At 48.6% G+C, this 55,258-nt stretch carries 61 protein-coding genes and 2 pseudogenes; 58 read left to right on the top strand and 5 right to left on the bottom strand.

What is annotated here, in order from left to right; translation table 11 throughout:
• Positions 1-336: 336 nt before the first annotated feature.
• Positions 337-1,371 (top strand): NAD(P)H-dependent glycerol-3-phosphate dehydrogenase, encoded by a 1,035-nt coding sequence (locus tag BLR88_RS11175; RefSeq protein WP_057899316.1) that lies wholly within the window; start codon positions 337-339, stop codon positions 1,369-1,371.
• Positions 1,372-1,469: 98 nt separating this feature from the next.
• Positions 1,470-1,736, top strand: coding sequence for a stage VI sporulation protein F (locus BLR88_RS11180; RefSeq protein WP_057899315.1), 267 nt, complete (start codon positions 1,470-1,472; stop codon positions 1,734-1,736).
• Positions 1,737-1,908: 172 nt separating this feature from the next.
• On the opposite strand, the gene BLR88_RS11185 is transcribed toward BLR88_RS11180, so the two are convergent.
• On the bottom strand, positions 1,909-2,421 hold the full coding sequence (locus BLR88_RS11185; protein WP_057899314.1) for a hypothetical protein: 513 nt from the start codon (positions 2,419-2,421) through the stop codon (positions 1,909-1,911).
• A gap of 136 nt (positions 2,422-2,557) precedes the next feature.
• On the opposite strand from BLR88_RS11185, the gene BLR88_RS11190 reads away from it, so the two are divergent.
• Positions 2,558-2,734, top strand: coding sequence for a DUF2768 family protein (locus BLR88_RS11190; RefSeq protein WP_082706047.1), 177 nt, complete (start codon positions 2,558-2,560; stop codon positions 2,732-2,734).
• On the opposite strand, the gene BLR88_RS11195 is transcribed toward BLR88_RS11190, so the two are convergent.
• Positions 2,731-2,937, bottom strand: coding sequence for a hypothetical protein (locus BLR88_RS11195; RefSeq protein WP_057899313.1), 207 nt, complete (start codon positions 2,935-2,937; stop codon positions 2,731-2,733). The two genes, BLR88_RS11190 and BLR88_RS11195, sit on opposite strands and share 4 nt — an antisense overlap.
• 150 nt (positions 2,938-3,087) lie before the next feature.
• On the opposite strand from BLR88_RS11195, the gene BLR88_RS11200 reads away from it, so the two are divergent.
• From BLR88_RS11200 to aroA, 25 genes are all read left to right on the top strand, one after another.
• Positions 3,088-3,432 (top strand): 2Fe-2S iron-sulfur cluster-binding protein, encoded by a 345-nt coding sequence (locus BLR88_RS11200; RefSeq protein ID WP_057899312.1) that lies wholly within the window; start codon positions 3,088-3,090, stop codon positions 3,430-3,432.
• Positions 3,429-4,160 (top strand): hypothetical protein, encoded by a 732-nt coding sequence (locus tag BLR88_RS11205; RefSeq protein ID WP_091260708.1) that lies wholly within the window; start codon positions 3,429-3,431, stop codon positions 4,158-4,160. Before BLR88_RS11200 ends, BLR88_RS11205 begins: the two co-directional genes overlap by 4 nt.
• 244 nt (positions 4,161-4,404) lie before the next feature.
• The gene (spoIVA, locus tag BLR88_RS11210; protein WP_057899310.1) at positions 4,405-5,883 is read left to right on the top strand and encodes a stage IV sporulation protein A; all 1,479 of its coding nucleotides are present in this window, start codon (positions 4,405-4,407) and stop codon (positions 5,881-5,883) included.
• A 324-nt stretch (positions 5,884-6,207) separates the two neighbouring features.
• Positions 6,208-6,480: an HU family DNA-binding protein gene (locus BLR88_RS11220; RefSeq protein ID WP_057899308.1), complete on the top strand. Its 273-nt coding sequence runs from the start codon at positions 6,208-6,210 to the stop codon at positions 6,478-6,480.
• Positions 6,481-6,836: 356 nt separating this feature from the next.
• Entirely contained in the window at positions 6,837-7,064 is a 228-nt protein-coding gene (gene mtrB, locus BLR88_RS11225) for a trp RNA-binding attenuation protein MtrB (RefSeq protein ID WP_057899307.1), read from the top strand.
• A gap of 221 nt (positions 7,065-7,285) precedes the next feature.
• Positions 7,286-8,095, top strand: a complete 810-nt coding sequence (locus BLR88_RS11230) for a heptaprenyl diphosphate synthase component 1 (protein WP_057899306.1) — start codon at positions 7,286-7,288, stop codon at positions 8,093-8,095.
• Positions 8,096-8,097: 2 nt separating this feature from the next.
• A complete protein-coding gene (locus BLR88_RS11235; RefSeq protein ID WP_057899305.1) occupies positions 8,098-8,832 on the top strand; it encodes a demethylmenaquinone methyltransferase in 735 nt (244 codons plus the stop codon).
• Positions 8,829-9,692 (top strand): UbiA-like polyprenyltransferase, encoded by an 864-nt coding sequence (locus BLR88_RS11240; protein ID WP_057899304.1) that lies wholly within the window; start codon positions 8,829-8,831, stop codon positions 9,690-9,692. The genes BLR88_RS11235 and BLR88_RS11240 overlap by 4 nt, the downstream gene beginning before the upstream one ends.
• Positions 9,689-10,279, top strand: coding sequence for a UbiX family flavin prenyltransferase (locus BLR88_RS11245; protein ID WP_057899303.1), 591 nt, complete (start codon positions 9,689-9,691; stop codon positions 10,277-10,279). The genes BLR88_RS11240 and BLR88_RS11245 overlap by 4 nt, the downstream gene beginning before the upstream one ends.
• Positions 10,280-10,283: 4 nt before the next feature.
• A complete protein-coding gene (locus BLR88_RS11250; protein ID WP_175493611.1) occupies positions 10,284-11,135 on the top strand; it encodes a menaquinone biosynthetic enzyme MqnA/MqnD family protein in 852 nt (283 codons plus the stop codon).
• A 35-nt stretch (positions 11,136-11,170) separates the two neighbouring features.
• Positions 11,171-12,124 (top strand): heptaprenyl diphosphate synthase component II, encoded by a 954-nt coding sequence (gene hepT / locus BLR88_RS11255; protein ID WP_057899301.1) that lies wholly within the window; start codon positions 11,171-11,173, stop codon positions 12,122-12,124.
• 190 nt (positions 12,125-12,314) lie between these two features.
• Positions 12,315-12,764, top strand: coding sequence for a nucleoside-diphosphate kinase (ndk, locus tag BLR88_RS11260; protein WP_057899300.1), 450 nt, complete (start codon positions 12,315-12,317; stop codon positions 12,762-12,764).
• A gap of 209 nt (positions 12,765-12,973) precedes the next feature.
• Positions 12,974-13,750 carry a CheR family methyltransferase gene (locus tag BLR88_RS11265; protein ID WP_057899299.1) on the top strand — a complete coding sequence of 259 codons (777 nt, stop codon included), beginning with the start codon at positions 12,974-12,976 and terminating at the stop codon, positions 13,748-13,750.
• Between the two features lie 132 nt (positions 13,751-13,882).
• Positions 13,883-15,043 (top strand): chorismate synthase, encoded by a 1,161-nt coding sequence (gene aroC, locus BLR88_RS11270; RefSeq protein ID WP_091260711.1) that lies wholly within the window; start codon positions 13,883-13,885, stop codon positions 15,041-15,043.
• 3 nt (positions 15,044-15,046) lie between these two features.
• Positions 15,047-16,147, top strand: coding sequence for a 3-dehydroquinate synthase (gene aroB, locus BLR88_RS11275; protein ID WP_057899297.1), 1,101 nt, complete (start codon positions 15,047-15,049; stop codon positions 16,145-16,147).
• On the top strand, positions 16,147-16,521 hold the full coding sequence (gene aroH / locus BLR88_RS11280; RefSeq protein WP_057899296.1) for a chorismate mutase: 375 nt from the start codon (positions 16,147-16,149) through the stop codon (positions 16,519-16,521). The genes aroB and aroH overlap by 1 nt, the downstream gene beginning before the upstream one ends.
• Before the next feature lie 254 nt (positions 16,522-16,775).
• Positions 16,776-18,296 (top strand): anthranilate synthase component I, encoded by a 1,521-nt coding sequence (trpE, locus tag BLR88_RS11290; protein WP_057900368.1) that lies wholly within the window; start codon positions 16,776-16,778, stop codon positions 18,294-18,296.
• A complete protein-coding gene (gene trpD, locus BLR88_RS11295; protein ID WP_057899294.1) occupies positions 18,289-19,314 on the top strand; it encodes an anthranilate phosphoribosyltransferase in 1,026 nt (341 codons plus the stop codon). Before trpE ends, trpD begins: the two co-directional genes overlap by 8 nt.
• A complete protein-coding gene (trpC, locus tag BLR88_RS11300; protein ID WP_057899293.1) occupies positions 19,304-20,119 on the top strand; it encodes an indole-3-glycerol phosphate synthase TrpC in 816 nt (271 codons plus the stop codon). The genes trpD and trpC overlap by 11 nt, the downstream gene beginning before the upstream one ends.
• Positions 20,116-20,802: a phosphoribosylanthranilate isomerase gene (locus tag BLR88_RS11305; protein ID WP_057899292.1), complete on the top strand. Its 687-nt coding sequence runs from the start codon at positions 20,116-20,118 to the stop codon at positions 20,800-20,802. Before trpC ends, BLR88_RS11305 begins: the two co-directional genes overlap by 4 nt.
• Complete coding sequence (trpB, locus tag BLR88_RS11310) at positions 20,780-21,982, top strand: tryptophan synthase subunit beta (protein WP_057899291.1); 1,203 nt, start codon at positions 20,780-20,782, stop codon at positions 21,980-21,982. The genes BLR88_RS11305 and trpB overlap by 23 nt, the downstream gene beginning before the upstream one ends.
• Positions 21,982-22,803, top strand: a complete 822-nt coding sequence (trpA, locus tag BLR88_RS11315) for a tryptophan synthase subunit alpha (protein WP_236781880.1) — start codon at positions 21,982-21,984, stop codon at positions 22,801-22,803. Before trpB ends, trpA begins: the two co-directional genes overlap by 1 nt.
• A gap of 39 nt (positions 22,804-22,842) precedes the next feature.
• Positions 22,843-23,922 (top strand): histidinol-phosphate transaminase, encoded by a 1,080-nt coding sequence (gene hisC / locus BLR88_RS11320; protein WP_057899290.1) that lies wholly within the window; start codon positions 22,843-22,845, stop codon positions 23,920-23,922.
• A gap of 44 nt (positions 23,923-23,966) precedes the next feature.
• Positions 23,967-25,064: a prephenate dehydrogenase gene (locus tag BLR88_RS11325; RefSeq protein ID WP_091260713.1), complete on the top strand. Its 1,098-nt coding sequence runs from the start codon at positions 23,967-23,969 to the stop codon at positions 25,062-25,064.
• Between the two features lie 13 nt (positions 25,065-25,077).
• Positions 25,078-26,361: a 3-phosphoshikimate 1-carboxyvinyltransferase gene (gene aroA / locus BLR88_RS11330; protein WP_057899289.1), complete on the top strand. Its 1,284-nt coding sequence runs from the start codon at positions 25,078-25,080 to the stop codon at positions 26,359-26,361.
• Between the two features lie 357 nt (positions 26,362-26,718).
• Here the strand turns inward: aroA and BLR88_RS11340 are convergent, their stop codons facing one another.
• Entirely contained in the window at positions 26,719-26,901 is a 183-nt protein-coding gene (locus BLR88_RS11340; protein WP_057899287.1) for an aspartyl-phosphate phosphatase Spo0E family protein, read from the bottom strand.
• Between the two features lie 255 nt (positions 26,902-27,156).
• Here BLR88_RS11340 and BLR88_RS11345 point away from each other — a divergent pair, with 255 nt between their 5' ends.
• The 13 genes and pseudogenes from BLR88_RS11345 to BLR88_RS11400 all read left to right on the top strand — a co-directional run bounded on the left by BLR88_RS11345 (position 27,157) and on the right by BLR88_RS11400 (position 37,102).
• On the top strand, positions 27,157-28,164 hold the full coding sequence (locus BLR88_RS11345) for an amidohydrolase family protein (protein ID WP_057899286.1): 1,008 nt from the start codon (positions 27,157-27,159) through the stop codon (positions 28,162-28,164).
• A gap of 188 nt (positions 28,165-28,352) precedes the next feature.
• Positions 28,353-28,964, top strand: a complete 612-nt coding sequence (locus BLR88_RS11350) for an RNA polymerase sigma factor (RefSeq protein WP_236781879.1) — start codon at positions 28,353-28,355, stop codon at positions 28,962-28,964.
• A gap of 2 nt (positions 28,965-28,966) precedes the next feature.
• Complete coding sequence (locus BLR88_RS11355; protein ID WP_057899285.1) at positions 28,967-29,599, top strand: zf-HC2 domain-containing protein; 633 nt, start codon at positions 28,967-28,969, stop codon at positions 29,597-29,599.
• Between the two features lie 104 nt (positions 29,600-29,703).
• Positions 29,704-30,798 carry a tetratricopeptide repeat protein gene (locus BLR88_RS11360; protein WP_057899284.1) on the top strand — a complete coding sequence of 365 codons (1,095 nt, stop codon included), beginning with the start codon at positions 29,704-29,706 and terminating at the stop codon, positions 30,796-30,798.
• 100 nt (positions 30,799-30,898) lie between these two features.
• Entirely contained in the window at positions 30,899-31,984 is a 1,086-nt protein-coding gene (locus BLR88_RS11365; RefSeq protein ID WP_091260715.1) for a hypothetical protein, read from the top strand.
• Positions 31,985-32,210: 226 nt separating this feature from the next.
• Positions 32,211-32,414, top strand: coding sequence for an IDEAL domain-containing protein (locus BLR88_RS11370; RefSeq protein WP_057899282.1), 204 nt, complete (start codon positions 32,211-32,213; stop codon positions 32,412-32,414).
• Positions 32,415-32,549: 135 nt separating this feature from the next.
• Positions 32,550-33,005 carry a DUF2487 family protein gene (locus BLR88_RS11375; protein WP_057899281.1) on the top strand — a complete coding sequence of 152 codons (456 nt, stop codon included), beginning with the start codon at positions 32,550-32,552 and terminating at the stop codon, positions 33,003-33,005.
• Between the two features lie 178 nt (positions 33,006-33,183).
• Entirely contained in the window at positions 33,184-33,708 is a 525-nt protein-coding gene (locus BLR88_RS11380; RefSeq protein WP_057899280.1) for a ubiquinol-cytochrome c reductase iron-sulfur subunit, read from the top strand.
• A 6-nt stretch (positions 33,709-33,714) separates the two neighbouring features.
• On the top strand, positions 33,715-34,386 hold the full coding sequence (qcrB, locus tag BLR88_RS11385) for a menaquinol-cytochrome c reductase cytochrome b subunit (protein WP_057899279.1): 672 nt from the start codon (positions 33,715-33,717) through the stop codon (positions 34,384-34,386).
• A gap of 36 nt (positions 34,387-34,422) precedes the next feature.
• Positions 34,423-35,193, top strand: a pseudogene (locus BLR88_RS11390) (c-type cytochrome); the annotation flags it as partial.
• Positions 35,194-35,310: 117 nt separating this feature from the next.
• Positions 35,311-35,523, top strand: a pseudogene (locus tag BLR88_RS20145) (c-type cytochrome); the annotation flags it as partial.
• Positions 35,524-35,595: 72 nt separating this feature from the next.
• Positions 35,596-36,198 carry a DUF1405 domain-containing protein gene (locus BLR88_RS11395; protein WP_057899278.1) on the top strand — a complete coding sequence of 201 codons (603 nt, stop codon included), beginning with the start codon at positions 35,596-35,598 and terminating at the stop codon, positions 36,196-36,198.
• Between the two features lie 58 nt (positions 36,199-36,256).
• The gene (locus BLR88_RS11400; protein WP_057899277.1) at positions 36,257-37,102 is read left to right on the top strand and encodes a sporulation protein YpjB; all 846 of its coding nucleotides are present in this window, start codon (positions 36,257-36,259) and stop codon (positions 37,100-37,102) included.
• Positions 37,103-37,253: 151 nt separating this feature from the next.
• Here the strand turns inward: BLR88_RS11400 and BLR88_RS11405 are convergent, their stop codons facing one another.
• Entirely contained in the window at positions 37,254-38,108 is an 855-nt protein-coding gene (locus tag BLR88_RS11405) for a YitT family protein (RefSeq protein ID WP_057899276.1), read from the bottom strand.
• Between the two features lie 122 nt (positions 38,109-38,230).
• Here BLR88_RS11405 and BLR88_RS11410 point away from each other — a divergent pair, with 122 nt between their 5' ends.
• From BLR88_RS11410 to BLR88_RS11475, 15 genes are all read left to right on the top strand, one after another.
• A complete protein-coding gene (locus tag BLR88_RS11410) occupies positions 38,231-38,575 on the top strand; it encodes a nucleotide pyrophosphohydrolase (protein ID WP_057899275.1) in 345 nt (114 codons plus the stop codon).
• 154 nt (positions 38,576-38,729) lie between these two features.
• Entirely contained in the window at positions 38,730-38,897 is a 168-nt protein-coding gene (locus BLR88_RS19565) for a hypothetical protein (RefSeq protein ID WP_156424074.1), read from the top strand.
• Positions 38,894-39,694 carry a 4-hydroxy-tetrahydrodipicolinate reductase gene (dapB, locus tag BLR88_RS11415; protein WP_057899274.1) on the top strand — a complete coding sequence of 267 codons (801 nt, stop codon included), beginning with the start codon at positions 38,894-38,896 and terminating at the stop codon, positions 39,692-39,694. The genes BLR88_RS19565 and dapB overlap by 4 nt, the downstream gene beginning before the upstream one ends.
• A gap of 13 nt (positions 39,695-39,707) precedes the next feature.
• Positions 39,708-40,127: a methylglyoxal synthase gene (locus BLR88_RS11420; RefSeq protein WP_057899273.1), complete on the top strand. Its 420-nt coding sequence runs from the start codon at positions 39,708-39,710 to the stop codon at positions 40,125-40,127.
• Positions 40,124-40,840, top strand: a complete 717-nt coding sequence (bshB1, locus tag BLR88_RS11425; protein WP_057899272.1) for a bacillithiol biosynthesis deacetylase BshB1 — start codon at positions 40,124-40,126, stop codon at positions 40,838-40,840. The genes BLR88_RS11420 and bshB1 overlap by 4 nt, the downstream gene beginning before the upstream one ends.
• 13 nt (positions 40,841-40,853) lie before the next feature.
• Positions 40,854-41,996 (top strand): N-acetyl-alpha-D-glucosaminyl L-malate synthase BshA, encoded by a 1,143-nt coding sequence (bshA, locus tag BLR88_RS11430; protein WP_057899271.1) that lies wholly within the window; start codon positions 40,854-40,856, stop codon positions 41,994-41,996.
• Complete coding sequence (locus BLR88_RS11435; protein WP_217639386.1) at positions 41,981-43,213, top strand: CCA tRNA nucleotidyltransferase; 1,233 nt, start codon at positions 41,981-41,983, stop codon at positions 43,211-43,213. The genes bshA and BLR88_RS11435 overlap by 16 nt, the downstream gene beginning before the upstream one ends.
• Positions 43,200-44,177 carry a biotin--[acetyl-CoA-carboxylase] ligase gene (locus tag BLR88_RS11440; RefSeq protein ID WP_057899269.1) on the top strand — a complete coding sequence of 326 codons (978 nt, stop codon included), beginning with the start codon at positions 43,200-43,202 and terminating at the stop codon, positions 44,175-44,177. Before BLR88_RS11435 ends, BLR88_RS11440 begins: the two co-directional genes overlap by 14 nt.
• A gap of 300 nt (positions 44,178-44,477) precedes the next feature.
• Positions 44,478-45,332, top strand: coding sequence for a 3-methyl-2-oxobutanoate hydroxymethyltransferase (gene panB, locus BLR88_RS11445; RefSeq protein WP_057899268.1), 855 nt, complete (start codon positions 44,478-44,480; stop codon positions 45,330-45,332).
• Positions 45,329-46,198, top strand: a complete 870-nt coding sequence (gene panC, locus BLR88_RS11450; protein WP_091260718.1) for a pantoate--beta-alanine ligase — start codon at positions 45,329-45,331, stop codon at positions 46,196-46,198. The genes panB and panC overlap by 4 nt, the downstream gene beginning before the upstream one ends.
• Positions 46,183-46,566: an aspartate 1-decarboxylase gene (panD, locus tag BLR88_RS11455; RefSeq protein ID WP_057899266.1), complete on the top strand. Its 384-nt coding sequence runs from the start codon at positions 46,183-46,185 to the stop codon at positions 46,564-46,566. Before panC ends, panD begins: the two co-directional genes overlap by 16 nt.
• A 449-nt stretch (positions 46,567-47,015) precedes the next feature.
• Complete coding sequence (locus tag BLR88_RS11460; RefSeq protein WP_091260720.1) at positions 47,016-48,419, top strand: tetratricopeptide repeat protein; 1,404 nt, start codon at positions 47,016-47,018, stop codon at positions 48,417-48,419.
• 40 nt (positions 48,420-48,459) lie between these two features.
• Complete coding sequence (gene dinG / locus BLR88_RS11465; protein ID WP_091260722.1) at positions 48,460-51,435, top strand: ATP-dependent DNA helicase DinG; 2,976 nt, start codon at positions 48,460-48,462, stop codon at positions 51,433-51,435.
• Positions 51,362-52,075, top strand: coding sequence for a redox-sensing transcriptional repressor Rex (locus BLR88_RS11470; RefSeq protein ID WP_082706042.1), 714 nt, complete (start codon positions 51,362-51,364; stop codon positions 52,073-52,075). The genes dinG and BLR88_RS11470 overlap by 74 nt, the downstream gene beginning before the upstream one ends.
• A 45-nt stretch (positions 52,076-52,120) precedes the next feature.
• Positions 52,121-53,422 carry an amidohydrolase family protein gene (locus tag BLR88_RS11475; RefSeq protein WP_057899262.1) on the top strand — a complete coding sequence of 434 codons (1,302 nt, stop codon included), beginning with the start codon at positions 52,121-52,123 and terminating at the stop codon, positions 53,420-53,422.
• 88 nt (positions 53,423-53,510) lie between these two features.
• Here BLR88_RS11475 and BLR88_RS11480 read toward each other — a convergent pair whose 3' ends face one another.
• Complete coding sequence (locus BLR88_RS11480; RefSeq protein WP_057899261.1) at positions 53,511-53,696, bottom strand: hypothetical protein; 186 nt, start codon at positions 53,694-53,696, stop codon at positions 53,511-53,513.
• A 137-nt stretch (positions 53,697-53,833) separates the two neighbouring features.
• Between BLR88_RS11480 and BLR88_RS11485 the strand changes: the two genes are divergently transcribed.
• The gene (locus BLR88_RS11485; RefSeq protein ID WP_057899260.1) at positions 53,834-54,322 is read left to right on the top strand and encodes a cell wall elongation regulator TseB-like domain-containing protein; all 489 of its coding nucleotides are present in this window, start codon (positions 53,834-53,836) and stop codon (positions 54,320-54,322) included.
• A gap of 128 nt (positions 54,323-54,450) precedes the next feature.
• A partial coding sequence (locus BLR88_RS11490; protein WP_091260724.1) for an RNA-guided endonuclease InsQ/TnpB family protein occupies positions 54,451-55,258 on the top strand: 808 nt, incomplete at its 3' end.

The raw sequence follows: 55,258 nt of genomic DNA on the forward strand, positions 1-55,258 counted from the left end.
ATGGGCTGCATGGAAGCTGCTATCTTCCAGCATGGGTTGTCAGAGAGAACAGCCTGCGGGTTAGAAGTACAAACGAGTACCAGGGAAACAGACTTACGAAGTAGTCAAAGCTACAGGAGGATAGAGAGTTTCCCTGAACGATCCTAAGAATCATTGTCCAGAGACATCATGAAAAGTCCAGTCCCATGATCTGGATGTGCGTGGTGTCCCCCTCCCCTTCTTTACAGTTACAGGGGAGGAAAATATATCTTGGTTTTTTGGTTAATAGTCTCTCGAATTCAACTGGAAATTCGTGATTTTGAGGGGCTTAAACATACTATACGAGGAGGGTTGCACATGGAACACGTAGCGGTTATCGGGGCAGGAAGCTGGGGAACCGCTCTTTCGACCGTACTTGCGGAAAACCACGAGCGCGTAGTTCTCTGGGCGCGACGGAAGGAATTAGCGCAAGAGATGAATGACATGCGGGAGAATAGGCGTTATTTGCCCGGCATTAGGCTTTCGGAAAACATTGTTGCTGACGCGTCCATTGAGCGTGCTGTGCAGGATAAGACGCTTATATTGCTCGTTGTCCCGTCTCATGCGATGCGAGAAACTGTCCGAAGCTTGGCGCCTTATTTGCGTAAGAATGCCATCCTTGTTCATGCGACTAAAGGTATGGAAATTGATTCATTAAAACGCATGAGCGAGGTCATCAAAGAAGAAGTACCGGAACATTTTCACGGGCGTATTGCTGTTTTGTCTGGTCCGAGTCACGCGGAAGAGGTTGGCCTTAAAGCGCCAACGACGGTCGTGGTTGCGTCAGAACGCATCCAAATAGCGGAAGAAGTGCAGGATGCGCTGATTACAAATCATTTTCGCGTCTATACGAACCCTGATGTGGTCGGTGTGGAGATAGGGGGAGCGCTGAAAAACATCATTGCGCTCGGCGCTGGAGTAAGCGACGGCTTGAACTTCGGCGACAACGCCAAGGCCGCCCTGCTGACGCGCGGACTTGCTGAAATTAGCCGCCTTGGAATTAAACTGGGGGCAAATCCGCTGACATTTACGGGACTTGCTGGTGTCGGAGATCTGGTTGTAACGGCTACAAGTCGGCACAGCCGTAATTGGCGGGCTGGAAATATGCTTGCGCAAGGTTTTACGCCGGATGAGATCATTTCGCGAATGGGCATGGTTGTAGAAGGCATTAAAACGACGCAGGCCGTTCATAGGCTGGCGCAGGAGCTAAAAGTGGAAATGCCTATTACGCGTGAGTTGCATGCGCTATTATTTGAAAATAAAGCGCCGCGCGAGGCTGTCCGCGATTTGATGGGCCGTGTGCGCCGCCATGAAACAGAAGAACTGGCGCTTAAATATTTTGAAAACCATTAACGAACGACATGTAAACCCGTCCTGCTGTGGAAGCCGCACTTTTTTCCTTTCTTGCTCATACACTGTTGTTGTATAGCGGAAGGAGGGAGATGACGGGTATGGCAAATATCCCGAAAAAATTTCTTGATAAATTACAGGCGAAGAACGTAGATACTTCTGAGTTGCAGAAATTGGCGGGTGGTGTGAAAAAAAGCGATTTGAACGATGAGCAGAAGCTTCGCCAGTTGATCCGCCAGCTAGCGGTCATTGCAAGCGTGTCCATAACGAAAGAGAAGGAAGATAAAATCATTTCGTATATTCGCAAGAACAATATTCAGGGCGGTGACATGAAGACGTTAACCAACTTGTTGAAAAATAAGCTGTAAACGATAAGAAATAGGCGTATGAGATGTTACAGGCTTGAAAAAACTAGCATAAAGTATAGCATGATTCACGAAAATAAGGGCTCTCGAAGACGACGCGAGGATACAGAAAAGGATAATGCCAACGGCATTATCCTTCTTTTTTGCTTAACAATAAAGTTCAGGAGGCTTATACTTAAGCCTCCTCGGATGACGCGGTTTCATCCATCTCCAGCAGTGCCTGCACGAGCGGGGAATTCAACAGAGAGATTACTTGGCGGAAATCGATATGATTCAGCGATTTGATAAATGAAAGCGGAGAACGGTCTATCGTTGTTCCGCTTTCCTGTTTCGCCTCCCGGAGCGTCGCTCTTTTGCGGTTATTTTCAACCCAGCGTTCGTACATGCTGATTAAATTTGTTAACGTGCTAAGCGTTTGTTCCAGCTCCGCCATTGTGCCCCGCATTTGGCTTGACCATTCCCGAACAGTGTTGATGGAAGAACGCATCTCTTTCGGGGATTTAGTCAAGAGAGAAGGAAAGTTTTTTAAAAAAGAGGCGGCGGCCCTCGTTTCCGCTTTTGTTGCGGTCGGAACGACGGCGACAGCCGTTTTTTTTGTTTGGGCGGATCCGTTTTTTTTGTGTTTTTTGTTGGCGGCCGCGCGTGTGGAACGCTTCGTGTAAGGACTTTGCCGCTTTTGACTGATCATGTTTGCGCCCCCTTTATCTTGTAGTCAACATTATAGTATGCGTCCATCCCGTGAGAGGTTCGATTGTCCCGGATTTGTGCTATAATGTGAATACATCTATTTGCAGGATAATTTTTGAAGAAAAAGGGGAGCTTGCATGCAGCTAATGTTTTATGCGCTTAGCGCGATCGGTTTGATGATTCTAGCGAGCGTTACTATTGTTGTTGCGCGTACAAGGAAGCGCCGCGTATGGCGTTTTTTGTTGTCGACTGTTGCGTACGCCAGTTTAGTCGCCTCTTTTTTCCTAATGGTTGCTGTGCTGATTACCTTTTAATTCTGCTTTATATGATTGGCTTTTATGTATTTATGAAGCGCAAACAATACAATGTACAACACGGTGAGCGAAATGCCCAACCAGAGCAGTGTCCGGGCTGTGTCTTCCGTCGAGGCAATCAGAAAGACCGGGACAAAAAACACGACGCCGAAAAAAAAGGTGCCTTCAAGAGCTACTTTGATCCATTCGCGGCTCATCAGCATGCTTTCATGCCTCCTATGAATCTTTTTCATGTCTTTACCTTTTCCTTTAAACGACAAAACAGCGTTGATATATCGGTTCAGGTTCATGTATATATAGTAAGTATGCCTGATGATATTGTTTTTATGTATTTTTATTTAGGAGTTGTTGTCATGCCGAAACTTACATTTATCCCGGTGAACAGGAGTGTGCAGGTGCGTATTGGGGAAACGATTCTGCGCGCCGCATCAAGGGCCCGGGTGGCTATTTCCCAGCGTTGCGGCGGCAAAGGTGCATGCATGATGTGCAAAGTGCAGGTAGCGGAAGGAAGCAAGGTTTCTTCGCCGAAAGAGCTGGAGAGGCGAATGATCGGTGCACAGAATCTAGCCCGAGGGATTCGCCTTGCCTGTCAGACGAGAGTGCAGGGTGAAACGCGGGTTCACCTTCCTGAAAGCCGGCTTGCGGCCGTTGTCCGGGCCCAGCTTGAGAAACAACGCCAGGAGTTAGATGAAGAATGAAAAAACGGAATTTTTCCCCATTTTTACAGGTGACAGGTTTGCTGTTCCTGTGTATGCTGGTGCTCGTGGGCTGCGTATATCCTAGGAGCAGGATGCTGCAAAATGCCGCTCCACCTGTCCAACAGATTAAAATGGTGCAGGATGCGGTGGATCAATACCAGAAAGATACAGGTGTGTTGCCTATCGTTACCAAACCGGCCGTGACGCCCGAATTTGAACGTTATCCGATAGACTTTTCCAGAATTGTGCCAAGATACATTCCATACATCCCCGGCGCCGCCTTTGAAGAGGGGGGGAATTACATGTTTGTGCTACTGAATGTGGAAACGAAGCCAGAAGTACGCCTTATCGATTTGACCGTTTCACAAGGTGTACAAAGCATACAACAAAAAGTTAGTCGTTATTTTTTGACCAAGAGGGAATTCCCGTTCGGACAAAAAGTAGCGGACGGCTACTATTTTATCGACTTCGGCAAGCTACATATGAATGAAGAAACGATTTTAAGCCATTTTAGCGGACAGCCGCTTCCGTATATCATCGATGAACGGGGGCGGGTCGGCGTCGATTATTCGATGGATTTGGCAATGGCACTAAAAAGCGCGCCAGATAAGCCGAAACCAGACGAGGACATCCGTTATATACTGCCTGACGTTTCACCGCTCGCACCAGTGAAATCGTTTCCGTATCGCTTAGTAAACGGAGAGCCGAAACTAGTGCGAATAAAATGATAAGAAATATGCACGTTGTTTCTTACCGCTTTATTTTTGGAATATCTTTCGTCTCCTCGCATATTTTTGTACAAAACAGGACAGGGCGGGGCACAGGCGAAAAGCGGGGGCCCCGGAGCGGCTCCCGCTTTTTTCACCTTGGTCGGGCCGTCAGACGGTCTATTTTTCCCGTCGCCCTCATAAGATGAGTAGTGGTCTTATAGTACAAGAAGTAGAAGGGAAAGAAATGCGAGGAGGTATCTAAGTGGAACGTGTAGATATTTTTAAAGACATTGCCGAGCGTACGGGGGGAGATATTTATATTGGTGTCGTCGGCCCTGTTCGCACTGGTAAATCGACATTCATCAAACGTTTTATGGAAGCGATCGTCATTCCGAACATCCCATTCGAAGCGGAGCGGGTTCGTGCTGTTGACGAGTTGCCGCAGAGCGCCGCAGGCAGGACCATCATGACAACCGAACCGAAGTTCGTACCGAACAACGCGGTCGCTATTCATGTCGCCGACGGCCTGGATATTAACGTGCGCCTTGTGGATTGCGTTGGCTATACGGTGGCAGGCGCACGCGGTTACGAAGATGAAAACGGTCCTCGTATGGTAACGACGCCGTGGTATGATGAACCGGTACCGTTTGAAGAAGCGGCAGAATTAGGTACGCGCAAAGTTATTCAGGAACATTCTACGATTGGCGTCGTCATTACCACGGACGGAACGATCGCTGAAATTCCGCGCGCCGAGTACAAAGAAGCAGAAGAGCGTGTCGTAAACGAACTTAAAGAAGTCGGTAAGCCATTTGTTATTATTATAAACTCTACTCATCCGGGACGCCCGGAAACGCTTGCGTTGCGGGCAGAATTGGAAGAGAAATACGATGTGCCTGTACTGGTGATGAGCGTCGATTCCATGGATGAGCGCGAAGGAATCGCTGTCCTGCGTGAAGTGTTATTCGAATTCCCGGTTCACGAAGTAAACGTAAATTTGCCTTCCTGGGTAATGGTGCTACATGAAGACCACTGGTTGCGCGAGAATTTTGAGGAAGCGGTGCGCGAAACGGTTAAGGATATCCGCCGTTTACGCGATGTTGACCGGGTTGTCGGATATTTTGGTGAATATGAATTTATTGAGCGTGCCGCTTTGGCGGATATGAATATGGGGCAAGGGATTGCTGAGATTGATTTGTATGCCAACGATGAATTGTACGATCAAATTTTGATGGAAATTGTTGGGGTGGAAATCCGGGGCAAAGATCATTTGCTTCAATTGATGCAGGAGTTTAGCCTTGCGAAGAAAGAGTATGACAAAATTTCGGGTGCGTTGAATATGGTGCGCCAGACGGGATACGGCATCGCACCGCCTTCGCTTGAAGAAATGAAGCTTGACGAGCCTGAAATTATCCGCCATGGTTCCCGTTTCGGTGTGCGTTTGAAAGCGACCGCTCCCTCCATTCATATGATTCGCGTTGATGTGGAATCAGAGTTTGCGCCGATTATAGGCACTGAGAAACAGAGTGAGGAGTTAGTCCGGTACCTTATGCAGGATTTCGAAGAAAATCCGCTCAGCATTTGGAACTCCGACATTTTCGGACGTTCTCTTAATTCGATCGTCAATGAAGGCATTTCTGCCAAGCTATCAATGATGCCGGACAATGCACGATACAAGCTGCAGGAAACGCTGGAGCGCATTATTAACGAAGGTTCAGGCGGATTGATTGCTATCATTTTATAAGCTTTATCTTCGCGGCTATGTTATTCAGCTGCACCCCATCAGCCAAAAAATGTTTAAAAGCAACGACTGACTGTGCGTAAAAAATAGGGAAAAGGGCAAGAACACCGGCTTCTCCTGACAGGCAGAAGCCTTTTTCCTTTTTGTAGCCTGATTCGTTACCATATGGTCCCGGGGCCATAGATTGGGGAAAATCCCTTGAATTACAGTGCTTTCTATATTAATATTAGCTTGTCTACATCTAAAAACATTTGGATTGTGTATATTTATTCAGTATTTGGTTAACAACGTATAACAAGATGCTCCCGTTGGGAGGAGGTGAAAGACATGAACAAAACAGAATTAATTGCGAAAGTGTCCGAAATGGCAGAACTTACGAAGAAAGATGCAACAAAAGCGGTAGACGCCGTGTTTGATGCGATCACGGAAGCGCTGAAAAACGGGGAGAAAGTACAACTGATCGGATTTGGAAACTTTGAAGTGCGCGAGCGTGCAGCACGCAAGGGTCGCAATCCGCAGACTGGCGAAGAAATTGAGATCGCTGCTAGCAAGGTGCCTGCTTTCAAGCCGGGCAAAGCATTGAAGGAAGATATTCAATAGCGGCGTACATATCGCCATTGGGTCGAATTTATTTTATTCATGGCAAAACGAAGGGAGAGCTGTACGTGGGTACAGCTCTTTTCCTATTTTTCGATAGGTTGCCTCTAGTTTGCCCACAGATAGCGGAGCGAGCTGTGTTTAAAATATTCATCTTTGACGCACGTTAAGATAGAGGTGAATGTGTCATGAACAAAATAAAAACGATGTACTGGCTATGGCTGCTTCCGTTAGCTTTGGTTATTGCGCTGGTATATATCGGCTTCTGGCTATATAGATAATCATTGACAGCGCTTCCTTTTTGCGCGATAGTTAAATCCGTAGCCATCTACACGCAAAAGTAAAGAGGGGGAGCGTTTATGAACGGAACAGGTAATGATTTTATCGTAATTAAAGCTTTAGAGAACGGCGTAAACGTTATTGGATTGACGCGTGGAGAATCGACGAGATTTCACCACTCCGAAAAATTGGATAAAGGCGAAATTATGATCGCTCAGTTCACCGAGCATACGTCAGCCATTAAAGTGCGTGGAAAAGCGATTATCCAGACGAGCAACGGCACAATTGACACATTGGTGGACGAATAAAAGAAAAAACAAGCAGGTACCTGCTTGTTTTTTCTTAAGGATGCGAACGCTGCATCACGCTTTGAAAGCGCAATGTATCATGATAAAGGGGGACGTAAGAAACATGCTTACAATTATAAGACAAGAATTATATAATAGCATAGTGTAGTGCGATAGAAATATGATATACTTTATAAGTATGTTTTCAGCGAGCGTGGAACGTTTTGTTGGGGGATGAACGGATGAACCTTTTGCGACATGACTTTCAAGAAGAAATAAAAGAAATTTTGCGGCAGATTAAAGAAAATGCTGAGCAACGCATTCTCTACCAATACATTGATAATCCGCCCATTTCGCAGCTCCGCGTATGCCTGCTGTATCTTTTTTTACGGCAGTGCGGCGTGCGGGCGTCTGCCATTCGTAGGTATGTTGTTACGGCGATGCTGATTCAACTCGGGCTGGACAGTCACGAACAGGTAAGCCTTGAGAAGGAAGATACGCCGTTGGGGGTACGGACGCGTCAGCTAACCGTGCTTGCCGGAGCTTATTTCAGCAGCCGCTATTATTATTTGCTTGCAGAAATGGAGGATGTACGTGCGATTGGTCAACTGGCGCGGAGTATTCAGGAGATCAACGAGTGGAAAATCAATCTGTACTGGGAAAATGGCTGGACAGCTGAGCAGTATTTACGGCGGAAAGTGGACATTGAATCATCACTGCTTAAATCTTTTGGAAAAGCATACGGCGGGGAGAAAGCAGACGTATGGGTGAACATTTTTTCACAGATGATTTTAGTAGAGCAATTGCTCGGGGAGTATAAAGCCTGTCGTTGGGAAGAAGGGGCAGGGACGTATTTTCGGCTGTTGAGCAAGGAAGAGGGAACACACAATGCGTACCAATCTATGCTGCAGTATATTCACAAAGCGTTGCACCAATGCCGCAAACTCAGCGCACTTTTGGATGATGAGGAAGGACGCGTCGAGCTGAAGCATCTTATCGATCGGTGCGTCGAAGAATTGGACAACCAGAAAGTAAGGGCAGAGGAGATGTAACCATGCGCGAAAAATTGCAGGGGGAAGAGAAAGCGGAGTATGTTCGCTCAGTGTTCGAATCGATCGCCAAAGAATACGACCGGATGAACTCTGTGATCAGCTTCGGGCGCCACGTTGCTTGGCGCGAGTACACGAATAAGCGGATGGGTGTGCGCCCGGGGCAGAGCGCCATTGATTTATGCTGCGGTACATGCGATTGGACCATTAGTCTCGCGGAAGCAGTCGGCCCAACAGGAACAGTGGTCGGCCTTGACTTTAGTCAGAATATGCTTGATGTCGGAGCGGAAAAAATTCGTGCCAAAGGTCTAAAACAAATTACGTTGGTTAACGGCGACGCAATGTGTATTCCGTATCCGGATCATTCATTCGATTATGCGACGATCGGATTCGCGTTGCGTAACGTTCCTGATTACAAGCAGGTTCTCCGCGAAATGATGCGGGTGGTCAAGCCTGGGGGACAGGTAGTTTCGCTTGAAGTGAGCAAGCCGCCGTTCATTCCTTATCGTAAGCTGTTCTTTTTTTATTTTTATAATATCTTGCCGCTCATTGCTCGGTTTGTAGTGGGCAAGTATGAAGAATACAGCTGGCTGCCGCAGTCGCTGACTAACTTTCCTGACAGCAAAGAGCTTGCAGACACATTCCGGGAGATCGGGCTGGAAAACGTACAGACCAAACTGTTCGTTGGCGGGGTTTCCGCGCTGCATATCGGATACAAAAAGCAGGTGGATAAGCCATGAGAAAACTGAAGATTATTCTGGAAATGATTAAGTTTGAACATACGGTTTTCGCGCTTCCGTTTGCGTTTATGGGTGCGATCCTTGGCAGCTTTATCGTAAACGGTACGTGGCCGACGTGGTGGCAGATTTTCTGGATTATTGTGGCGATGGTGGGCGCGCGCAGCGCGGCGATGGCGCTGAACCGTTTGATCGACCGTCATATTGATGCCGAAAATCCAAGAACAGCGATGCGGGCGATCCCAGCAGGACTGATAAAAGAAAAAGAAGTTGTGCTTTTTATCCTCGGTTCATTTATTTTGCTGTTTATTGCCGCGTTTCAGCTGAATATGCTCGCAGTGAAACTGTTGCCGATCGCCGTCTTTTTTCTGGTGTTTTATTCGTACACAAAGCGCTTTACATGGGCATGTCATCTCGTGCTTGGCATCGCCATCGGCCTTGCGCCGCTTGGCGGATGGGTAGCGACGACAGGACAGGTAGACTGGATGGGCATGCTGCTGTTTGTATCTGTCGCGCTTTGGACGGCCGGATTTGATGTGATTTATGCTTGCCAGGACGCCGATTTTGATAGAAAGCGCGGCTTGTATTCCATTCCGAGTTATTTTGGCATCTCTAAAGCGTTGAAACTTGCACGCCTGTTTCATCTGATTACGATGGCCGGATTTGTCGTGCTTTATTTTATTACCAGTTTGCACATATGGTTTGCGGTCGGCATTATCATTGCGGCGCTTATTCTTATTTATGAACACCGCCTAGTGTCGCCGAATGATCTGTCCAAGCTAAATACAGCTTTCTTCACGATGAATGGAATTTTGAGCGTGGTCGTATTTTCTTTCACGCTGCTGGACTTGGTGATGAGATGAGAAAAATTGTTGTTGTCGGAATTACCGGCGCGAGCGGCGCGGTGTACGGAGTGCGACTTGTACAGCAGCTGCTTGACGCTGATTGTAAAGTACACTTGATTGTAACGGAAGCTGGCTGGCAAGTGTTCCGGGAAGAATTGGACTGGGATACGAGCGATCGGGAGGCGGTGATTCGGAAGTATTTTTCACACGGGCAAGGAGAGCTTTATTACCATACGTTGCGCGATTTCACGGCGCCTGTAGCGAGCGGTTCGTATCTTAGTGACGCCATGGTGATTATTCCTTGTTCAATGGGAACGTTGTCTGGTATCGCGCACGGTGCATCTGGCAATTTGCTAGAGCGCACCGCGGATGTGATGCTTAAAGAGGGGAGAAAGCTGGTAGTAGTGCCGCGCGAAACGCCGCTTAACGTTATTCAATTGGAGAATATGACGAAGTTGGCGCGGGCTGGAGCGCGCATTGTACCTGCCATGCCCGGGTATTATCACAAGCCGAAAACAATGGATGATCTGATCGACTTCGTGGTGGGAAAAGTATTGGACACTCTAGATGTGCCGCACCAATTATTCCGCCGTTGGGGAGAGTGAGACTATGTCTTCAATAAAAATTGGCAAAATCACATTCAGTAATATTATGCCTATTTATCACTTTTTTCGTATGGATCAATTTGATGAGCATCAAGTAGAATTTATTTCCCAGGTGCCAACGCAGCTGAATCGCGGCATGGCTGAGGGCACGATTGATATGGGACCGATTTCGTCGTTTGAATACGGGCGGAACTATAAGGAGTATGAGGTATTGCCCGGTTTGTCTATCAGTTCGCTCGGCAAGGTACGTTCTATTTTTCTGTTTTCGCGTAAACCGATTGAAGAGTTGAAAGAAGCGAAAATTGCGCTAACGGACAAATCCGCTACATCTATCAATTTGCTTCGCATTATTATGGAGAAATTTTATCAAGCATCGCCAGCGTATGAGACGATGCCAGCCAATTTCGAGAAGATGATGGCGACGGCAGATGCTGCATTGTTAATCGGGGATGATGCGCTGCTTGCTTCTTGGAACAATCACGGCTATTATATGTATGATCTTGGAGAGTTATGGTACCAGCATACAGGGCTTTGGATGGTGTTTGCTGTTTGGGCGGTGCGCCGCGAGGTTACGCGCGGCAAGCCTGAACTTTTGCGCAGTATTCATAACGAGTTTTTACATAGCAAAAAGAAAGGTCTCGCAGAATTGGATGCTGTGGTAGCGCAGGCCAAAAAAGAGTTCGGTGCCACGGCGGAGTTCTGGAAAGTATATTATACGGGGCTGTCGTATGACTTTACCTTGGAACACAAGAAAGGGTTGGAATATTATTATGCGTGCGCGGCGGACCTCGGACTTTTGAAAGAACCCGCTAAAGTAGATGTTTGGAACACCGATTCCAATAAGTCGGCTGTGTAGGATAAGGAAGAGAAGAACCAGTTGGGTGGAGCGTAATGAAACTAACGGATATTTTTTGGCCTTTTCGGTCGGACATGGATTATATTGAACGCGAGCTGGATCGGGCGATTGATACGAAAGAGCCTGTGCTCCAGAAAACTTCTAGCCATTTGCTCAAAGCGGGAGGGAAACGTATCCGCCCTGTCTTTGTGCTGCTAGGGGGGAAATTTGGCAACTATGATATTGAGCGACTGAAACATGTAGCCGTGTCGCTCGAATTGATTCATATGGCGTCGCTCGTACATGATGATGTGATTGACGATGCCGAACTTCGACGCGGTAAAATGACGGTTAAGTCCAAATGGGACAACCGAATTGCGATGTACACAGGCGATTATATTTTCGCTCGCGCGCTTATGATTGCGACCGAGTTGTCCAATCCGCAAATTCATAAAATTTTGTCGCGTGCTATCGTTGATTTGTGTACCGGGGAAATTGAACAAATCCGCGATTTGCATAACTGGAATCAAAGTTTGCGCAACTATTTGCGTCGGATTAAGAGGAAAACAGCGTTGCTTATTGCTATAAGTTGTCAGCTAGGCGCGCTGGCGGCGGATGCGACGCCCGATGTGGTACACCGTCTTTATGTTTATGGCTATAACGTAGGAATGGCTTTTCAAATTACCGATGATATTCTCGATTTCATCGGTGATGAAAAGAAACTTGGCAAGCCGGCGGGCAGCGATTTACGGCAAGGCAATATCACATTGCCGGCTCTATATATGTACCATGTCAGTCCTGACGCTCGGTGCTTCCGTGAATTAGTAAAAGAAAACAGGGTAGATGAGATGATTCGGGTTATTCGGGAGAGCGAAGGAATTCAGGTAGCGCGCAGATTGGCGGAACGTTATCTGACACGGGCGGCTCAGGCATTGACTCCTTTACCAGATAATAAAAGCAAAGATGCGCTTTTAAAGATCGCGCGTTTTATCGGAGAGCGGCAATTTTAGCATACGCATCGGGAAGCCTATTGCCTCGAAAACTCGCTTTTTTATAGAAAAGAACTTCCCACTTCTACGAGTGGGGGGGAGAGGTTCATGCATAAGTTGAAAAGAGACCTTGAATTTGTTAAAATTCACGATGTGTATTTACACACTGTACATAACAAAAAATGATTTTGAAACATGGAGGGTACAATACATGGCGAAACAACGTACTTTCATTATGGCAAAGCCTGATGCCGTGCAGCGCAACCTGATTGGCGAGATTATGCAACGGTTTGAACGCAAAGGATTTCATTTGATTGGCGCAAAATTAATGAACGTACCGCGTGAGTTGGCGGAAGAGCATTACGCCGAACACAAAGAAAAGCCGTTCTTTGGCGAACTGGTTGACTTTATCACTTCCGGCGCCGTATTCGCGATGGTGTGGGAAGGTGAAAACGTCATCGCAACCGCACGCAACATGATGGGCAAGACAAACCCTGCTGAAGCCGCTCCTGGCACGATTCGTGGCGATTTCGGCATCAGCATGGGCATGAACATCATTCACGGTTCCGATGCACCGGAAACGGCAGAACGTGAAATCAAGCTTTGGTTCAAAGAAGACGAACTGCACGTATACGAAAAAACAATTAACAAATGGATTTAAGTTTGAAGAGAAGGGAGGCTTCTAGTAAGGAGCCTCTTTTTTCTGCTTCTCCGGTGCAGCCAGTCATCCATGTGAAAGATAAAAGCTCAAACGTGTTGCATCTCGAAAATCCGACAATGAAATGAAAAATAAGCAGGAAAAGATGAATAGGACGCGAATACTATTTCTATTGAAGACAATGTTGCAAGTAAGAGAAGGGGATAGGATAGGTGGAAGACAAAGATTTTTTGCAGTTTATTGACAAAGTAAAGCACAAGACGGGGATTGATTTGGCGTTGTATAAAGAAGCACAAATGAAACGCCGTTTGACTTCGCTTCGTGTAAAGCGGGGATATCATACATTTGATAGCTTTTTTGAAGCGATGACCAAAAATCAGGAATTGTTTAATGAATTTTTGGATCGCATGACGATAAACGTATCCGAATTTTTTCGTAATCCGAGCCGCTGGCAGGTGCTTGAAACGAAAATTATTCCGCGACTGTTAAAAGAAAAAGGACGACTAAAATGCTGGAGTGCAGCCTGCTCCACCGGGGAAGAGCCTTACTCGCTCGCCATGCTGCTGTCGCGTTTTATGCCGCTTTCGGAAATTGATATCACGGCGACCGATATTGATGAAGGCGCCATTGCGAAAGCAAAGCGCGGTGTATACGTGGAACGTTCGCTACAGAATATGCCGAAAGATTTGGCTGCAAAATACTTTAGAAAAGAAGAGGCGATGTATGCCATCTCCGACGATATTAAGCGCCGCATCAAGTTTAAGCGCCATAACTTGTTGGCTGACCCATTTGATAAAAATCATGACTTGATTGTTTGCCGCAATGTGATGATTTATTTTACTGAGGAAGCGAAGCATGATTTGTATCATAAGTTTGCCGCATCGCTTCGCACCGGCGGGGTGTTGTTTGTCGGGAGCACGGAGCAGATTTTTCAGCCCCAGCATTATGGCTTTGAGCCGGAAGACACATTTTTTTACCGTAAAATGTAGAGCAAAGAAGAAGATGAGGGCCGCGTCCTGGACTATCACCCAGGTGCGGCGCTTTTTCTGAATTTTGTCTAGGATTTTCCGGGCAGCTATACTATAATAGCACTTAAAAATGAAAAAGGGTGGAGGAAGAACATGCGGTATCTTACAGCAGGAGAATCACATGGACCACAACTTACAGCAATCATCGAAGGAATACCCAGCAATTTGCCCCTTTCTATCGAAAAAATTAATGAGCAACTGTTGCGACGTATGAAAGGATATGGCAGAGGCAGACGCATGCAAATCGAAAAAGATCAGGTGAAAATTGTCGGTGGGGTGCGCCACGGCAAAACGACCGGCGCACCGATTTGCCTTGTCGTAGAGAATAAAGACTGGACTCACTGGCAACAGATTATGAGCCCCACACCGGTGGAAGAAGGGGATGATAAGCGCCGCGTATCCCGTCCCCGTCCTGGCCATGCCGATTTAAACGGGGCGTTGAAATATAACCAGCGCGACATGCGCAACATTCTGGAACGTTCAAGCGCTCGCGAAACTGCGATTCGTGTGGCGGTAGGCGCAGTGGCACGACAATTATTAGAACAATTTGACATTAAAGTTGCCGGACATGTACTTCGCATCGGCGAAGTGGAAGCGGAGCGTGTCGATGTGAGTTTGGAAGAAATGATGCGGATTACGGAAGAGTCTCCTGTACGTTGCCTGGATAGCGAAGCGGCGCAAAAAATGATGGAGCGAATTGATAAGGCAAAAGCCGATGGCGATTCGCTTGGAGGTATCGTGGAAGTCATCGCGGAGGGCTTGCCGGTTGGATTGGGCAGCCATGTACAATGGGATCGCAAGCTGGACGGTCGCCTCGCGCAGGCGGTGATGAGCATTCAGGCGTTTAAAGGTGTGGAGATCGGTATCGGGTTTGAAGCAGCGACGCGGCCCGGTTCTCAGGTGCATGATGAAATCATTCTTGACGAGCAAGGGAACTACTCCCGCAAAACGAATCGTGCCGGCGGGCTGGAAGGCGGTATGACAACAGGGATGCCGGTCGTTGTGCGCGGTGTAATGAAGCCGATTCCGACGTTGTATAAGCCGCTGAACAGCGTTGACATTGACACCAAAGAGACATTTGCTGCAAGCATTGAACGTTCGGATAGTTGCGCCGTGCCGGCGGCCAGCGTCGTGGCAGAAGCGGTTGTGTGCTGGACGCTTGCTGATGCGCTCGTTGAGAAATTTGGTGGCGATTCGCTTGAAGAGATGAAGAAAAACTACGAGAGTTATCGAGAGCATGTAGAGAGGTTTTAGACAATGAAGAGATTACAGGTGGAGCTGGGGGAGCGTTCGTATCCGATTTGGATTGGGCCTGGGGCGCTTGGAAGGCTGCCCGGCTTGCTTGAAGAAGCCGGGATCGATACCGGACGCAAACTGTTTATTGTAACGGACGAGCATGTGGCATCGTTATATCTTGAAAAGACAACAACCATTTTACGTGATGCTGGATATGCTGTATCTCATTTTGTAGTTGTGGCAGGAGAGAAAGCGAAAAGCCTTGCGGTGTACGAACAAATCATTACCGCAGCGCTTAAAGCGGGCCTTGACCGGAAATCGGCGTTTCTTGCGCTTGGAGGCGGCGTGGTTGGTGATCTGGCAGGTTTTGTGGCTGCTACCTATATGCGCGGCGTCGCGTTCGTGCAAATCCCGACGACGCTTCTGGCTCATGATAGCAGTGTTGGGGGCAAAGTGGCAGTGAACCATCCGCTCGGCAAAAATATTATCGGCGCATTTCACCAGCCGAAGCTTGTCGCGTATGACACGGAACTGCTCAAAACGCTTCCGCCGCGCGAAGTGGCAGCGGGATTTGCCGAAGTTATTAAGCATGGAATGATTTGGGACGAAACGTTCGTGACATGGCTGGAAGAAAACGCGGAAGGTTTGCAGCGCTTTGACCATACGCTATTGCAAGAAGCGCTTTTGCGCGCCTGTAGCGTAAAAGTGGCGGTCGTCTCGCAAGATGAGCGCGAGCAGGGACTGCGCGCCATTTTAAATCTTGGCCATACGTTTGGTCACGCGTTTGAAGCGTTGTGCGGCTATGAGAAGCTAAATCATGGCGAAGCGGTTGCGATCGGCATGGTTGCTGCCGCCATGCTTTCGGAGAAAATGGGGATCGCGCACGATGTAAGCAAACGAACGCGGCGCGTTCTTATGAAGTATCGCTTGCCTGTTTCCCTTATGCTCCCGCTTAAAGCGGATGATGTTATCGCAGCGATGCGGCGCGACAAAAAAGGGGAAGGCGGCAAACTTGTGTTTGTACTACCGACTGCAATCGGAAAAGTGGAAATTAAAAAAGATGTAGCAGAAGAGCAGGTGCGTGAAGTATTGCGTGCTTTGCAGGAAGGAGGGGAGTCGTAGTGACGGTTCGGGGAATTCGCGGGGCCATTACCGTTGCTGCCAATGAAGAGACGGCCATTCTGGAAGCGACCGAGCGGCTTATGCGCAACATGATTGAAGCAAACGGGATAAACACGGAGGATATAGCGAGCGTCATAATTACGGTAACGCGCGATTTGGACGCGGCGTTTCCGGCGCGTGGTGTGCGGGCGATTCCGGGATTTGATTTAGTACCGCTCATGTGTTCTAACGAAATTCCGGTGCCGGGCAGCCTGGAGAAATGCATTCGTATTATGATGCTTGTCAACACAGAGAAATCGCTTCGCGAAATCCGGCATATATTCCTGGAAGGGGCAGTTGTGCTACGTCCAGATTTGAGTTCACGGCTTACATAACGTCGTTCTGCCAGAAGAATGGTTGACAGCGCATGAAAAAGCCGATATGCTGAAAATATCTGTAAGACAGAGGAAACAAGCAGAGTGTAAGGATGAAGAAGAGCTTAGATTGAGTCTTAGAAGAGCGGAGCCTAGGAAGAAAATCTGTCTGTATTTGAACGGAACAGACGAACCCGGGGCTGTGCGGCCCCGGGTTTTTGTCCTTTCTTTTCTTCTTTGGCCCTCTTCCAAATATGAGGAGAGGTGAAAACATGATATTTACCCCATCTTTATCCGAAGTGTTGCAACTTAGCCGCAGCTTTACGTTTATTCCTGTCTCCTATTCCTTTTTGGCTGACCAGGCTACCCCAATTCATTTGTATCAGACGCTAAAACAAAAAGATTCGTTTTTATTGGAAAGTGTAGAAAATGAAAGTCGTTGGGCACGTTACTCATTTATCGGCCTGCGTCCTTTTTTAAAACTTCGTGCCGGACATGAGGGGGCCGAATTTATATACCGTGATGCCAAGCGCATCAGGGTAGAAGGGAATCCTTTAGAAGCATTTCGGCGTCAACTTAGCCGTTTTCGCAGTCCAAATCTACCGAACATGCCGCCATTTACAGGCGGTGCGGTCGGTTTGCTTGGTTACGATACGCTCCGTTTTGTAGAAATGTTGCCTAAAGCCTCGCATGACGAATTGCAGCTGGATACGTTGCATTTACTGTTTGTCGACGAGGTGATTGCATACGATCATCTTAAACAGGAAGTCAAGGTAATCGTGAATATGCGGGTGAAAGAGGGGATGTCAGAGGCGGACGTACGAGCCGCGTACGAAGCTGCATGTGGGCGTATTCGCGAACTGGTAAGCCGGATCGCGAAGTCGGAGACCCGGGCATTTGCGCGTGTGGATAACATTCCGTCTGAAGGCATACCGCTTGCCGCAGTCAGCAACATGACAAAGCAGGAGTTTATGTGCCGGGTGGAGCGGGCAAAAGAATACATCGCGGCAGGCGATATTTTTCAGGTAGTGTTATCTCAGCGTTTTGCTGTACCGCACAAGGCGGATCCGCTGCTGGTGTACCGCATTCTCCGGCTGACGAACCCGTCGCCTTATATGTACTATTTTGAAATAGACGGTGCGACGATCGTCGGCACGTCGCCGGAGCTTTTGGTGAAAGTAACAGATGGCAAAGTGGAAATGCGTCCGATTGCGGGCACGCGGCGCCGGGGGATGGATGAAGCGGAAGACGCGGCGCTTGTCGCCGATATGCTTGCCGATGAGAAAGAGCGCGCGGAACATCTTATGCTACTGGATTTGGGGCGTAACGATGTCGGACGTGTTTCCCGTTACGGCAGCGTCGAAGTGACCGAGCAAATGGTGGTCGAGTACTATTCACGAGTCATGCATCTTGTATCTCACGTCCAGGGAACGCTTGCCGAAGATAAAGAACCGTTTGATGCTCTCCTATCTTGTTTTCCAGCAGGTACGCTCTCAGGTGCCCCAAAAATCAGGGCAATGGAAATTATTGCGGAGTTGGAGGGCGAAGCGCGCGGCTTTTATGGCGGCGCGGTAGGGTATTTTGGTTTTGGCGGTAATCTTGATTCTTGCATTGTTATTCGTACCATCCTGTTTAAAGATGGTATGGCGTATGTGCAGGCCGGTGCCGGCATCGTCGCTGATTCCATACCTGAGAATGAATACGAAGAGACACGGAACAAGGTGCGGGCGATGCTGCATGCGCTGAGCTTAGCGGAGAAAATGACGAGCGTAGAGGAGATGAGTGCACATGTTTAAACAGTTGCTTGGCCAGGTGGCCCAAGGGAAGTCATTAACGCGGGAAGAAGCGCGGGAGGCGATGCGTCTGATTATGGACGGGGAGGCGCACCCGACGCAAATTGCCAGTTTTTTAACCGCTTTACGCATGAAAGGTGAAACGGTGGATGAAATTATTGGCTTTGTAGAAACGATGCGCAAGAAAGCGGTCAGTCTGGAGACAAAAGGCGAAGAGCTTCTTGATACGTGCGGAACGGGCGGGGATGGTGGTATCTCGTTCAACATCTCGACAGCGGCGGCCATTGTAGCCGCGGCGGGTGGTGCCCGCGTTGCCAAGCATGGCAATCGAGCTGTATCCAGTAAAAGCGGCAGCGCGGATGTTCTTGAAGCGTTGGGCGTCACGATTACAAGTTCATCAAAAGAAGCGATTCGTTGCTTGGAAGAGACAAATCTTTGCTTTTTGTTCGCACCGCAGTACCATCAGGCGATGAAACACGCGGTTGAACCCAGGCGCCAGCTAGGTTTTCGCACCGTGTTCAATCTGCTGGGACCGCTGACGAATCCGGCGTGCGCCGAACGTCAATTGCTTGGCATTTACGATAGAAACCTGGGGGTAAAGGTGGCGGAAGTGCTGGTGGAACTGGGTGTCAAGCGCGCGCTTGTGGTGGCGGGCGCGGACGGTTTAGATGAAATTAGCATAAGTGGATTTACTTATGTGGTGGAAGTTGATTGCGGGATGATTTCTCCATATACGATTCACCCGGAAATGTTTGGTCTGTCCGTTCATCCTCTGGAAAATGTAGCAGGGGGGGACGCTGTCGAAAACGCGCGGATTATTCGTCGCGTTTTTGATGGGGAGAAGGGAGCATATCGCGATATTGTCGTGTTGAACACGGCTGCTGCATTTTATGTCGGTGGTCAGGTCGCCTCTATCGGAGAAGGTGTTCGGCTTGCGCAGGAGATGATCGATATTGGGGAAGCGAAGCGGAAGCTTGAACAGCTTGTAGAAGTGACGGGAGGTGTTAGCCATGCTTCATAAGATTGTGGCTACAAAAAAGCAAGAAGTGGAGCGGTTGCGCGCGGAAGTTTCCTTGGCGGAAATGGAACGGCTGATAGCAGACTTGCCGCCGTGTTTATCGCTGAAGCGTCGTTTCTTAGAACGGAGACGTCCCGTCGGCGTCATTGCTGAAGTGAAGAAAGCGTCCCCTTCCAAAGGGCTTATCCGCGATCCGTTCGATCCGCTCGCCATCGCACGTGCGTATGAAGCGGCGGATGTGGAAGGGATGTCGGTGCTTACGGACGCGCCGTATTTTCAAGGACACTTATCGTATTTACGTAATATTAAAGAAGGGCTAACGAAGTCAATTCCGCTTTTGCGCAAAGATTTTCTTATTGACCCGCTTCAATTGTACGAGGCGCGGGCGCACGGTGCTGATGTCGTGTTGCTTATCGCTGCGATCCTCGATAAAAAAAGCTTGTGTTGGATGGCGGAGGAAGCCCGGGCGCTGGGACTCGAGATTTTGGTCGAGGTGCATACGGCAGAAGAGCTTGATACGGTGCTTGATGCGGTCGAACCAGATTTACTTGGCATTAACAATCGGGATTTGAAAACATTCACCACGTCGCTTGCGACGACGCTGAACCTTCTCGGACAATTGCCGCAGTCAACTGTGACGATTAGCGAAAGCGGCATTCATTCGCCGGATCATATCATGACCCTTATGGAAGCTGGGATTGATGGAGTGCTGGTCGGGGAGCATTTCATGCGGCAAGCGAACGTAGAGCAGGCCGTTTGCTCTCTTGTTGGACACGCGGCTTATGCTAGCAAGGGGGCCAGCCGATGAGGCCTTTATTGAAAATTTGTGGCATTACAGAAGAAGCGACGCTTGCGCTGATTGCGGAACGGAATCTTCACGTTGATCAGCTCGGCTTCGTGTTCGCCGAAAGCCGTCGCAAAGTCACGCCCGCTGAATGGGAGAGACTGGCGCATACCGTGCCGTTTGGTGCGCGTTCGGTGGGCGTATTTGTTAATCCTTCACTGCAAGAAATTGCGGAAGTATTCCGCGCCGCTCCGCTTGATATCATCCAGCTGCATGGCGATGAAACGCCGGAATTTTGCCGGGAAGTGCGGAGGCGGTTCAAGTGTGCCGTTACGAAAACGTTCAGCATTTCAGATGGGAAAGAGGAGCGCAGGGGGCAGGATGGAACGCGGCATGTAATCGAGTATGCAGGAACCGTTGATTATGTCTTGCTGGATACAGCGTGCGGCGCGCGCCGCGGAGGGACGGGGAGAACGTTTGCTTGGGAGCGGATTGAAGAGTATCATACTTGGGCCAAAGCGCATAATCTACCGCTTTTGGTTGCAGGTGGGCTTAATGCGGGGAATATCGCAGCGCTGCTCCGGCGGTATCGGCCGGACGGCGTTGATATTTCCAGCGGCGCAGAGACACAAGGGCGAAAAGACATCGAAAAAATACAGACGATTATCGAAAGGATGGATGAGTATGAGCAGAGTGCAGTTGAGTAAGAAAAGCAAAGGGCGGTTTGGCGCGTTCGGCGGCCGGTACGTTCCGGAGACGCTGGTAAATGCGCTTGACGAACTGGAAGCGGCGTACGAAGAGGCGCTGTATGATAAGACATTTCAGGAAGAACTTGCGGAATTGTTGCAGCGGTATTGCGGGCGGCCAACGCCGCTTTATTTTGCCGAACGTTTGACCGAGAAGTTGGGTGGCGCGCGCATATACCTGAAGCGTGAAGATTTAAACCATACCGGCGCCCATAAAATCAATAATGCGCTGGCTCAGGGGCTTCTTGCTAAAAGAATGGGCAAACGGGAAATTATCGCCGAGACGGGAGCCGGACAGCACGGCGTGGCGACGGCTACGGTCGCAGCGCGTCTCGGGCTTTCATGCAAAGTGTTTATGGGTGAGAAAGACATGGAGCGGCAGAAGCTGAATGTGTTCCGTATGGAATTGCTCGGGGCGGAAGTGGTACCGGTCACATCGGGTACGCGAACGCTAAAAGACGCTACGAGTGAAGCCATCCGTTTCTGGGTTGGCAATGTAGATACAACCTTTTATATCATTGGAACTGTAACCGGCCCCCATCCGTACCCGCAGATGGTGCGCGATTTCCAGCGCGTTATCGGCGACGAGACAAAGATGCAAATGCTTGAACAGGAGCGCCGCTTGCCGGATTATATTGTCGCTTGTGTAGGCGGTGGCAGCAACGCGATGGGCATTTTTTATCCGTTTCTTGAAGATAATGATGTATCACTGATTGGTGTGGAAGCGGCTGGCCAGGGGCTGGAGACGAAGAAGCACGCAGCGACGCTGACGAAAGGAAGCCGGGGTGTGCTTCATGGTACGATGACCTATTTGTTGCAGGATGAGTTCGGACAAATTATCGAACCCCATTCCATCTCCGCCGGGCTAGACTATCCAGGCGTGGGGCCAGAACACGCCTATTTGCGCGAAACCGGGCGGGCTGAGTACCGCGCGATTACCGACGAGGAAGCGCTGGCCGCGCTCAGATTGTTGTGCCGCGAAGAAGGCATCATTCCCGCTCTAGAAAGCGCACATGCGATTGCGGAAGCGGTAAAGCTAGCGCCGACGCTGGCAAAAGACCAAGTGATTGTCGTTTGCTTGTCCGGTCGGGGGGATAAAGATGTGACACAAATTTATGAACGGGAAGGGAGAAAGTGCTGATGATGAATGTAAAAACGGGAGCTGAACGGATTATCGCCGCATTTTCTGCTGGGAAGCAGGCGTTTATACCTTTTATTACGGCAGGCTATCCTACGCCGAATATAACAGTGGAACTGGCGCTTGCATTGCAGGAGGCGGGTGCGGCCCTTTTGGAGCTTGGCGTGCCATATTCCGACCCGCTTGCGGACGGACCGACGATCCAGCGGGCGTCCGCACAGGCTTTATCCTATGGGGTTACCATTCGACGTGCGCTCGAACTTGCAGCGGATATGCGCGCGCGCGGATTGCGCATCCCTGTTGTGTTGTTTACATATATTAACCCGGTGCTTCAGTATGGAGAAGAAAGAGTATTTAAAGAGATGGAAGCGGCCGGGGTGGATGGCTTGCTCATTCCGGATCTGCCACCGGAAGAAGCTGAAAATATTGAACGGCTGGCTGAAGAATTCAATCGCCCGCTTATCTTCATGGTAGCTCCTACTTCGGAGCAGCGAGTCGCGATGATTGCGACCCGTGCCAAGGGATTTTTGTACTGTGTATCTTCGCTTGGTGTTACAGGGGTTCGCTCCGCGCTCGATCCGGGCTTGACTCGTTTCCTTGCTCGGGTGCGGCAATACGCATCTGTACCTGTAGCGGTCGGATTCGGCATTTCTACAGCCGAGCAGGCCAGTTTGGTCGCGTCGTACAGCGACGGATTTATTGTTGGAAGCGCCTTGCTTGAAAAAATCAAGGAGGCGGAGCCACTGCTTTTAAATCCGGAAACAAAAGAAGAAGGTTTTTGTATAATAAAAAGATTTGTAAAACAATTGCAATCTAGGGTATGATGGATGACAAATAAAATAAATTGGGCAAGAGGTGAGAGTATGATTCCAAAAACCCGGATTGTAAACTTGCCTGTGTATGAACCAGGCAAACCGATCGAGGATGTAAAGCGGGAACTAGGTTTAACTGAAGTGATCAAGCTTGCATCCAATGAAAACCCCTTCGGTTGCTCGCCAAGAGTAAAAGAGACAATCGTGTCACAGCTTGACAACTTGCCGATTTATCCGGACGGCGCCTGCCTTGAATTACGTTCTGCGCTTGCTTCTTTTTTGAATGTAAAAGAAGAAGAGCTTATTTTTGGCAATGGTTCGGACGAAATAGTGATGTTACTTGCCCGCGCGTATTTAGAGCCAGGTACGAATACCATAATGGCAGCCCCGACGTTTGTCGTGTACAAAACGAACGCAACGATCGAAGGTGCAGAAGTGATTGAAGTTCCGTGCGTTGAAGGCAAGCATGATTTGAACGGTATGCTGGCGAAAGTGAATGAGAATACGCGCGTCGTATGGGTGTGCAATCCGAATAATCCGACCGGAACGATCGTGACGGAAGAAGAGCTTATCCGCTTCCTGGATCAAGTGCCGGAGCATGTGCTTGTTGTGCTGGACGAAGCGTATGTAGAGTATGTAAAAGATGACGCGTTCCCGCGTTCGCTGGAGCTTTTGAGAAAATACAAAAATCTAATTATTCTGCGCACATTTTCAAAAATTTATGGTCTTGCGGCGCTGCGCGTCGGCTATGGCATAGCGGCAGAGGAAATTATTGATAAACTAAACCGCGTGCGTGAACCGTTTAACGTAAACCATCTCGGTCAAAAAGCGGCCCTCGCCGCACTGGCGGATCAGGAATTCGTCGCACGTTGCAAAGCGGCCAATATGGAAGGATTGGAGCAAGTGTACGCAGGACTGGACGAGATAGGCGTTCCGTATTACCGTTCGGAAACAAACTTCGTATATGCGATAGTGGAGCGGGATACAAAAGAGGTTTTTCAAGAGATGTTGAAACAGGGTGTAATTATTCGCGCGTTCCCGCAGGCGATTCGTGTGACGATCGGAAGCAAAGAGCAAAATGAGAAAATGCTGGCTGCATTGAAAGCGGTGTTGGCCCCCGCGAAACAATAATGCCCTGCATGAAGCAGATGCAAAGTGGAGGAGAAAGCAGACGTATGACAGAAATTGCAATTCTAGGGGTAGGGCTCATCGGGGGGTCGTTGGCCCTTTCCCTGAAAAAAAACGAAAATGTACATGTTACTGGATTTGATGTAGTGGAAGAGAATTTGCGCATGGCCGAGTCCCTCGGCGTTATTGACAGAGGAACGACACATTTGGCCGAAGCGGTGGTGCAGGCCGATTATATTTTTTTATGCGCTCCTGTGGGCAAACTGCAGGAGTTGATTTCTTTCCTGCGCTATACACCTCTGAAAAAAGGCGCGGTCATTTCAGATACTGGCAGCACAAAAGTGTCCATCATGGAGCTATCGCACGGGTTTGCACAACGGGGCGTATATTTTATCGGCGGACATCCGATGGCCGGTTCTCATAAGTCAGGTGTGGAAGCTTCCCATGATCGTTTATTTGAGAATGCGTATTACGTTCTAACGCCGGCTGAGGATACGCCTAAGACGATCGTGAATGAGCTGACCCGGCTGCTGGCTCCGACGCGCGCGAAAGTGGTGCTGATGGATGCAAAAAAGCATGATGAGGTAGTCGGTGCGATCAGTCACTTTCCGCATATTATCGCGTCCACGCTGGTTAACCAGATCGCTTCGTACAACGATGAAGAAGATTGGTACCGCAGCCTGGCGGCGGGCGGATTCCGCGATATTACCCGCATCGCTTCCAGTAACCCACGGATGTGGCGCGACATTTTGCTGAACAACCGGCAGGTCATGAAAAAGCTAGCTGAAGATTGGAAAAAGACGCTCGAGCGGATTTCTGACTTAATTGAAAAAGCGGACGGGGAAGGGATTGAGAAGTTTTTTGCTGATGCCCGCCGGTTTCGTGATGGATTGCCAGAAAAGAAAAAGGGAGCTCTTTCCCCCTATTTTGATTTATATGTCGATGTACCGGATGAACCGGGGGTCATTGGCCGAATAACGACTTTGCTTGGAAAGCAAAATATTAGCATTACAAACATCCGGATTTTAGAGACACGGGAAGACATTCTTGGGGTATTGCGGATTTCGTTTCGCAGTCAGGAAGATATGGAAAAAGCGAGGGCCGCACTGCAAGCTGAAGGGTATGGCGTATATGAGCGTGAGTAGGAAGGTGGATGACATGAAAAAAATACAAGGCGTAAACAGCGTCCGGGGCGAGGTTACAGTTCCCGGCGATAAATCGATTTCGCACCGGGCTGTGATGTTTAGCGCGCTGGCAGAAGGAACGACAACCATCGAAGGATTTCTTCCGGGTGCCGATTGTTTAAGCACGATTTCTTGCTTTCGCAAAATGGGCATTGATATTGAACAGGAAGGCGAGCATGTGCGTATCACGGGGAAAGGTTGGTACGGTCTGACGGAGCCGGCAGAGGTTCTGGATGTCGGAAACTCCGGTACGACGATCCGCCTGATGCTGGGCATTCTGGCAACTCAACCGTTCCATAGCGTGCTTGTAGGCGATGAATCCATTGCCCGTCGTCCAATGGGACGGGTCACGATTCCGTTGCGCCAGATGGGTGCTGATATCGCAGGAAGACAGAACGGGGGCTTCACGCCATTATCCATTCGCGGCGGAAACTTAAAAGGAATTGAGTATCGTTCCCCGGTGAGTAGCGCCCAGGTGAAATCGGCGGTGCTGCTGGCAGGATTGCAGGCAGAAGGAGAGACTGTGCTGTATGAACCGGGATTGTCGCGCGACCATACGGAACGGATGCTTCGTTCATTCGGTATAGAAGTACAATCATTTGAAGGCGGTGTGCGTGTCCGCGGCGGGCAGCGCCTTGTGTCGCCCGGTCGTATTCAAGTTCCTGGAGATATTTCTTCGGCAGCGTTCTTGCTGGTAGCGGCTGCGATTTTGCCGGGCAGTCATCTTATGATTCGTAATGTTGGTATGAATCCAACCCGGACCGGTATTATTGATGTATTGAAAGAGATGGGCGCCGATTTGATTCTGTACAACGTGCGGGAGACGAACGGTGAACCGGTAGCCGATATTGAAATTAAGCATGCGCCGCTTAGAGGCATAGAAATCGGCGGAGCTATCATTCCGCGCCTGATTGATGAGATCCCTGTCATTTCGGTGTTGGCGACGCAGGCAGAAGGTGTTACGGTTATCCGTGATGCAGCCGAATTAAAAGTAAAAGAAACGAACAGGATTGATACGGTGGTAGCGGAACTCGGCAAGCTTGGTGCGGATATTGAACCGACGGAAGACGGCATGATCATCCGAGGCAAAACACGACTTACGGGTGCTACGTGCGATAGCCATGGCGATCACCGGATCGGCATGGCGGCAGCGGTTGCTGCGCTGGCGGCTTCAGGAGAGACAACCATTCAAAATACTGAGTCCATCAATGTATCGTTCCCGGGATTTTTTACAAAGTTAGAACAAACGATTGAATGAATCATTTAAAAAATTAAATAAATCTGAATAAGTTATTGACTTTTTACCGTTTTTTTCTATAATGGAGATTATAGTATGGTTTCTCTCCACTCCTATCCATATATGGGAACTTCCCATACCGCTTCGTCTATCATGGCGAAGCGGATTTTTTTTGTCGAATCAAAACACGGTTGTTGCTATTTGAAAAGAAAAAAAATCCGGCTGCCAGTTCTTCAGGCTTATTTCCGGATTTTCGTCCCAGAGATGTCATTCATTCGCCCTGAGGAAGTCTGAGTGACTATCTATGTTATGCAAACAGACTTCCATTTTTGGTTGCAGCGTTTTTTAAAAGCATTCGGATGACCGGTACGTCCGCTTTTAGCAATGAATTTTACTGCGCGCAGACATTCTTTGCTTCATTACAACATTAATCAGACGGTCTACCTCTTTGCTTGCTGCCAGCACCTTTTCATCCCGCAAATTCTTATTCGCTTGAATGTAAAGAGAGTGCATCGAGCGCCGCTTTTCCATAATGAGATGAATTAATCTCTTTTCTTCCATCTATAACCACGCCTCCTTGATAAGTCGCATGATTTGATATCTTTATCCAGTCACATGTCTCATTGTATTACTTCGTCCGGTGCCAGAAAAGCCCTAATCAATCGACAAATTATAACAGAATATTTTTCTAGCATTTTTTTTTCGACGCCTCATATGCATGTAGAAATGGACATGTTATGACGTTGTAAAACGTTATCGTGGCGCTTGGCAGCACCTGAAGCGACCTGAAACAAAGCGAATAAACGGAGGGATAAGATGGAATTTATCGTGCGCGGTGTGACCATTGTAAATCCGGAACGCTGTTTTACGGCTGATGTCTGGGTGAAAGGAGAAAAAATTTATTATATTCACGAACATATTGCTCCGAAACCGCCGATAAAAGAGATAGATGGAAGTGAACAATATATGCTGCCTGGCTTTTTCCATTTCGGTTCTTCGCTCGGCAGCACGCGAACAACCAATGATGAATTTAAGGAAGTACAGAAGTCCTGGTTAAAAAAGGGGTTTACAATTTATGTTGATGAGCTTACGATAGTTCATGTGCCTGATTGGCGCAAATGGTTAGGATATGAGTTGGCTATGCATCATAACAGCCGCCTTGCGCATCGCGTCCGGCTTCGTGTGCCGTATCGGCACGTAAGCGAAGCGCTTATCAGAAGCGTATTGGCGCATCGTATTCCTATGCTGGAGATGATGGTGGCCCCATCCGATGAATTGACAGGGTCATTCTGGTCCATCCTCCTTGCCGGCTTTGCAAAATACCGCCTTAGCGTAAAGATTTCGTTTACCGGGGAATGGTCTCTGCGTGAGAAAAAGCGCTGGTTATGCGATAAGCTTTCTCTCCTTGTTTCCATGCTGGAAGGGCGGGGGATTCCGCTTGTGCTGGACGAAGACGAAGGGATCATTCGCTTCCTTTCCTCTGTAAAATATTTGCCCTGGGGATATGTCGCCTGGGAAATGAACAATCGTTCGTCCCTTTCGTTTCGCTGGAAACAGTTTGGCCAGGTTTCGCTGGCTTATGCCTATACGGAACAGGAGGAGAAGCGTGAACACAGGCTGCGCCGCTTGGTGGAAGCTGGAGCCCGGCTTCCCGCCAAGCTGTTTTCTGCTTATCCGGACAAAGGAGCGATCGTACCTGGCACAGAAGCTGACTTTTTTTTGCTTCCAAAAAAAAATTTGGCGAATGATGCAACATTTTGGAGCCCTACTTTCGTCTATACGAAAGGAAGAAGAAGCAAACAATTATTTTTTGCAACGGTATAGCAAACTTCAACTTTTTATCTTTAGATGTTTTTAGATAATGGAGATATCGTTTTTTACAGAGCGTAATAGTAGGGAAGCAAAGAGAAAAGAACAGATATGTAGATATGCTCCCCGGAGCTGCCGAATTTTCATGGGGTATATGGGTGGCGCCGGGGAGGATTGGGAGTCAATGAAGGGGGGAACCGATCTTGGCTAGTATTGATTCTCAGTTAACTGACTCTCAGTTGATCCGTGAGATTAAAGACGGTCGGGTAGACTATTATGCTGAACTTATCAACCGTTATGAGCGCAGAATTCTCGCTTTTATTCTTCATATGTTAAAAAGTTATAATATGGAAAATTTGGCGGAAGATTTGACGCAGGAGACATTTTATAAGGCGTTTCGCAGCCTGCAAACGTTCAGGGATGTAGAAGCATCGTTTTCCACTTGGCTGTATACGATTGCCCGTAATACCGTATTAAGCGAATTACGAAAGAGTCGGAATTCCGAGGTATATCTCGAAGATAGCAAGCAACAGCCTGCGCGTATCGCGCTCGATAAGTTGCCGGAACAGGAACTGCTTCGCACGGAACGTGTGCATCTCGTGCGCCAGGCGATTAACCGATTGCCTGAAAAACAGCGCACAGCCCTTATTCTTCGGGAATACGAACAATTGGATTATAAAGAAATCGCTATGATTCTAAATTCCACCGTAAGTTCTGTTAAGTCTCTTTTGTTTCGCGCCCGTCATAGTATTAAGCAACAGTTAGAACCATACATATTGGACACAGCGCTCGATGAAGCGGAAGGAATGAGATAGGCATGAATTGTAAAACCTTTCGACGACTGCTGCCGGACTATATGGAAGGCAAGTTATCTTCCTCGCTTGAAGAAGAAGTGGAGGAGCACCTCGAACAGTGCCCGGCTTGTCAGGAAGAGCACGCTGTTTACATAGATTCGAATCAGACGTTCCTTCATTCCCCTGTTTTGCCTGCCGCATATGAACATGTTACAGTTTCTGATAAAGTGATGGAGCGAATTCTAAAAGAAAATAAATGGGCATCTCCTGCGCCGGAACACGCCAGGCCTATTTCACCTGTGGTGCGTCGGCTGATTACCGGTTTCGCATTTGCTGCGTTGCTTGCCTGTCTGTTACCTTTGATTATGCTTGGACAGCAGTTAAATGAGGCCATGCAGGCGATGCCCATAGATACAGCGACGGACACGGTTCTATCGGCAGAGGCGTTGTCGCTTGTGCCAGATGCGGGTAAAGGAGCTGGAAAAAACGCTCAATACGGTGTGATCGCCAGCCTTGCTGATCCGATTCCATACAGTTTGTCTGCCAAAGAACGTGTGCCTCGCATTCATTATGGTTTACTTATGGCGTTATTTGGTATACTGGTTACTGTGATCAGCATGAACTGGCTTTCGCGCGTGAAGAAACATACAGGCTGACCGTTCGTTCCGGACGGTTTTTCTTTTTGATGAAGTAAGAAAGCATATGTCATCGTGCAGTGAAAAAGTACCTAATTAGCGCAAAAAGAACCGGGAGGTTTTGCATGGAGCAAAAATGGCAGAAACGGCTGAATCAGGCTCTCGCTTTGCTTGAAGCTGGAGAAATTGCAGGAGGGCTTGAGGGCCTTGAAGAGTTGAAAGAAGAATATTCTGGAAATACTGAGCTTGAGATGCAGCTTGTTACTATATATCATGAGTTAGGACATCATGAGACGGCGCTTGCGATATTAGATAAGCTGGAAGCGCAGTGCGGCGGACAGAGCGAAGAGGCGTGGCACGAAATAGCTGTGTATCGGGCATCGCTATATATTGATTTGGACAGGCTGCAGGAAGCAATGGATATATTGCTTGCTATAAAGGAAGGAGGAACGGATGATTACCGTGTATACGCTTTGCTTGGCGAAGTGTTCTTACTTGAAGGTCTTGAAGAAGTAGCGATCCGGTATTTGGAGCGGGCTGCCGAACTTGCGCCGGACAACGAGGAAGTTCAATATTTATTGGGCAAATTGTACGCCGAGCAGGGAGAAAGTGGACGGGCGATGGAGAAGTGGCAGGCGCTTAAAAGATTTGAAGATGATGCGGCCATTTTATTAGAACGAGCCCGCATGGCAGCACGACAGGGGGAGTTCGAGACAGCGCTTGCGTTATACGAAAAAGCAGCGGAAAGCGAAGAAGTGCCAGAAGCATTGTACGGAGCGGGGATGATCGCATATCAAACGGGAAACTGGCAGCGGGCAGTACGAAGTCTTGCGCGTCTGATTGAAGTCGATCCTGATTATGTGGTCGCTTACCCGTTGCTCGCGGAAGCACTATGGAAGTTAAACATGCGTGAACAGGCGCTGGTAATTTATGAACGGGCGCTTGCGCTCCATGTTGAAGAAGAAGAGTTGTTATGCGGATATTTGCGTCTCGTTGTTACGATGGAAGAATGGGCCAGGGCCGAAAATGCGCTTTCGCGCCTGTATAAATTGGATGAAGAGGCTGCGGCATATTGGTACTGGCGGGGACGTGTGGCAGAAGCAAAAGGAGATAAGGAAGAGGCGCTGCTGTCTTATGAGCGGGTACTATCGACCGAAGATGAGTTTTGGGATACGCGGCAAAGGTATGAGGATTTGCGTCAGCAGATAAACGGACAGTAAAAATGAGCGCGGTTGTCCGATGGGACACGAGGTATAGTCTGCTTTTCTTTCTGTCAATAATGACAGGTAACAGAGGATAATCGCGAAAGGTGAGATGAGGGTGAATCTGGCTGACACGCTTGTATATGCCGATATCCGGCAGCTTCATCAACTTGCTTCTATTTATAACTTGGAATGCAATCGTAATTCGAAACATGAGCTTATTCAAAGTCTCCATAACCGTTTGACTTCTGCTGCTTTTTTTCAAGATTTGCATAAAGGGCTAAACTGGGAGGAGAAGCGTTTTTTGCTCCCGATTATTTATGAGCGGAAAAAGGAATATACGCGTGAAGCGCTGCTGAGCCGGGCACGGAAAGCATATTGTGAGAAGATCGAACACAATGAACACGAGGAGCTGCTTCATAAAGCGCTGGAGCGCGGGTGGTTATTCCGCATGCAAAAGCAATTTGCCCCAACATTTACAATGCCTGAGGATTTGCGACATCGTTTTCGGGAAATTTTTGTTAAAGAAGTGCGTGCACTTGCATATGGTAATTATACGAAGCCAGATTTATACCGCGAAGACACGTATGTAATGGCTCATGATTTGCAAAAGTTTTTGCTATATGTACAAACACATCGTGTACCGCTGTCCAAGGAAGGGGTAATGTATCGTAAGCAGCAACAAAAAATGATGGAACTGATGTCTGTACGCGAAAATTTGACTGATGGAAAGGAATGGCGTTTCGGATACGGAAGGAGATTCCGGGATTATCCCGACCGCCTGGCTCTGTTGTATGATTTTGCACACTATAGGCAATGGTTAAGCGAGCGGGAAGAAGAATTGGTGTTAACTGATGAAGGCATGCGGCAGGTGGCTTGTCAGGAGCAGGGAAGAGAAGAAAGAGCGGAGCGCCTTGTCGAGTTTTGGTTGTTATCTTACAAAAAAGCAATTCCTTCGATTGAAAGTTTGTGGAAGTTAGTAGCTTGCGTTTGCGAGGCGGAATGGTTGGAAGAAGAGAGCCTTATTTGTGCGTTGCGGAACTGGGTTCTTCCCTTTTATTACGATTCACAAGAAGCTGTGATCCGTCGCCGCTTGCTAGCCATGATGGTTCATCTTGGACTTTTGCGCCGGGGCATGTTTCCTGAAGGAAAGGTTGTTTATAGTCTAACAAGTTGGGGTAAATCTTTATTAGATACTAGATAAGTTATAAAATTGTAACTAATACAAGGACACATTACGCAGGTGGGAATATGATAAAGTAGGAAGGTCGTCATTCTTCTTTGTGGAACAGAGCATAGGTGACGCAAAGTTGTTTAATTCTGAATATTGTGGTTATTTTAGGCGCAAGGAGTAAGAAGGCGTTCGACACAGTGAGTAAACATCTATACATTCGGCTACACGGTGCAACATTGATTTGGAGGGAAAACCAATGGGAAAGCAAAAGCTAAACCTTGTTCATCCTTCGACGTTCAGTTTGTTGGCAGAAATGATTTTGGATGAAGCGATTCGCAAATACCGACTTGATACCTTGTATAAGCATATTGATGAGGCACTGGAAGCAGGAGATGAAGCGAAATTTAAGGAACTTAGCAGCGAGTTGAAAAAAATGTTGGATGAAGAAGTGAATGAGTAGCGTTTCTCAGGCAGTTTATGGTAAGCTAAACCCGGAATCTCCGGGTTTTTTTAGTAAAGGAAAAAGGCGAGCGACAACGCCCGCGAGTCTTTTTCATAATTTTGAAAAGAAAACGAAAGGAAAGAAGGGAAAATCATGCGGTGGAAAACGGAAGATATGGAGCAAATGATCGGAATGGAAGAATATGTGGACACGCTTGTTTACCCTGTATGCGTCTTGGGTACTTGTTGGGATATCAATTGGGTAAAGCAGCAGCTTTGGTTGGAGAGAGTATGTGGTTATGTAGAAAGACAGTTGACCGGGCGTCTTTTTTTGTTCCAGCCGTTAAGCGTTATATCTAAAAAAGAAAGTTCCGTGAAGATTGCCTGTGATTTCATCGCACAAAATATTTATGGTCTTATCGACAGATTTCCACATTGTTTAGTGGTTACAAATGATAGCGCTATGTCGACAGCATTAATGAAAAAACAGATCAATACCTATATTGTTTCTGCACCGCCAGAAGAGAAAACGGATTCAAAAACATTTTTGGAAAAAGCGCGGCACGAAAGCGATCGGCTTGTAAAACACTGTATTGCACTGTGGCTATGATGAATAGAAAGCAAATTGTGACAAATTATATAACAAGAAGAAAAGCGCAACAATCTATATTCTTTCCTCGGATGCAAATTCTTGACAGTTCATTCCCCCTTTCAGTATGATGATTATGTCCTGGTAAAGATGTGTTGTAGCATATGCAGCCATTATCATAAGGATAGGAGGTTAGAGTATGAGTGAACGAGACAACAAGGGGGTATCCAGAAGACAATTTCTCAATTATTGTCTCACTGGAGTCGGTGGGTTTTTAGCGTCTGGGATGTTAGCACCGATGATTCGATTCGCGATCGATCCCGCGCTGCAAAAAGCAGACGCGGCCGGCGGAAAAATTCCTGTAGCGAGCTTAAGCGAAATTACCGAAGAGCCGAAAAGTTTCAATTTCAAGAAGAAAATTAAAGATGTTTGGACCGGCGAGCATGAGACTCCTCTAACAGCCTGGGTGTACAAACAGGGCGATCAAGTGATTGCGCTTTCACCAATTTGTAAACATTTGGGGTGTACAGTAAGCTGGAACACGAGTCCAGAGCATAAAAACCAATTCTTCTGTCCATGTCATTTGGGACGTTATGAGAAGAACGGAAAAAACGTGCCTGGGACGCCGCCAATGAAACCGCTTGATCAGTATGAGGTCGAAGTGAAAGGCGGCAAAGTACTGCTTGGTGATGTTAAGGCAAACACGATTGCAGAGGGGGCATAATGTGACATGATTCGCAAAGTGTATGATTGGGTTGACGAGCGTCTCAATGTGACCCCGATGTGGCGTGACATTGCAGACCACGAAGTGCCTGAGCACGTAAACCCGGCCCATCATTTTTCGGCGTTTGTTTATTGTTTCGGTGGACTTACATTTTTTATCGTTGTCATTCAAATTTTGTCCGGTATGTTCCTGACCATGTATTATGTGCCCGATATTAAAAACGCATACGAATCCGTTAAGTATTTGCAGAACGAAGTAGCTTTTGGGGTCATTGTTCGCGGTATGCATCACTGGGGTGCAAGTCTTGTCATTGTTATGATGTTTCTACATACGCTGCGCGTATTTTTTCAAGGAGCATATAAACGTCCGCGTGAATTGAACTGGGTTGTAGGGATGTTAATTTTCTTCGTTATGCTGGGATTGGGTTTTACAGGGTACTTGCTTCCTTGGGATGATAAGGCGTTTTTTGCGACGAAGGTAGGTATCCAGATTGCCGAACAAGTGCCGTTAATTGGCGGATTTATCAAAATATTGCTACAAGGTGGTCCGATTGTCGGTGCCGGAACGCTCGCGCGTTTCTTTGCGATCCATGTGTTCTTCCTGCCCGGCGCTTTGCTTGCTCTTCTGGGCGCACACTTTATTATGATTCGGAGACAGGGAATTTCTGGACCGCTATAAGATGGGGTTCGATCTAAGGATAAGGGGGGTAAAAGAATGGCAAAGCATGACAAGACGATTGAGTATGTCGGTGACTCGCGCGTGCCCGCGAAACGGACGCCGAACATCGCTCCGTCTTATGCAGAATTTCCGGGCAAATCCGAAGCGTTTTGGCCCGACTTCTTATTGAAAGAATGGATGGTTGCTGCGGTTGTTCTAATCGCTTTTCTTATCCTCACCGTTAGCCATCCGGCGCCGCTTGAAGACAAAGCAGACCCGAACAATGCAAGCTACATTCCGCTTCCGGACTGGTACTTTCTGTTTTTGTATCAGCTGCTGAAATATCCATGGCAATCTGGGAACTGGGTCGTATTTGGGGTTGTGGTTATCCCGGGCATCGCGTTTAGCGCGCTGCTTCTGGCTCCATGGCTTGATACATCGCCGGAGCGTAAGCCGTCCAAGCGTCCGGTGGCGACAGGTCTTATGTTGCTTGCATTGGTGAGCATCTTCTATCTAACCTGGGCTGCGGTTGATGAGCACAACCGTTTACATCCAGAACCGGCTCCGGGCGCAGGTGGAGTGGCAGCGAAACCACCTGCTGACTTTAAATCGGATCCGATTTGGACAAAACAAGCAAGCTGTCAAGGTTGCCATGGCGCGAATATGGAAGGCGGACAAGGCCCGGCGCTCTGGAATGTCGGAAGTCGCCTGGACGAAAAACAAATCCGCGATGTGATTACGCATGGACGCGGCGGCATGCCACCTGGTATGTTCCAGGGCTCTTCGGAAGAGCTTGATCAGCTTGTTAAATACCTGGCTGGCCTGAAAGGCGATGGTCAAGGCGCGGCTCCGGCACCGAACGGCGGTACGGTGGCTCCTGCTGAACCAAAGGCAGGAGGCGGCGAAAGCGCTGCGGCACCGACCGGTGGCACAGCCGAGGAAGGCAAAACGATAGCAAACCAGTGCATGGCTTGCCACGGACAGGATTTGAATGGTGGTGCTGGAGCACCGACTCTTCATGGTGTAGTTGATAAGCTAAAGCCGGAAGGTGTGGCTGAAGTGCTTAAGAACGGCCGTGGCGGTATGCCGCCGATTGGCGCATCTTGGTCTGATCAGCAAATGAGCTCGATGATTGAGTACTTAAAAACGCTAAAATAAACGAAAAGAGGCCAGATGGGAAACCGTCTGGTCTTTTTTGGCGGAGAAAATACATAATAAAGGATGAGTAGCATGACAACATTGTGGAAATGGTTTATGGCTTCTTTGCGCGCTTCTTGGTTTCTCTGGACAATGATTATCGTTAACGGTCTAGGTTCGATCTATGGTTTTATCTGGTACGCATATCAGCTGGAGTCGACTTCGCCCGCTTTTTTACGGTTGTTCGTACCGGATAGCCCGACAGCGAGCACGTTGTTCACCTTAGTGCTCATCGCTTTGCTTGCCGGACGTAGCATTCCGTCTTTGGAGGCGTTCGCGGCGGTGCTGAATTTTAAATACGGTGTCTGGGCTGTTGCTGTGATTATCGCTGGCGCCGCGCTCGGAGACGAGCTGAATTGGCAGCATTACATGCTGATGTTTTCACATGGCGGTATGGCGCTGGAATCTTTGTTGTACGCTCGTTTTTATACGCTTAAGATGGGCCATATTTTCTGGGTAGCTGCTTGGACACTGCTCAATGATTTGCTCGACTATACGCTCGATATTCATCCATGGCTGGCGGATGAATTGGAGCCGTATGATCAAATCGTAGGTTTTGCGACGTTTGGGCTAAGCCTTTTTAGCCTTTGGTTGATATACACTCTTGTTCAATATCATCGGCGGTTCGCCCGATAATAAGCATATCCTTGTCCTTTTCCCCATACATATGTAAGTAAGAAGGGGAGGACGAGTCGTGAAAAAAATTGTTTTTATCGTAATGAGTGTTGCTTTCCTTTTTATGGCCTTGTATACAGGATGGATGGTGCTGGGTAAACGTGTCTCCTCCACCCAAGTGCCCGAACAAACGCTGTCTGCATACCAGCGAATGGATCAGTTGTCGCAGGATATTTATCAGCTAACAAAAGAGGAAAAATACAGTGAAGCGAAGCAAAGCCTGACGGAGCTTGGTGTGCTGTTTGCGGAAACGAAGCCGCCGAAAGGACTTTCTCTTGAAGCGGTAAATGCGCTTTCTGATACGATACTGAAAGCGAAGCGGGCGTTTGCCGCTGTGGAACCTGAATCGGATCGTTTGCTCTGGCACGCGCTTCAAGTGCGCCTTTCGATCGACAGTTTGACGCATGAGAGGCAGCCATTATGGAAGAATTATTACAACTCGTATAAGGAACATATCAATAAAATGATACTGCTGGCAGCCGGACGGAAGGAAAGCGATTTTTCTCGGACGTTTATGCAAAATTTGCAGCTATACCAGACACTAAAGCCTGCGTTTACTGTTTCCGCCACCGCACAGCAGATAGAAATGCTGTATTCGATTTACAGTTTTTTATTGCAGGAAACAAGAAAAGCCCAATACAACTGGGACGCGATTGCAAATGCGCTCAATGAATTGAATCGAGTTGTAGACGCCATATTTGTTGGCGAAGACACTTCCGCTTTCGCATTAGGTATGCCGCCGGAATCGCCGTTCTTAATTATCGCTCTTTTTGCCTCTGTTATTTTTACTGCCTTAGGTTATGTCGGATGGAAAAAGTATAAGGCAGAGCAGAATCTGAAGAAGAAAAGAAGAAGAGAGTTGTAACTTTTCGACTTGCTACTACATCTGCCTCTTCTTCTCGCGCTTGTATTAACTTATTGCATATTATCTATCCGCCCTTCTTCGGCAAAAGCGGCATCCGCAAAACATCTGGGCCGAGACGGTTGTCGTTTTTCTTGCTTTTTCTTCCTAGCGCCTATCGTATTGGCTGTTTCTTCTCATCCAGCGTAAAACCTTCGCCAAATACTTCATGCACATCATTGATGATGATAAATGCGTGGGGATCGGTTTCATGGATGAGATTCTTAAAGCGAACGATCTCATTGCGGCTTACCACGCAGTATAACACCTCTTTATCAAGTCCGGTGTAGCCGCCCCGGCCCTTTAGCAGCGTCGCTCCACGTCCCATTTCTTGCATAATGCGTTGGGAAATATCCACTGCATGATCGGAGATAATCATAACCGCTTTGGCTGCATAAGAGCCTTCTTGTACGAAATCGATAACACGCGCCGCCACAAACAATGCAACCAGCGTATACATCGCCAAATCAAGATTGAGATAATACAGAGACAGGCCGATAACGAACAAATCAAAGATGAACAGCGTACGGCCAATGCTCCAGCCGAAATGTTTATTGAACAGCCGGGCTATAATATCGACGCCACCGGTTGTGCCGCCGAAACGGAATACGATGCCAAGCCCAAGTCCGACCGTCACGCCCGCGTACAGCGCGGCAAGAAGCGTATCATTTTCCATCGGATGGCGAAATGCTGAAAACAGTGTGAGGAAAAAAGACACGGCTACTGTACCGATGATCGTATATATGGCCGACTGTCGTCCGAGCATTTTCCATCCGATAAAAAGCAGGGGTATATTCAATACAAGATTGGTGATGCCTGGATCCAAGTTTAACGTGTATTTAAGAAGCAGGGTAATCCCGGTAATCCCGCCTTCCGCCAGCCGGTTGGCGATGTTAAAGTAGTTAATGCCAAATCCCATGATAGCGGAGCCGACCAAAATAGCGAAGATATTGCGTAGATGATGGTTCATGTATGCCCTCCTGCGATAATGCTAGATCATGGTTATTATATCGAGAAATTTGTCAATCTTCCACCTCTGCGGTAACATAAGAATACATACAAATACCATAAACGTAAAAAGGAGGGGCGTGCATGGAAAACGGGAAGCAATTGCTTACGCTTGCGGAGATGCAACGCATTGTCGATGATTATATTAGCCAGTTTAAAGAAGGCTACTTTTCACCGTTGGCGCTCATGGCGCGGTTGACGGAAGAAGCCGGTGAACTTGCGCGCGAAGTGAACCATTATTATGGTGAGAAGCCGAAACGGAAAGATGAGGCGGAAAATACGATTGATATGGAACTGGCGGATTGTCTGTTTATTATTCTTTGTTTCGCTAATTCATTGAACATTGATCTTGAAAAAGCGTTCCATGATATGATGCACAAATTTAATACGCGGGACAAAGACCGTTGGACAAAAATTGACACCGAGTAAATGGATAATACATATACTGTCATACCATAGGCCAAACAGGGGTGGTGCCGATGGATACAGAAGAAAACATCCACCCGCAATCAGCAGCTGACGCTAGCAGTGCGAACGATTGAGAAGGCCATGGCGCTTGCTCCCCTTTATACGGAGGCCCATTATGTGGCCGGAGAAATTTATTTTTAACGCGGGCAATATATTCTTGCCCATAAGTCAGCCCGCCAGGCGGCAAGGTTGGCTCCGAATTCGCAGAGGGCGAAAACTGCTTGCGCGTCGCCGGAAACAAGCGATGCAGGAGAAAAAAGAGAAGAGGGAGAATGGGAAATGAAGCAAATTCGTGTAGCGGTAGCCGGCCCGCGTGGCCGGATGGGCCAAGAATCGGTAAAGATGATTATAAAAGATGAGACGCTGCGGTTTGTCTGCGGCATTGACCCGAAATATAATGGAGAAGATGTTGGCGAGGTGCTCGGTCTTGGAAGCCTTCAAGCTCCGTTTGTTTCCGATATCAGACGGGCGTTAGAGGTATATCGTCCGGATGTGTTGGTCGATTTTACCACACCCCACGTCGTAAAGCAAAATATGATCGCAGCTATCGAGGCGGGCGTACGCCCGGTCGTGGGCACAACGGGCTTTACGCCGGAAGATATTGAAGAGCTGGACAAGCTGTGCCGCGAGCATCAGATCGGTGGCATTATCGCTCCGAATTTCGCCATTGGCGCTGTACTCATGATGAAATTTGCTCAAGAGGCTGCCAAGTATATGCCGCATGTAGAAATCATTGAGTTACATCATGACAAGAAACTGGACGCACCTTCTGGAACAGCGGTAAAAACAGCGGAGATGATCCAGGCGGCGCGCGACGAAATAAAGCAAGGACATCCAGAAGAAAAGGAAACGCTTGAGGGCGCGCGCGGCGGTTATTATGGCGGATTTCGCATCCACAGCGTACGCCTGCCCGGTCTTGTGGCGCACCAGGAGGTTATTTTTGGCGCGGTGGGGCAAACGCTGACGATTCGGCACGATTCCATCAACCGCGAGTCATTTATGCCAGGCGTCAATCTAGCGATCAAAAAAGTCATGGAGCACACAGGCCTTATTTACGGTTTGGAAAACATTATGGTATAAGAGGAGAACAAGGATGAACATTGCGTTAATAGCCCATGACAATAAGAAAAGTGAAATGGTCAACTTTGCGATTGCCTATCGCGACACGCTGACCAAGCATACCGTTTATGCGACCGGCACAACCGGAACAAAGATCATGGAGGCGACAGGAATTCCGGTTCAGCGGGTGCTTTCGGGTCCGATGGGCGGTGATCAACAAATCGGGGCGCTGATTGCGCAAGATGAAATGGACCTTGTTATTTTTTTACGGGATCCGCTAACCGCGCAGCCACATGAGCCGGATGTTACAGCTTTGTTGCGGCTGTGTGATGTGCACAGTATTCCGCTGGCCACGAATATCGCAACCGCGGAAATGCTGATTCATGCTTTGGAACGGGGGAACTTTGCATGGCGCGAGATCGTGCACAAATACAAAGGAGAGGATCAGAAATGAGCGGACGGTTTCCGGCGCCGCTGCACGCGCTGGCATTTGGCGCCCATCCGGACGATGTGGAGATCGGGGCTGGTGGCCTGTTGCGCAAGTGGGCGAACCAGGGGAAGCGGACAGGCATTTGCGATCTGACAAAAGCAGAGCTTTCTTCTAACGGGACGGTGGAGCGCCGCCAGCAGGAGGCGGCAGAAGCGTCTCGCTTGCTCGGTCTGCATGTCCGATTGAATTTGGAATTGCCGGATCGTGGACTTGCCCCGGTTCCGGAGCAAATCCAGGCTATTACCCGCATCATTCGATTGTACCGGCCGCGTGTTGTTTTGATGCCGTATTGGGAGGATCGCCATCCCGATCATGGCATGTGCAGCGTTCTTGTGCGGGAAGCGGTGTTTAACGCGCGAATTCGCAAGTATAATGCTGGAGGGGAAGAAACGTTCCCTCCGCACAAAGTGGAGCATGTAATCGCTTATTTTATTAATGGACAGACTGATCCGCAATTTTTGGTAGATATTAGCAAAGAAATGGAAGCGAAAATGGCGGCACTTGGCGCGTATCGCTCACAGTTTGAAATGGAGCCCGGATCCGTGGCTACGCCGCTCACGGAAGGGTATCTTGAGAGAGTGCGCGCCCGGGAGTATATTTTTGGGCAATCAGCTGGCGTCGTTTATGCGGAAGGATTCGTTAGCTATACCCCGTTGCTGTTGAAAGACTTCCTATGAGAGGGAGCGAGCGATGAAAATTGGAATTACATGTTATCCGTCTGTTGGCGGTTCCGGCGTTGTGGCGACGGAGCTGGGGAAATTACTGGCCGAGCGTGGGCATACGGTGCATTTCATCACGTCGGGCATGCCGTTTCGGCTTGGCAAGTACTATCGCAACATTTATTTTCACGAAGTAGATGTAAATAGCTATTCCGTGTTCCAATATCCACCGTACGACTTAACGCTGGCCAGTCGAATGGCGCAGGTCGCCAAAACGGAGAAGCTGGATCTGCTGCATGTCCACTACGCAGTGCCGCACGCGATTTCTGCGTATTTGGCGAAACAAATGGTAGGTGATCACCTGAAAGTGGTGACGACTTTGCATGGAACCGACATTACCGTATTAGGCTATGATCATACGCTAAAGGATATGATCCGGTTTGGCATTGAGCACAGCGATGCTGTAACGGCCGTATCACAAAGCTTAATCAATCAAACACGGGAAGTTCTTCAGGTTAAAACACCGATTGAGCTTATTTATAACTTTATTGATAAGCGCGAGTACTATCCGCGTGATATGTGCGACATACGTGAGGAGTATGCGCCGAACGGTGAGAAAGTCTTTATTCATATTTCCAATTTTCGCGCCGTAAAGCGGACGGACGATGTGGTGCGCATTTTCCATCATATTAAAAAGCGTCTCACCGCTAAACTGCTTATGATTGGCGAAGGGCCAGAGCTACCGGTCGTGCGGGATCTAGCGTCGGAACTGAATCTGCGCGAGGACGTAATTTTTCTCGGCAAACAGGAAGATATCGCATGTGTGTTGTCTATAGCGGATGTGCTCCTGCTTCCATCGGCCCAGGAAAGTTTCGGCTTGGTGGCTCTTGAGGCGATGGCATGCGGGAAACCCGTTATCGCAAGCAATGCCGGCGGGCTTCCGGAAGTGATCAAAGATGGGGAAACCGGATTTATTCGGCCGATTGGCGACGTGGAAGGCATGGCGCAAAAAGCGGTAGAACTCGTGTCTGACCCGGCGATGTATGAGCGCTTTTCACGTCAGGCGATCGAACGGGCGTACCATACGTTCTGCCATAAAAAAATCACCCGTCAGTATGAAGCCATTTACCGGCGCGTGCTAACCGGCGAAACGGAGCCGTGTCCGAAGTTATGAAAACGGACGTAATCGAAGCCGGAAAGCAAGTGCTCAAGAAGCTGGAGGAAGCTGGATACAGCGCTTATTTTGTCGGCGGATATGTACGCGATACGTTGCTTGGCCGACCTGTGCATGATCTTGACATTGCCACGTCAGCCAGACCCGAAGAGGTAATGGTGTTGTTTTCGCGCACCGTGCCTACCGGTCTTCAGCACGGGACGGTCACTGTGCTTGAAGGAGGAGTACCGCTCGAAGTAACGACATTTCGGACAGAGAGCGGGTATAAGGATCACCGTCGTCCGGACGAAGTACGGTTTGTTGCAACAATTGAGGAAGACCTTGCGCGCCGGGATTTTACGGTTAACGCGATGGCGCTTGATTTGCGCGGGCGCGTGGTTGATCCCTTTGGCGGTCAAAAAGATTTGCAAAACCGGATCATTCGTGCAGTTGGCGCACCGCAGGAACGGTTTGCCGAGGATGCGCTGCGCATGTTGCGCTGCATCCGTTTCGCCAGTCAGCTTGGGTTTGCCATTGACCGCACTACATATGAAGCAGTCCGGGAACTTGTGGAAGATATTCGCTATGTAGCCGTGGAACGTATCAATGCGGAATGGAACAAAGCGCTCGCCAGCCGTTATCCGGATCGGGCTGTAATGGATGTGTTGGAAACAGGGCTTGCCCGGGTTATGCCGGGGCTTAACGTATTGCTTTCCGGCAAGCAGGAGTGGAGCGAGACAGAGCGGGAACGACTTCGTGAAGTCAATGGTCTTGCCGCCCGCTGGTCGTATTTATTTTTAGTCTGCGGCCGGGAAGCGGACGTGGAGTCCGTGCTGCGCGCGCTGCGCAGCGAGAAAAAACTTATTAAATCGTGCCGGCAAATGATTGACTTGGTAGAGATGCTGCGGTTGCCGGAAGCGGAAGAAAGAAGCGAGAGATGGCTGCTTGAATACGGATGGGATGCGTTGAGCAACGCCGCTTCCTTATACGAAATCATATATCAGGCTGCAGGCGTCACGGCGCGCCTTGCGCGTACGTACGATGCTATGCAGGTGAAAACGCTCCAGGAGTTAGCTGTAAGTGGGGCGGAGCTACAGCAGGTGCTGGGCCGCAAGGGTGGACCGTGGATTCGCGCTATGTTACTGAGGCTTTCGCTTGATGTAAACAAAGGAGAGGTGCCTAATGAGCGGCACGCCTTATTATTGCAGGCAAGGAAGGTAATCGATGAATATACGTGAGAATTTGTTGCAAATGTTTAAGCAGGCTGGCGGCGAATTTATCTCAGGCGAAGAAATTAGCCGCCGCTTAGGTGTTTCCCGGACGGCGATCTGGAAGCATATTGAAGAGTTCCGGGAAGAAGGGTATGTGTTTGAAGCGGTACGTCGCTCCGGTTATCGGCTCGTTTTTGCGCCGGACGTTATGATTGCTGAGGAAATTAAAGTGGGTCTTTCCACACGGGTGCTGGGCCAGAAGATTTATTATTATCCGTCGATTGATTCTACTCAGAACAAGTGCCAGGAACTGGCGAAAGAGGGTGCGCCGGAAGGTACGCTTGTGGTTGCTGATCAACAGACAGAAGGAAAAGGGAGACTTGGCCGTGTATGGCACTCTCCACCGGGCGCGAACATCTCCATGAGCCTTCTCTTGCGCCCGGCGCTTGAGTTACAAAAGTGCCCACAACTGACGCTTTTGACAGCGGTCGCTGTGGTGGAAACGCTGCATGAGTTTTGCGGCATTAGCGCCCAGATTAAATGGCCGAACGATATTTTGATTAACGGCAAGAAAGTGTGTGGCATTTTGACGGAATTGAATGCAGAATCCGACCGTATTCATTCTCTTATTGTTGGGATCGGACTGAATGTTAATACGCTGCCGGAACACTTTCCGGAAGACGTGCATGGGATTGCGACTTCGCTTCGCATCGAAAAGGGCGAACCGCTGCGGCGCGTGCCGTTGCTCCAGCAGATTTTGACACGGCTTGAAGAATTGTATGATCTATATCTTGCCAAAGGATTCGCTCCGGTGAAGAAACGTTGGGAAACGTATGCTGTTACGATCGGCAAAAAAGTGACGATTCGTACGCTGCAGGGATCGCTTTCGGGGTACGCTGAAGGCATTGACGAATCAGGTGTGCTGCTGGTGCGCCGGGAAGATGGTTCGGTAACGAAAGTGTATTCGGCCGATGTCGAAATCCATGGTTAAAAATTAGCAAATTTCAACATAAAGAAACAAAAAAGATTGATAAACCATCATTTTTAAGCTTATAATGAGGATGTCAGGGCCGTATCCACGCGGAATGGCACCAGGATGTGTTTTGTTGTTGTCAGTGAAAAAATATTTGAATCTGCTCTGAGCCGATGAGGACCGAGACAGAGGAAACAAGATGCGACCATATCCATAGAAAATGGTTTCAGTACGCCTTCTCCTCTGTTTGAAGGCGTTTTTCTGTGCCTTCAAGCGCCTTTTTTGCCTTAATCGCTCAAAGCGCAAGGAGGAATGAAAATGGGGGGCAATTCACCGATCACGACTCTCTCTTTAAAAGAAATGAAACGGAATGGACAACGCATCGTCATGCTGACCGCGTACGATTATCCGTCGGCTAAATTGGCGGACGAAGCAGGAGTCGATATGATTCTTGTCGGCGATTCGCTTGGCATGGTAGTGTTGGGGTATGATTCAACGCTACCGGTCACGCTCGACGATATGATCCATCATACGAAAGCGGTTACGCGTGGGGTAAAGCGTGCGTTTGTGGTGACGGACATGCCGTTTTTAACGTATCACGGCACGATCGAAGAAGCGCTGCGCAACGCCGGACGCATCATGCAGGAAGGGCTCGCTAAAGCCATAAAGATCGAAGGCGGAGCGGAGCTTGCACCGTTGATTCGCCGCTGCACGCAGGCTGGCATTCCGGTGGTGGGGCATATCGGACTAACTCCGCAGTCTGTACATCAACTTGGAGGATACAAAGTGCAAGGCAAAACGCCGGAAGCGGCTCAAAAGCTAATGGATGATGCGCTGGCGCTTGAGGAAGCGGGAGTATTTGCGCTTGTTATGGAATGCGTGCCAAAGCAACTTGCGGAGTTTATCTCACGTAAGCTTTCGATTCCGACGATTGGCATTGGTGCTGGAGCCGGCTGTGATGGTCAGGTACTGGTGTATCATGATATATTATCGTACGGCAGCGACCGCGTGCCAAAATTTGTGAAGAAGTACGCGGACGCGGGCTCACTCATCAAACAGGCGATTTCTAGATATGCGGAAGAAGTGCGCAGCGGAGCGTTCCCGGAAGATACGCATACGTTTGCAATAAGCGAAGAAGCACTTGAACAATTGTATGGAGGGGTGAAAGCATGAGAGTGGTCTCCTCCATTCGAGAGTTGCGGGCCATGCTGAAGGAAATGCGCCCAAAGACGATAGGTTTTGTGCCGACAATGGGCTATTTGCACGAAGGGCATTTGAGCCTTGTTGAGAAAGCGAAGGAAATGTCCGATGTGGTCGTTATGAGTATCTTTGTCAATCCGCTGCAATTTGGTCTGAATGAAGATCTAGAGAAATATCCGCGCGATATCGAGCGGGATTGTCGTCTCGCGGAAGCGCAAGGAGTGGACATCCTGTTCTTCCCACCGGTTGAAGAAATGTACCCGCCAGGCAGTAAAACAATCGTTTCTGTTAAAGAGATTACTGAATGTATGTGCGGCGCGTCGCGTCCAGGACATTTCGACGGCGTGGCAACGGTTGTGACCAAGCTGTTTAACATTGTGCAGCCAGATTACGCGTTTTTCGGTATGAAGGATGCACAACAGGTGGCAGTGATTACACAGATGGTTCGTGATTTAAACATTCCTGTTGAGATCGTGCCATGCCCGATTGTACGTGAAGCGGACGGGCTTGCGCTCAGTTCGCGCAATGTATATTTGTCCCCGGAAGAAAGGAAGCAAGCGCTTGTTTTGTCACGTTCGCTGAAACGGGCACAGGAAATGGTAGAATGCGGGGAACGTGACGCGACAGTGCTGCGTACAGCCATTGAATCCGTCATTCAAGAGAGCCCGCTGGCGGACATCGATTATATCGAAATCCGGAGTTATCCGGAGCTTGTGCCGCTTGAGGAACTGCGCGGCGACTGTCTTATTGCGCTTGCGGTGCGCTTCGGTCGCACGCGTCTTATTGACAATATTATGCTTGTGGCGAGTCAGGAGGATATTGCATGTTCCGTACGATGATGAAATCAAAAATCCACCGGGCGACGGTGACGGAAGCGAACTTGAATTATGTTGGCAGCGTCACGATTGATCGGGACATTATGGACGCCGTGGACATTTTGCCAAACGAGAAAGTACAGATTGTCAACAACAATAACGGCGCTCGTCTGGAAACATACGTAATTGAAGGGGAGCGCGGCAGCGGCGTAATCTGTTTGAATGGTGCAGCAGCCCGTCTCGTTCAGCCGGGCGATATCGTGATTATTATTTCCTATGCGATGATGACGAATGAGGAAGCGAAAACGTACAAGCCGAAAGTGGCCATTATGGATGAAAATAATCGGATTGAGCAGATGCTTGGTGAAGAGATTCATGCGACCGTGCTATAAGTAATGTGAATAGGGAATGGAATAAAACCGGCTTATCAGCCGCAGTCTTGGCAGGTTATTTTCGTGTCAAGACTGCGGCCAGCCGAGGTGGTGCCAAGCGAAAGAAACTTTATTGTAACGGAATTTTAATTTCTAAAAAATTTTGTCTTTTTTTACTGTAATTGTACCGTTTTTTCATGTCTGATTATCCTCCTTCACCCTAATTTCCGCACTGCATATTCATTTTTCTTTGCCGGATTAACTAATTCTTCAGTACTACTTATGAACTGGTTTATCGCCTGGTATGCCTTGATCAAAACTTCTTTTACACAATCCCCCACCTTTTTCTAATTATGAATATACGTATATTTGAAATTTTTTACAAATCAAGTATGACAGAATACGCTCATATTCTTTTCTCTTTTGTGTCACACTGAAAGTAATATGTTGATGCGAAAGGTGGTTTTTTTGTGCTGCTTTCCCACTATTTTGCCGCCCTTAAAGATCGGCTGAATCTCATTGAGCAACAGATGGAGACTGCATCGGAGGGTGACAGGAATCAATTGTATTGCGAAGTGCTGAAACTGCGCCAGATCAGCGATCGAATTGTTGAAGAATGGCTTAGTTTTGAAGACCGCCTTATTAAAGTACAGCGGATGTTTGAGGAAGCGGAAGATGCTTCCGTGTCTTCCCAGCTTCACGATGTAACGGCTGAAGAAGAGACGGAGGAAGAAATTTATTTGCCATATACGCTGGCGGCGACGTTTCGTCAAGGACAAGGTTATTTCACGCTATCCATGTACCATGAAGCGGTGGAGTCCTTCAGTAAAGTTCTGGAAGAGGCTCCCGATGTAGCTGTGGCCCGGCTATACCTCGCATTCGGCTTTCTCATGTCTGGGCGCCTGGATGTGGCATATCGCCAGTTTCATTTGTTGACGGAAACGTGTGTACATCCTTTTATTTGTGCCGCTTCATACAATGCGATGGGGTGTATTGCCATGATGGAAGGAAATCCCGAACAAGGGCTCGGCTGGTTTGAGCAGGCGCTGGGGGCATTCGACCAGTTTGCAGACGCCAGATATAACCAAGCGCTTGCACTGTGCCATCTCGGTCGGTACGAAGAAGCGATACAAACTGCTCGGCCATTGCTTAGAGGGACGGCTCCTGATGTGGATGTGCTTTTGTTGCTTGGTGCATGCTGCGCAAAAAGCCATCGCTTTGATGAAGCATACACGCTGCTTCAGCGCGCCGAGGCACTTGCATATCAGGGAAAGCAACACCAAGCGATCGCCCGCATTTATGAGCAGACTGGAAAGTTCGAGGAAGCGGCCCGTTGTTACCGTGAGATGCTGCCTGCGTCACGTGCCGATGCATCGGTGTGGCATGGATTGGGCTGGTCGCTTTGGCAGTCCGGCCAAAAAGAACAGGCACTTGCCTGCATGAAACGTGCGCTTACTCTGTCTCCGGATCAGCCGGATTACGCGTGTTCATACGCTTGGATTCTGCTGTGCGAAGGAGAGGCGGAAAGGGCATGGAAGGTGTTTGAACAGACGGCGCGTAAATATCAACATCCGTTGGCAAGAGCCGGCATGGTGGAAACTTTGCTCAAACAACACCACTTTGTTGTCGCTGAAGAAATCATAAGCAACCTATCCGAAGATCAAAACGCACATATACGGGCACTTGGTCAGTATTTGAAAGGACGGCTGTTGCTTATGCAGGGCAAACGTGAAGAAGCGCTAGAATATTTTTCACTCAGCCACAGGGCCGGCGTAATTCGGGAGAGCGGATTGTATGCCGGACTTCTTCACTATGCTGATGGCGCCCATGAAGAGGCGTACGAAAGGTGGAAAGAATTTATTCCGGCCCCATAAGCACCGGTTTTTCTTTTTTTATATTGCACTTCCTTTCTGAGTGATAGAAAATAATAAGTGCATCCCTCTCTTTGGAGAAGCGAAGGAAGCGGAAAATGATGAGGTGAAACGATTGAACACGTTTGTTGTGGTCGATTTTGAGACGACGGGCAATCGACCGAAAGAGGGGGATAAAATCATTCAAATCGGTACGGTGCTTATCCGGAATGGTAAAATTGCGGAACGGTTTTCAACCTTGGTTAACCCGCAGACTGAAATTCCCCCTTTTATTGAGAATTTAACGGGTATCACGAATGACATGGTGGTGCATGCTCCGATGATAGAGGAGGTGCTGCCGCCATTGTTGAAGATGTTAGATGGAGCTGTGTTTGTGGCTCATAACGTCTTTTTTGATCTGGCGTTTTTACAGAATGCGTTGCAGGAAGCGGGATATCATCCGTTTACCGGACCTTTGATTGACACGGTTGAGCTATCGCGTCTGTTGCTTCCAAGACAGGAAGGATATCGATTATCCGATCTGTCAGTTAGTCTCGACATTATGCATGAACATCCGCATCAGGCTGATTCCGATGCCGAGGCGACTGCGCATATTTTGTTGCATTTGCTTGAGAAATTACGCAATCTGCCGCTCGTTACGATTCAACATCTACAAAGGCTAAGCAGACTCTTTCATTCCGATATTCAGATGCTGCTATCGGACATTGAACACCAAAAAGTTCGTGAAGGTACGTACGAACCAGGAACAGATTTGGAAGTTATTCACCAAATCTGCTTGAAAAAGAGAAAAGCGATCAAACAAGAAAGTGGCAGATCACTGGAACAAGCGATTGATTTTGATGGGTTTGCCGATGGTCTGTTTGGGGAGCAGGGGTTATTAAAAAAATGTATGCCCGGCTTTGAGTTGCGCCCTGCTCAGGTTGCGATGATGAAACAGGTGTACGAATCATTTGCGTCAGGTCGACATCTTATGGTAGAAGCAGGCACAGGAACAGGTAAATCACTCGCGTATTTAATTCCTGCTGTCTTCTGGGCGAAGCAGCAGGAAGAGGTCGTTGTTGTTTCCACGCATACGATTCAACTGCAGGAGCAGATGTACACACGTGATTTGCCGATTTTGCAGGCGATATTTGGCGATGATGCGCCGCGTATTTCCATATTAAAAGGAAGAAATAATTATTTATGCCTGCGAAAGTTTTCACATAGTCTACAGGAAGAGCAGGATAATTACGATATTCAGTTAAGCAAGTCGCAAATGCTTGTCTGGTTGACGGAGACAGAGACAGGCGACGTGGAAGAAATCAGCCTCCCGTCCGGCGGACAGGTATATTGGAAACAGGTGCAGAGCGACGCGGGTTCATGTTTGAACCGACAGTGTCCCTGGTTTTCGCGGTGCTATTATCACCATGCGCGGCGCAAAGCTCAGCAAGCAGAAGTCATCGTAACGAATCACTCACTTTTATTCACCGACATGAATTCGGAGCATCGAATTGTTCCATCGTATAAGTATGCGGTTATTGATGAAGCGCATCACTTTGACGACGTAGCAAGTCGTCATTTAGGGGATACTATCTCTTCCTACCAACTGGAGGGTATGCTGCATCATCTGCACCCGGATCGCGGTGTGGGGCTGCTTGAAGAAGTAGAAGAGGCGGTACGGGCTTGGAGTATAGCTGATTATGAGGAAAGCAAACATCTTATTGAGGCGGCGTATCAGCAAATTCGCGAAGGAAAAGAAACGATCCGTGAGATGTACAATTTGCTTTATCAGTGGTCCCACCAGCGGGCGAAAGAAAGTGAAGAAATCGGGCATACGGTGCTTCGTTATAAACAGGAGCACTTAACGAGCCGCTGGGGACGCGCCGTTGTTTCTGCCGTGCGTAACAGCGTGGACTTATTGCTTGCCATCGGCAAGAGGTTGGAGGCGATTTACGCAAACATTCAAAGCGATGACGCGCCGATTGGCATGAAAGGACTTTTGACTGATTTAAACGGGGCTGTGCAGGATTGTCTCGAATACGCGGAGCTATTGCATCATATGTTGCTTACAGAAGATGAAGAGCATGTCTATTGGATTGAACTTGACACGCGCACAACCCGCAAAACGATTTATTTGCACCGCGTGCCGATCGATGTATCGAGCACGTTGCGCGAGCGTTTTTTCAACAAAAAAGAATCTGTCATTCTTACTTCGGCTACGCTAAGCGTCAATTCTTCTTTTGCTTACGCGACGGAACGGTTCGGGCTTGCGGACTTGCTCGCGGAGAACAAAGTAAGTACCATCGTGCTTTCCTCTCCGTTTAACTATAAGCAACAGATGCTCGTTTGCATCCCGAGTGAGGTACCGAATATCAAAGGTTCCTCGGAAGAACAATTTATCCGCGCGCTAATAGATTCACTGGCACGGGTGGCCGTTGCAACGAAAGGGCGAATGCTTGTCTTGTTTACTTCATATGCGATGTTGCGCGGCGTATATGAACATTTGAAAGAAAGGTTAAAAGAAGCGAACATTACTGTTCTGGGACACGGGGTGGACAGCGGTAGCCGCAGCAAATTAACCAAGCAGTTTCGCTCCCTGGAAGCCTGTGTATTGCTTGGCACGAGCAGCTTTTGGGAGGGTGTTGATATTCCTGGCGACGATCTATCCTGCCTTGCAATTGTTCGCCTTCCATTCGTCCCGCCGAATCATCCGCTTGTTGAAGCGCGTAACCAGCAGCTGGAGCAGCAAAACAAAAATGCTTTCATGCAGTTGTCCGTGCCTCAAGCGCTCATCCGGTTTAAGCAAGGATTCGGTCGCCTTGTGCGGACAGGAACGGACCGGGGGGTCGTGCTTATCTATGATCGACGCGTTATCGATGCTCGCTATGGCCGGCTATTTCTTCAGTCGTTACCTGAGACAAACGTAATTGTGAAGCCAACGGAAGATTTATTACCCGAAATTTCGGATTGGCTCGCAAGAACAAAAAGCGCAGAAAGAAACAGCAAGGAGGAAGCGACCGAGCCAAAACAGTGGGGGTAAGGTAAGAAGGAGAGGACAAAAAGTGAAAGTGCCAAAAATATCCGAAGCCGTTGTTAGAAGGCTTCCCGTTTATTTGCGTTATTTGAACAATTTAAAAGCAATGAACGTTCGTACCGTTTCATCGCAGCAGCTTGGCGAAGCGCTTGATTTAAACCCGGCACAAATTCGCAAGGATCTTGCCTGCTTTGGCGAGTTCGGCCGCAAGGGGATTGGCTATGAGGTTAACTATCTTGTGGAAAAAATCAAAAGCATTCTTAAGCTTGACAAGCAGGTTAACGTTTTGTTGGTCGGAGCGGGGCATCTTGGACATGCGATTAGCAATTACAACGCTTATTTAAAAGATAGTATGCGAATTGTCGCTATTTTTGATGCAGATCCGCATAAAATCGGTAAAAAAATCGTAAATATGATGATTCAACCATTGGAAGAATTGGCGAATACGGTAAAAGAAAAGAATATCCGCATTGCCATTATTGCGGTGCCAGCGGACGCAGCACAGGCGGTGGCCGATCGCCTTGTCGCCGCCGGTATTACTGGCATTCTAAATTTCGCACCAACGAATTTACGCGTGCCGGAAAACGTTCGCGTCCATGATGCGGATGTAACGATGGAACTGCATAGCTTGGCGTATTATTTATAAAAAATAGAGTAAGGAGGGAAGGCGCGCTTCCCGCGCGCCTCACATATTATGAAAACAATTATCATTCATGCAACAGTGCTTACAGTGAATAACACGAATGAAGTCATCTATGACGGAGCCATCGCATTTGAAAATGGGGTTCTTACATATGTAGGGCCAACGCCGGAAGAATTGGACACATACGGTGAAGTGATTGACGCGCAGGGTCGGATTGTTATGCCGGGCCTTGTGAATACGCATGGGCATACCGGCATGTCGCTTTTGCGTGGATATGCCGATGATCTGCCGCTACAGGAGTGGCTGGAGACGAAAATGTGGCCGCTGGAAGCGCAATTTACCGAAGAACATGTGCGCTGGGGCACTTCTTTGTCTATTGTTGAGATGCTGAAGACGGGTACGACGACATTTGTGGACATGTATGATCATATGGACATAGTAGCTGAGCTTACCGTCGCATCCGGCATGCGTGCCCGTTTGTGCCGCGGCGTTATCGGACTTTGCCCGCCGGAAGAACAAACGAGAAAACTCGAAGAGGCGAGTGCTTTTGCCGCGAAGTGGAACGGTGCGGCAAACGGGCGCGTTATGACAATGATGGCGCCGCACGGAGCTTACACTTGTCCTCCGGATTATATTGAGCGGATTGTGGCACGCGCCCATGAATTGGACTTGCCGGTGCATATTCATATGTCCGAGACGGAATGGGAAGTACAGCAAAATGTGAACGATTACGGCACCCGTCCGGTAGAGCATCTGGAGAAGCTTGGTGTATTTAACAGGCCGACGCTCGTTGCGCACGCTGTTCATTTAACGGATGAGGAATTGGATACGCTGGCGAAATATGATGTAAAAGTATCACACAATCCGATCAGTAATTTGAAGCTGGGCAGCGGTATTGCACGCGTGCCGGACATGATGGAACGGGGGATTTGTGTTTCGCTTGGAACGGATAGTTCTGCAAGCAATAATAACCTTGATTTATTTGAGGAAATGAAAATGGTGGCGCTTTTGCACAAGGGTCACCGCCAGAATCCGGTGCTCGTTCCGGCGACGGAGGCGCTGCGTATGGCAACGATTTATGGCGCAGAAGCGGTTTTTATGGAGGATCGAATTGGATCGTTGGAAGTCGGCAAACAGGCAGATTTTATTATTCTCGACTCCGGCAGGGTGTTTTTCCATCCGTCGCATGATCCGATTTCGCATGTGGTATACGCGGCGAGCGGGCGGGATGTAAAAGACGTATTCGTTCAAGGCGTGCAACTGGTGAAAGACGGCAGATGTTTGACGATGGATGAGGAAGCGGTTATTGAAAACGCAAACCGGATGTTTGCCAGACTGGAGAAAAAGTAAGGGAAAGAAAAAATTCCCCGCCGTTTGCGGCAGGGACAATGGAAGATGGATAGGTAGGGGAATTAAAATGCGAATCCTTGCCTGTGGTTTAAGGCCGTTCCATTATGATCCAAGAATGAAGGTTCGGCTGACGGAGAGATGCAAAATCATCTTCTCCCGCATGGCGAAACGGGGAGGAGAGAAGCATCCATGAAGGATTTCGTTCATCCGACAATAGCCTGGCCACTTCTTCCGGCAATTGTTCAAAAAGACGCGCAAGGTGCGGTTGCTTCACACCCGCTCACCTCCTCCTGCGCTTACGCTTAGTATTTCCGGGGGGGAAAGGCAGTATGTTTAGCATTTTTTGATTCCCCTGCCGCGCTCCGGCGTGGAACATCTTTGAAAATACGGAAAACAGGTAAGGGTAAACTTATGAAAAAGTTTTGGCTATATGGGCTGTTTGTTTTACTTGTTGCGGCATTGTGCGTGGCGACTTTCATTTATTTGCATCTGCGCGGACAGCAACATGCCATTATTGAGCGTGGAACGGAACTTGCGTTGACACGGACGCAGATAAATGAGGTCACTTCCGTTGACGTGTATTACGGAACAGAAGATTATATTGTTGTCAGAGGAAAGACGCAAACAGGAGAAAAACTTGTGGCCTGGTTTCAGGGGGAGCAAGGGGAAGTGGAGAAAATGTCCCGTCTCATCCCTGAAGAGAATGTTATCGAAGCATTAACTAAACAATACCCGAACTTCCAGCTTATCCATATCATTCCAGCCAAGCAGGGGAAGCAGAAGATGTGGGAAGTATTATTTGAAGATGGAGACAATAGTTTGAACTATTACTACATTGATATGTATACCGGTAAATTTTTGAAGGTATATCGAGTGCCCATTGCAGAAGGTGATTTTTAACATAACACGCGAGAAGTCCCCTTCCTCCACGCCTCCGGCGTAGGTGGGGGATGAATCGCGCTTCTTTTTCCCTTCTATTCGTTGTATAATAGGAATGTACGTTCGTAGTGAGAAAGAAGGGGATTCGAATGATTCGAACTGCAAAAGTCGCTTTTACTGCATCCCGCTCCACCATAGATGCCCTGTTTGCTTTAAATCGCTTCTCGGCAGAGGTGTGGAATATGTGCTTGGCTGAAGCGAAAGTCTACCACCAGCAAACCGGGCAGTGGATCGGTAAAACCGAACTACAAAAACGCTTGAAGCGTCGTTTTCCAATGCACAGCCAGAGCATACAAGCTGTGTGCCACAAATATCTTTGGGCGCGAGATAGCGCACATCAGGCCCGAAAGGAAGGGCACACGAACGTCCGCTATCCATATAAGCAAAAGAAGTATTTCAACACAAAGTGGGCGGCGGACGGTTTTACCATTCATCCCAACGGACGCATCTCGTTGAGTCGCGGCATCTGGGAAGGCAAGCGTCAAGCACCGCTCGTTGTTCGTGTGACTCAGTTACCCGCTGGAACTGTAAAAGAGATTGAACTCGTCTACGACCGGGGCCTGCATCTGTGTCTTACCTACGACGATGGCAAGAAAGCACCGAACCCGCCGGGTTCGCATACATGCGCCATTGACCCGGGTGAAATTCATACGCTTGCAGCCGTCGCAACAACTGGAGACAGTCTCATTGTGACCGGACGAAAAATCCGAAGCATTCACCGCCTGCGTAACAAGAAGCTTGCAGAGCTTCAGCGAAAAATGAGCAAGTGCCAGAAATACAGCCGTCAGTGGAAGCGGTACAATCGGGCGAAACAATATCTTCTTTCTAAAAGTAAACGCCAGTTACAGGATGCCTTGCACAAAACGACGAAACAGTTTGTCGAATGGGTGGTCGCCC

It is taken from the genome of Aneurinibacillus thermoaerophilus, assembly GCF_900099925.1.
GTDB lineage: Bacteria > Bacillota > Bacilli > Aneurinibacillales > Aneurinibacillaceae > Aneurinibacillus > Aneurinibacillus thermoaerophilus.

Bases quoted from the DNA above. Each gene is read 5' to 3' on its own strand.
- dapB (WP_057899274.1), top strand. From the start codon at position 38,894: ATGAAGCAAATTCGTGTAGCGGTAGCCGGCCCGCGTGGCCGGATGGGC.
- trpA (WP_236781880.1), top strand. From the start codon at position 21,982: ATGATGAATGTAAAAACGGGAGCTGAACGGATTATCGCCGCATTTTCT.
- bshB1 (WP_057899272.1), top strand. From the start codon at position 40,124: ATGAGCGGACGGTTTCCGGCGCCGCTGCACGCGCTGGCATTTGGCGCC.
- BLR88_RS11245 (WP_057899303.1), top strand. From the start codon at position 9,689: ATGAGAAAAATTGTTGTTGTCGGAATTACCGGCGCGAGCGGCGCGGTG.
- BLR88_RS11250 (WP_175493611.1), top strand. From the start codon at position 10,284: ATGTCTTCAATAAAAATTGGCAAAATCACATTCAGTAATATTATGCCT.
- panC (WP_091260718.1), top strand. From the start codon at position 45,329: ATGAGAGTGGTCTCCTCCATTCGAGAGTTGCGGGCCATGCTGAAGGAA.
- aroC (WP_091260711.1), top strand. From the start codon at position 13,883: ATGCGGTATCTTACAGCAGGAGAATCACATGGACCACAACTTACAGCA.
- panB (WP_057899268.1), top strand. From the start codon at position 44,478: ATGGGGGGCAATTCACCGATCACGACTCTCTCTTTAAAAGAAATGAAA.
- BLR88_RS11355 (WP_057899285.1), top strand. From the start codon at position 28,967: ATGAATTGTAAAACCTTTCGACGACTGCTGCCGGACTATATGGAAGGC.
- hepT (WP_057899301.1), top strand. From the start codon at position 11,171: ATGAAACTAACGGATATTTTTTGGCCTTTTCGGTCGGACATGGATTAT.
- BLR88_RS11240 (WP_057899304.1), top strand. From the start codon at position 8,829: ATGAGAAAACTGAAGATTATTCTGGAAATGATTAAGTTTGAACATACG.
- hisC (WP_057899290.1), top strand. From the start codon at position 22,843: ATGATTCCAAAAACCCGGATTGTAAACTTGCCTGTGTATGAACCAGGC.
- ndk (WP_057899300.1), top strand. From the start codon at position 12,315: ATGGCGAAACAACGTACTTTCATTATGGCAAAGCCTGATGCCGTGCAG.
- BLR88_RS11375 (WP_057899281.1), top strand. From the start codon at position 32,550: ATGCGGTGGAAAACGGAAGATATGGAGCAAATGATCGGAATGGAAGAA.
- mtrB (WP_057899307.1), top strand. From the start codon at position 6,837: ATGAACGGAACAGGTAATGATTTTATCGTAATTAAAGCTTTAGAGAAC.
- BLR88_RS11405 (WP_057899276.1), bottom strand. From the start codon at position 38,108: ATGAACCATCATCTACGCAATATCTTCGCTATTTTGGTCGGCTCCGCT.
- qcrB (WP_057899279.1), top strand. From the start codon at position 33,715: ATGATTCGCAAAGTGTATGATTGGGTTGACGAGCGTCTCAATGTGACC.
- BLR88_RS11200 (WP_057899312.1), top strand. From the start codon at position 3,088: ATGCCGAAACTTACATTTATCCCGGTGAACAGGAGTGTGCAGGTGCGT.
- BLR88_RS11235 (WP_057899305.1), top strand. From the start codon at position 8,098: ATGCGCGAAAAATTGCAGGGGGAAGAGAAAGCGGAGTATGTTCGCTCA.
- trpB (WP_057899291.1), top strand. From the start codon at position 20,780: ATGAGCAGAGTGCAGTTGAGTAAGAAAAGCAAAGGGCGGTTTGGCGCG.
- BLR88_RS11220 (WP_057899308.1), top strand. From the start codon at position 6,208: ATGAACAAAACAGAATTAATTGCGAAAGTGTCCGAAATGGCAGAACTT.
- BLR88_RS11370 (WP_057899282.1), top strand. From the start codon at position 32,211: ATGGGAAAGCAAAAGCTAAACCTTGTTCATCCTTCGACGTTCAGTTTG.
- BLR88_RS11345 (WP_057899286.1), top strand. From the start codon at position 27,157: ATGGAATTTATCGTGCGCGGTGTGACCATTGTAAATCCGGAACGCTGT.
- BLR88_RS11230 (WP_057899306.1), top strand. From the start codon at position 7,286: ATGAACCTTTTGCGACATGACTTTCAAGAAGAAATAAAAGAAATTTTG.
- BLR88_RS11440 (WP_057899269.1), top strand. From the start codon at position 43,200: ATGAATATACGTGAGAATTTGTTGCAAATGTTTAAGCAGGCTGGCGGC.
- BLR88_RS11190 (WP_082706047.1), top strand. From the start codon at position 2,558: ATGCAGCTAATGTTTTATGCGCTTAGCGCGATCGGTTTGATGATTCTA.
- BLR88_RS11340 (WP_057899287.1), bottom strand. From the start codon at position 26,901: ATGGAAGAAAAGAGATTAATTCATCTCATTATGGAAAAGCGGCGCTCG.
- BLR88_RS11485 (WP_057899260.1), top strand. From the start codon at position 53,834: ATGAAAAAGTTTTGGCTATATGGGCTGTTTGTTTTACTTGTTGCGGCA.
- BLR88_RS11420 (WP_057899273.1), top strand. From the start codon at position 39,708: ATGAACATTGCGTTAATAGCCCATGACAATAAGAAAAGTGAAATGGTC.
- BLR88_RS11180 (WP_057899315.1), top strand. From the start codon at position 1,470: ATGGCAAATATCCCGAAAAAATTTCTTGATAAATTACAGGCGAAGAAC.
- aroB (WP_057899297.1), top strand. From the start codon at position 15,047: ATGAAGAGATTACAGGTGGAGCTGGGGGAGCGTTCGTATCCGATTTGG.
- trpC (WP_057899293.1), top strand. From the start codon at position 19,304: ATGCTTCATAAGATTGTGGCTACAAAAAAGCAAGAAGTGGAGCGGTTG.
- BLR88_RS11325 (WP_091260713.1), top strand. From the start codon at position 23,967: ATGACAGAAATTGCAATTCTAGGGGTAGGGCTCATCGGGGGGTCGTTG.
- BLR88_RS11305 (WP_057899292.1), top strand. From the start codon at position 20,116: ATGAGGCCTTTATTGAAAATTTGTGGCATTACAGAAGAAGCGACGCTT.
- BLR88_RS11410 (WP_057899275.1), top strand. From the start codon at position 38,231: ATGGAAAACGGGAAGCAATTGCTTACGCTTGCGGAGATGCAACGCATT.
- BLR88_RS11360 (WP_057899284.1), top strand. From the start codon at position 29,704: ATGGAGCAAAAATGGCAGAAACGGCTGAATCAGGCTCTCGCTTTGCTT.
- BLR88_RS19565 (WP_156424074.1), top strand. From the start codon at position 38,730: ATGTGGCCGGAGAAATTTATTTTTAACGCGGGCAATATATTCTTGCCC.
- BLR88_RS11195 (WP_057899313.1), bottom strand. From the start codon at position 2,937: ATGCTGATGAGCCGCGAATGGATCAAAGTAGCTCTTGAAGGCACCTTT.
- BLR88_RS11175 (WP_057899316.1), top strand. From the start codon at position 337: ATGGAACACGTAGCGGTTATCGGGGCAGGAAGCTGGGGAACCGCTCTT.
- aroA (WP_057899289.1), top strand. From the start codon at position 25,078: ATGAAAAAAATACAAGGCGTAAACAGCGTCCGGGGCGAGGTTACAGTT.
- BLR88_RS11205 (WP_091260708.1), top strand. From the start codon at position 3,429: ATGAAAAAACGGAATTTTTCCCCATTTTTACAGGTGACAGGTTTGCTG.
- BLR88_RS11380 (WP_057899280.1), top strand. From the start codon at position 33,184: ATGAGTGAACGAGACAACAAGGGGGTATCCAGAAGACAATTTCTCAAT.
- bshA (WP_057899271.1), top strand. From the start codon at position 40,854: ATGAAAATTGGAATTACATGTTATCCGTCTGTTGGCGGTTCCGGCGTT.
- BLR88_RS11185 (WP_057899314.1), bottom strand. From the start codon at position 2,421: ATGATCAGTCAAAAGCGGCAAAGTCCTTACACGAAGCGTTCCACACGC.
- BLR88_RS11395 (WP_057899278.1), top strand. From the start codon at position 35,596: ATGACAACATTGTGGAAATGGTTTATGGCTTCTTTGCGCGCTTCTTGG.
- trpD (WP_057899294.1), top strand. From the start codon at position 18,289: ATGTTTAAACAGTTGCTTGGCCAGGTGGCCCAAGGGAAGTCATTAACG.
- panD (WP_057899266.1), top strand. From the start codon at position 46,183: ATGTTCCGTACGATGATGAAATCAAAAATCCACCGGGCGACGGTGACG.